Origin of the sequence: Streptomyces sp. NPDC059455 (assembly GCF_042750115.1) — a bacterium.
In the GTDB taxonomy this organism is placed as follows: domain Bacteria; phylum Actinomycetota; class Actinomycetes; order Streptomycetales; family Streptomycetaceae; genus Streptomyces; species Streptomyces endocoffeicus.
On the sequence record NZ_JBHYVB010000030.1, the window covers coordinates 1 to 54885 of the forward strand.

Here is a 54885-nt window from a genome sequence, read left to right on the forward strand (position 1 = left end):
CGGGCGTGTGGGCCCGGGCGCCTGGCGGGGGCCGCGGTTCATTATTGTGGGGGTGGTGCGGGGTGTTGGGGGGGGGGCGGCGGTCCCCCCCGCGGGGCCCCGGTTCCGTTTGTCCGCCGTACGGCCCCGCGCCGATCACGCCCTACGCCCCGTGTCGATCAGGGCGCGGGGGAGTTCCCGCCGCCCCGCAGCCACGCGTCCTCGGCCGCGTAGTCGAACAGATCGGTCATCGGGCCGTAGGCGGCGGCCATGTCGGGGAACGCGGTGCGCCAGTCCGGGTCGGCCGCCAGCCGGTCCGTCAGCCAGGCGACGGTCGCCGGGAGCGATTCCGCATAGCCGGTCACCGGGCGGTAGCCCAACTCCCGTTCGGCCGCGGACATGTCGTAGACGAGGGGGTGGGCCAGGCTCCAGGGCGTGCTGCCGACATGCGGATGCGGCGGCTCCCCGTCGACCAGTACCAGCTCGCTGCGCACCTCCAGCACCGCGTCCACGGCGGCGGCGATGTCGGCGACCGTCGGGGCCTGTGGATCGCCCGCGTTGAGCACCCGGGAACCGGGCCGGTGGGCGGCCAGCCGCACCAGCTCCGCGATGTTGTCGACATGCACCGGATGGAACCGGCTGCGGCCGCCGTGCGCCAGGATCCGCACCGGCCGCCCGTCCAGCGCCCGTTTGACGAAGTACAGCTCACGCGGGGTGCGGCAGTGCGGGCCGTGGATCGCCCCGGCGCGCAGCAGGGTCGTCGGCAGCCGGTCCCCGGCGGCCAGCAGCTCCCGCTCCAGCGCCACCTTCCGGCTGCCGTAGCCGTCGCCCGGCGGGACGGTCCGCTGGGACTCGGGGAGCGGCACCGGATACCGCGGGGCGCCGTCCGGCCGGTCCTGGGTGGCGAAGCCCCGGCCCTGGTCGTCCTCGTACACCGCTCCGGTGGAGATCACCACCGCCGATCCGATCCGGTCGGCGAGCCCCAGCAACTGCCGTGCGTGCGCCCGGCCGTAGGCGACGCAGTCCAGCACCACATCGCGGCCGTCGCCGATCAGCGCGGCCACCGCGGCGGCGTCGTCCCGGTCCACGGCCACGCTCTCCACCGACCCGGGCCAGCTCGCGTCGCGGCCCCCGCCGCGCGAGGCGGCCCGCACCCGCCATCCCTCCTCGGCGAGCGCGCGCACCGCCGCCCGGCCGATCTGCCCCGTCGCCCCGATCACACATGCGCTCCCAGTACTCATGCCGGGACGCTATGGGCCCGAGTGCCACGCTGCCCAGACTCCTTCGCCATGAGCAGATTCGCCCTCGGCCGATCATTCACGGTCAAAGGGTGAGTGCAGATGATCGCTTTTTCACGCTCTTTGAATTCACCGTGATGCATTCCGAAGAAAAAAGCATCTTCGATTCATGCGACGGTGAAACCGCTATGCTCCAGGGCCCATGACGGGCTGGTTCATCGCCCGCATTTCGCACTCATTTTCTCTTCGCTGTTTTTAAGGATGCCCATGGTTTTCGCCGGCACCTCATCCGGAGGCGGCACCTCACCCGGAGGCCGACGGCCCGCCTCCACGCTCGTATGGGTCATCCCTCCCGCCGCGATGGCGTTCTGCGCGGCGCTGGCCGTCGCCGTGGTCCCGTCCGGGGCGCGGGCCACGGTCGCCTGGTGCGGAGTGGCGGCGACGCTCGCGGTGGCCTTCGCGGCGGCCGAGGCGATGCGCCGCGGACGGCTGATCACCACGCTGCGCACCCGGCTCGCCGCCCAGGAGACCGAGTCCCGGCAGCGCCTGGCGGCCCAGGAGGCGGAGATCCGGCGGCTGACCCGGGAGGTGCTCCCCGCGACGGTGGCCCGGCTGCGGCGCGGCGCCATGGTGCACGAGGCGATGAAGGACGTCGACTACGCGCCCCGTCTCGACCCGGACTTCGACGCCGCCCACGAGCAACTGCTGCGGTGGGTGCTGGACACCGTGCGGACCGAGGAGGACCTGAGGGACGCGGCCCAGCGGGCCTTCGTCAACATCGCCCGCCGGGTGCAGGCCATCGTCCACCAACAGGCCCAGGACATGCGGGAGATGGAGGACAAGCACGGCGCCGACCCGGACGTCTTCGAGGATCTGCTGCACCTGGACCACGGCAACGCCCTCATCGGCCGGCTGGCGGACTCCATCGCCGTCCTGGGCGGCTCCCGGCCGGGCCGCCAGTGGCAGAAGGAGGTGCCGCTGTTCAACGTCTGCCGCGGCGCCATGTCCCGCATCCTCGAGTACGAGCGGGTGGATCTGCACTCGGTGGCGGACGTCGCCATCGTCGGCCCCTCGGTGGAGCCGCTGATCCACGCCCTCGCCGAACTGCTGGACAACGCCACCCGCTACTCGCCGCCCAAGACCCGGGTGCACCTGACCGCGATCGAGGTCCAGTCCGGGGTCGCGATCGAGATCGAGGACGCCGGGGTGGGCCTGTCGGAGGAGGCGCGCAGACGCACCGACGCGGTGCTGCTCCAGGCGGCCACCGGATTCGACCTCAACGACCTGGGCGAGACACCGAGGCTCGGCCTGGCCGTGGTCGGCAGGCTCGCCGTGCGGTACCGGTTCCAGATCTCGCTGCGGCCCTCGGCGTACGGCGGGGTACGCGCGGTGCTGGTCGTACCGCAGGACATCATCTGCCCCACCCCCGCGCCCGGCGGCGCGATCGCCCGCGCGGCCAAACTGCCCCCGCCCAAGCCCATCAAGCGAGCCACCCCGCTGCCGTCGCCCACCCGCACCGGCCCGGTGGCGCAGGGCCGCCCCGGCCCCGGCTTCCGGCAGAACGGCGCCGGACTCCCGCAGCGCCGCCGCCGGATGCCCATGGTCGCCCCGCCAGCCCCCCAGTCGTTCCGTGCCGACTCCGCGCCCCCGGCGGCGCCCGCCCCGCCCCGTGAACCGGCCCGGCAGCCGGTACAGCCGGGGATCTGGCTGGACGCCTTCACCAAGGGGCTCAACGGCGAGCCGATCCCGGCGGCGGACGCCGCCACGGACGCGCCGGACCCCCGGAAGTCCCCCAGCACCCCGGACAGCTCGAGCACCCCGAACACCCCGAACACGTCGGACAAGGATGAGTAGGCAAGTGACGCAACCGCGGTTCAACATGGACTGGATGCTCCGGGACCTGGCGTCCAGCGTTCCGGAGACCCGGCACGTGGTCCTGCTGTCCTCGGACGGCCTGTGCATGGCCCAGGTGGGCACGGACAAGGACACCGCCGACCGCCTGGCCGCCGCCTGCGCCGGGCTGCAGAGCCTCTCCGGTGCGATCGCCGCCGAATTCCCCGACGGGGACGGCCGGATGCGGCTGGTCGTCATCGAGGTCGACGGCGGGTTCTTCTATCTGATGGCGGCCGGTACCAGCTCCTATCTGGCGGTGCTCGCCGAGGACAGCGTGGACGCCGGGCTGATGGGCCAGTGCATGAGAGACCTCGTCGCCCGGCTCGGGGAGCACCTCAGCAGCCCGCCGCGGGTCGACGGACGCGTCACATGAGCGAGCCCGGCAAGCCGTGGGACGAGGGCGGCCCGGAGCGGCTCTACACGGTCAGCCGCGGCCGCGCCCCGCAGGAACCCCGGCACCGGCCCGTCGAGCTCGTCAGCCTCATCGTGGCGCGCGCCGAACCGGAGCCGGGGATGGCACCCGAGGCCGCGGCCGTGCTGAGGATGTGCCAGTTCCCGCTCTCGGTGGCCGAGATCTCCGCGTATCTGGTCCTGCCCGTCTCCACCGTCACCGTGCTCCTCGCGGGGCTGCTGCGGGACGACCGGGTGGAGGTCAGGGCGCCGGTCCCGGCCGCCGTGCTGCCCGACCCCGAACTGCTGCAGGCGGTGATGCATGGACTACAGAACCTCTGAGGGAATCGCCGGACCGCGCAGCGAGGACACCCTCCCGGCCTCCGCGGCCGCCGCCGTCAAGGTCGTGATCGTCGGCGGCTTCGGCGTCGGCAAGACCACCATGGTCGGCTCGGTGAGCGAGATCCGCCCGCTGACCACCGAGGAGACCATGACCCAGGCCGGGGTCGGCGTCGACGACATCGCCGGGATCGAGCGCAAGACCGAGACCACCGTCGCGATGGACTTCGGCCGGATCAGCCTCAACGAACGGCTGGTGCTCTATCTGTTCGGCACCCCCGGCCAGGAGCGGTTCTGGTTCCTGTGGAACGGCCTCTTCGAGGGCGCCCTGGGCGCCGTGGTCCTGATCGACACCCGCCGTCTGGAGGTCAGCTTCGACGCGGTCGGGCGGCTGGAGGAACGCGGGGTGCCGTTCGTGATCGCGGTCAACGCGTTCCCCGAGGCCCCCGTCCACCCCATGGCGGACCTGCGCGCGGCCATGGACCTCCCCGACTCCGTCCCGATGATCGACTGCGATGCCCGCGACCGGACCTCCAGCCGCGACACCCTCCTCGCCCTCGTACGCCATCTGCAATCCCTCCACACCGTGACCCCGGAGACACCGTGACTCCTCATCCCGACGACCCCGGCACCGGGCCCGCCGATCCGCCGCCCACCCGGTGCCCCGTCCACACCGCGCTCTCCGACCCAGACGCCGGTCTGGTGGACCTCCTCGGGCCCGAGAACGAGAAGGACCCGATGGGGCTGTACGAGCGGCTGCGCGCCGAGCACGGCCCGGTGGCCCCGATCGTGCTCGACGGTGGCATACCGGCCTGGCTGCTGCTGGGCTACCGCGAGAACCTGGAGGTCTCCCGCACCCCCTCCCGCTTCTCCCGCGACTCCCGCCACTGGCACGCCTGGAAGGACGGCGGGATCGCCGCCGACTCGCCCCTGCTGCCGGTGGTCGGCTGGCAGCCCATGTGCACCTTCGCCGACGGCGACGAGCACGAGCGGCTGCGGGCCGCGCTCACCGAGTCCATGGGGCGCTTCGACCGCCGCGGGATCCGCCGCCATGTCACCCGCTTCACCCACGAGCTGGTGAACGACTTCTGCGCCGACGGGGGCGCGGAAATGGTCACCGCCTTCGCCCAGCAGCTGCCCATGCTCGTCCTCACCCAACTGCTGGGCATGCCCGACGAGTACGGCCCACGGCTGGTCGAGGCCACCCGGGACCTGATGAAGGGCACCGAGACGGCCCTGCGCAGCGACGCGTACGTCACCGACGCCCTCAAGGGCCTGGTGGACCGCAAGCGCGCCGAACCGGGCGAGGACCTGGCGTCCTGGCTGCTGGCCCACCCCTCCGGCCTCACCGAGGAGGAGGTGGTCCAGCATCTGCGGCTGGTGCTGCTCACCGGCAACGAGACCACCACCAATCTGATGGCCAACACGCTGCGCATGGTCCTCACCGACCCGCGCTTCCGCGCCTCCCTGGCCGGCGGCCATATGACGCTGCCGGACGCCATCGAGCACGTGCTGTGGAACGAGCCCCCGCTCACGGTCGTCCCCGGCCGCTGGGCCACCGGGGACACCGAGCTGGGCGGTCAGCGGATCAAGGCCGGGGACATGCTGCTGCTGGGGCTGGCCGCCGGGAACGTCGACCCGGCCATCCGCCCCGACATCGCCGCGCCCATGTACGGCAACCGGTCCCATCTCGCCTTCAGCGGCGGCCCCCATGAATGCCCGGGGCAGGACATCGGCCGGGCCATCACGGACACCGCCATCGACACCCTGCTGCTGCGCCTGCCCGATCTGCGGCTGGCCGTGGACGAGTCCGAGCTGACCTGGCTCTCGTCCTGGATCTCCCGCCATCTCGTGGAGCTGCCGGTGGAGTTCATGCCCCGGCGCCCCGAGCCGGACATCATGGACCTCCCCGTCGAGGCCCTCCTGTCCCCTCGGCAGCGGATGCCCTCGATGCCCGAGGAGGCGTCGGCCCCGGCACCGGTCCGGTCCGGCCCCGAGGCGCCGGGCCCGGGGCGCGTCCCGTGGTGGGCGGCGTTATGGCGGCGGCTGCTGGGCAGGGACTCGGGATCCGCTCCGAAGGGGTCCTCCGCCCGGTAGAGATCAGCCCCGGGCCACCACGACCCCCACGGTCAGCAGTCCGAGCACCACCCAGCTGAACCAGAGCCAGCCGTTGCTCCCCAGAGCCACGGTGTAGGCCGTCACCAGCACCAGACCCCCCACCGTGGCCACCGTCATCGCCTTCGCGGAACCGGGCATCCCCGACCTCCTCACGGCGGTCCCGACGCCCCTTCGCCAAGACCTGGGCCCACCCAGGGCCCGGGTCCATGGTCTCGCGGTCCGGGCCCCGGCCGCTACGGGGTGTCCGGCGGGTCTTTCCCCTCCCCGCCGCAGCGGGAAGACCCGGCGGACCCCTCCGGACTCAGTGGCTCCGGTACTGGAGCCGGGTCAGTGGCTCCGGTACTCGAACGAGGTCACTGGCTCCGGGACTGGAGCGAGGCCAGATAGGCGTTGTACGCCGCGAGCTCCTGGTCGCCGTCCCGGTCCGCGGTGCGGTCGATACGCCGCGCCTGGCGCTGCTCGGACTTGTACCACTGGTAGACCAGCGCCACCAGCACGATCACCGACGGGATCTCGCTGAAGGCCCAGGCGATACCGCCCGCCCAGGTCTGGTCCGACAGCGCGTCGATGCCCAGCGAGGCGGGCGGGTGCTTGTACGTGCCGACCATGGGCTCGGACGCCATCATCAGCGCGATCCCGAAGAACGCGTGGAACGGCATGCCCGCGAACAGCTCCAGCATCCGCATCACATAGCCGGGCCGGTGCGGGCCCGGGTCCACGCCCATGATCGGCCAGAAGAAGACCAGGCCCACCGCGAGGAAGTGGACCATCATCGCGATATGCCCGGCCTTGCTGTCCATCAGGAAGTCGAAGAGCGGGGTGAAGTACAGCGCGTACAGGCTCGCGATGAACAGCGGGATGGTGAACGCCGGGTGGGTGATGATCCGCATATAGCGGCTGTGCAACAGCGCGACCAGCAGTTCCCGGGGCCCCTTGCGGCCGCGCCCGGCCGCCGGGAGGGCCCGCAGGGTCAGCGTGACCGGCGCGCCCAGCAGCAGCAGGATCGGCGAGACCATGCTGATGATCATGTGCTGCACCATATGGACGCTGAACATGACCATGCCGTAGTCATTCAGCTTGGTGCACATCGCGACCGCGATGGTCAGCACCCCGAGCACGAAGGAGACCACGCGCCCCACCGGCCAGGCGTCACCGCGCCGCCGCAGTCGCACGACGCCCCAGCCGTAAAGACCGAGCGCCAGCACACAGCCGACCAGGAAGAACGGATCGCCGCCGAACTCCAGCCCGCGCGACAGCGTGAACGGCGGCAGATCCATCATCATGCCGTGCCCGCCGTGATCCATCGGCTCTCCTCCCAGTGCGCACGAAATGTGCTCGCACCAGCCTAGAACCGCTCAGATCACAGCACGCACTCGGCCTCGGCATACCGCTCGGTGGGGACCGTCTTCAGCCGCTCCACGGCCGTCGCGAGCGGCACCAGGGTGATGTCCGTGCCGCGCAGCGCCGTGATCGTGCCGAATTCGCCGCGGTGGACGGCCTCGACCGCGTGCCAGCCGAAGCGGGTGGCCAGCACCCTGTCGTACGCCGTCGGGGTGCCACCGCGCTGCACATGGCCCAGGATGACCGCCCGAGCCTCCTTGCCGAGCCGCCGCTCGAGCTCCACGGAGAGATGGCGGGCGATGCCCGCGAAGCGCTCATGGCCGTAGACGTCCTTGCCGCCGGCCTCGTAGTCCATCGTGCCCTCGCGCGGCTTGGCGCCCTCGGCCACCACCACGATCGCGAACTTCTTGCCCGCCTCGAACCGCGCCCCGACGGTCCCGGCCAGCTCCTCGATGTCGAACGGGCGCTCCGGGACGACGATGGCGTGGGCGCCCGCGGCCATGCCCGAGTGCAGCGCGATCCAGCCGGTGTGCCGCCCCATGACCTCGACGATCAGTACCCGCTGATGGGACTCCGCGGTGGTCTTGAGCCGGTCCAGGGCCTCGGTGGCGACTCCGACCGCGGTGTCGAAGCCGAAGGTCACATCGGTCGAGGCGATGTCGTTGTCGATGGTCTTGGGCACGCCGACGATCGGCAGTCCGGCGTCCGAGAGCAGCCGGGCGGCCTTGAGCGTGCCCTCCCCGCCGATGGGGATGACCGCGTCCAGGCCGAGCTCCGCCACATGCCCCTTGGCCCGCTCCACGCCGTCCCGCAGATGCTCGGGGCGCACCCGGGTGGAGCCGAGGATGGTGCCGCCGAGGGCCAGGATGCCGCTCACGGCGTCCAGGTCCAGCTTGCGGTAGTCGCACTCCAGCAGGCCCTTCCAGCCGTCCTGGAAGCCGATCACCTCATCGCCGTGGTCGACGGTGGCGCGGTGGACGATTGACCTGATGACCGCGTTCAGGCCGGGGCAGTCGCCGCCGGACGTGAGCACACCAATGCGCATGGCACGCATACCTCTGTCTGAGATGGGGGCCGACGGCCGGACCGCGTCGTCCGGCGGGACCCCGCCACCCTACAAGCGGGCGGGCGGCGGGGGCGCGGTTGCCGGCCTGATGTCCGCCATGCGGTCACCCAGCGTTCGAACGGCGTCTGAGCTGCGCTCGAGCGAGCGGGGCGCGGCTCAGGCGGGCTGGGTCGCCGCCGCGATCCGCTCGTTGCGCAGCGCCTCGTACCACTGGTCGTTGACCGGCGGCAGCGCGTTCACATCGAGGGCCAGCTTCAGCAGGTGGTCCGCGATGTGCGGATTGCGGGCCATCACCGGGCCGTGCATGTACGTCCCGAAGACGGTGTCGCTGTACGCGCCCTCGAAGCCGTCCCCGGTGCCGTTTCCGTTGCCGAACCGGACCCGGGCGAAGGGGCGGGCGGTCGGGCCCAGGTGGGTGACGCCCTGGTGGTTCTCGAAGCCGGTCAGCGGGGGCAGCGCCAGCCGCTCGTCGATGTCGGCCAGCACGTCCCCGACGCACCGGGCGCCCTCGCCGCGGGTGCTGACCACGTCCAGCAGGCCCAGGCCCTGCTGGCGCTGGCCGAGGTCGTTGACGAACTCGTGGCCGAGGATCTGGTACCCGGCGCACACCGAGAAGACGATCGCCCCGTTGGCGACCGCGCGGTTCAGCCCGCCGTCCCGCATCAGCCGCTCGGCGGCCAGCCGCTGCGGGCGGTCCTCACCGCCGCCGATCAGGTAGATGTCCCCGGAGGTGGGGATCTGCTGGTCGGAGCGGACGTCCAGGCGGGAGACGTCCAGCCCGCGCTGCCGCGCCCGGCGCTCCACCACCAGGACGTTGCCCTGGTCCCCGTACGTGCTCAGCAGGTCGGGGTAGACCCACACCAGACGCAGGCCGTTCTGGCTCGTGCTACGCATCGTCGTGTCTCCTCGTACGGGGGTCAGTTGCCGACCCGGCGGCGCAGGTCCTGGAACGCGGTGTAGTTGGCGATCACCTCGATGCGGCCGGGCGGGGAGATCCGCACCGCCTCGTCCGCGTCGGCGCAGACCCGGAAGTCGAGCCCGGCGACCTCCAGGCGCACCGCGAGGTCCAGCTTGCGGTCGCCGATCACACAGATCGGGTGCCCGGCGAGCCGGGTGTAGTCCACGTCCCACAGCCAGGAGGTGTCGGTGCCGTCCGCGCCGCGCGCGTTCACCGAGAGGATCACCGGGGTGGGCGGGGGGTCGATCAGCGAGAACGTCTCCAGCCAGCCGGCCGGGTTCTTCGCCAGCAGCAGCCGCAGCTGGCGCTCCTGGAAGGTGACCACGTCATACCGGCCGGCCACGGCCTGGACCTGGTACATCCGCTCCAGCGCGACCTGCGGGGGCACCCCGAAGGTGGCGGCGACGGCGGCCGAGGTGGCCGCGTTGGCCTTGTTGGCGCGGCCGGGGAGCTGGAGCTGGATGGGCCAGGCGGCGCCGTGCGGGTCGAGGACGTAGTCGCCGTTCAGCGCCCAGCTGGGCACCGGGCGGCGGAAGCCGCACTCACCGCAGACCCAGTCGTCGCCCGGGCGCTGCAGCACACCGCCGCAGGACGGGCAGGACCAGGCGTCGTCCTTCCACTCCTGCCCGGCCGCGACCCACACCACATTGGGGCTGGAGGAGGCGGCCCAGACGATCAGCGGGTCGTCGGCGTTGGCGATCACGACCGCCTTGCTGCCGGTCAGGCCCTCGCGCCACTTCTCGGCGAGCATCCGGGTCTCGGCGGCGCGGTCGAGCTGGTCACGGGAGAGGTTGAGGAGCGCGATGGCCTTGGGCTCGGTGTCGCGCGCCACACCGGCGAGGTACTTCTCGTCGACCTCGATGACGCCGTAGCGGGCATCGGAGCCGCCCGCCAGGGCCGAGGTGATACCGGCCGGCATATTGGCGCCCAGCGCGTTGGAGACGACCGGGCCGGCCGCCCGCAGCGCCTCGGCGATGAGCCGGGTGGTCGTGGTCTTGCCGTTGGTCGCCGACACCAGGATGACGTCCAGGTGCTGCGCCAGCCTGCTCAGCAGATCGGGGTCGAGGCGCAGGGCCACCTTGCCGCCGATCACCGATCCGCTGCCGCGGCCCGCGGCCTTCGATACCGCCGCCGCGGCCCTGCCCGCCGTCACGGCCAGCTTGGCCCGCGGTGACAGCGGCTCCGAGTTGCCTGCCATCGTCTTCTCGATCCTCCTCGCATACCGGCGCCGCTTCTGCCCCCCGAGGCGCCGGTGGTATGCCCCCTCCGCGCCGCATCGCCAGCCGGGAGGCCACGGTCGGAGAGCAGCCTATCGAGATCCGGCGGCTGTCCCGAATTCCGTCCGCGCGCGTGGGGCACACCTCACCGGCGCCGTAGGCTTTGCTGCCATGCGACATGGCGTGATCCCGGGCAGCCGCGGAGCGGTACGGCCCCTGCGGCTCTTCGGCGATCCGGCGCTGCGCGCGCCGTGCGAGGAGGTCACCGCGTTCGACGCCGAGCTGGCCCTGCTGATCGAGGACATGTACGCGACGATGTACGCGGCCCACGGGGTGGGCCTCGCGGCCAATCAGATCGGTGTGGGGCTGCGGGTCTTCGTCTTCGACTGCCCGGACGACGAGGACCACCGCCATCTGGGGCATGTCGTCAATCCCCGGCCGGTCGCGGCCGACGGGGTGACGGTGCGCGGGCCGGAGGGCTGTCTGTCGCTGCCGGGCGTCGAGGCGGGCACCCCGCGCTACGACCATGTGGTGATCGAGGGCGCGACGATGACCGGGGAGCCGGTGCGGATCGAGGGCACGGGCTTCTTCGCGCGCTGTCTGCAGCACGAGTGCGACCATCTGGACGGCGGGCTGTTCGTCGACCGGCTGACCGGGCTGCGGCGGCGCCGGGCGCTGCGGGCGATCCGCCGCGCCCCCTGGGCGCCGTCGCCGGGCGCCGGGACTGTGAGGGCGTAGGGACCTGCGGGGTGTCCGCCGCGTGGCAGGGGCCTCACCCCTGGATCCATTCCAGCCCTCCAGGGGGCACCTCCCAGCGGTAGCTGGGGGAGATTGAGGAGCGGGGTCTGGGGCGGAGCCCCACGCCGCAGGCGTCACGATCCGTCGGCACCTCCCCGGGGCGCGGGGCCCGTTCGAGCCGGGGCACCAGCGGGCTTACGGGCGGGCCGCGAGCGATGTGCGGGGTCTCAGAACCCCGGTGCGCCGACCCGGTCGTCCGCCAGCGACAGCCGCCCCCACAGCAGATCGGTGAGATGGTGCACCAACTGGCCGCGTGCGCAGGGTCGGTCGCGCAGCCACCAGTCACCGGCCGCGTGCATCATGCCGACGATCCCATGGCCCCAGACCCGGGCCACCTCGGCACCGCCGGGGCCCAGCTCCACCCGCTCGGCGATCACCGTGGCCAGTTCCTCGCCGAGCCGCCGCAGCAGCGGGGCGGAGTGGTGGCCCACGTCGAAGGTCTGCTCCGGCTCCTGCTGGCCGTGGTCGGCCGGGTGCATCAGGAAGCGGTACACCTGGGGCCGCGCCTCGATCGCGGCCAGATAGGTGTCCAGCGTGGCCTCCACGCGCTGCCGGCGGTCGTCGGCGGGCGCGTCCAGGGCCGCGCGCAGCGAGGCGAGCAGGGCGTCGGTGTGGCGCTTGGCGAGCGCGCGGTACAGTCCGCCCTTGTCGCCGAAGTGGCGGTACAGAATGGGCTTGGTGATGCCCGCTTCGGCGGCGATGGCGTTCATCGAGGCCTCTGGCCCGTCGCGCAGTACCACCCGGTCCGCGGCCTCCAGCAGTTCCTTGCGCCTCTGCTGGGCCGTCTGTCGCTGGTCGTCCCGCTGGCTGGTCCCGGTCCGCATGCGTTGCCTCCCCGCCCCCGATGTCGTACTCGCGCCTTACGCCCCTCGCGCTTACCGGCGCGATCGCGCTCCGCGCTCTGCGCAACGTAACACCCGAGCGGGGAGCGGGGCCCGCGTGCCCGGGGGAGTTGACATTGCCTACTGGGCGGTAACAGACTGCTGTTACCGCAGGTAACAAGCACGTGGAGGGGTCATGGCGGAGTTCTCGTTCGAGCTCGACGACGATCAGAAGGCGGTGCGCGACTGGATCCACGGCTTCGCCGCGGACGTCATGCGCCCGGCCGCCGCCGAATGGGACGAGCGCGAGGAGACCCCCTGGCCGATTATCCAGGAGGCCGCCAAGATCGGCCTGTACTCCCTCGACTTCTACGCCCAGCAGTACTTCGACCCCACGGGCCTCGGCATCCCCATGACCATGGAGGAGCTGTTCTGGGGCGACGCGGGCATCGCCCTGTCCATCGTCGGCACCGGCCTCGCCGCCGTCGGCGTCCTCGCCAACGGCACCGAGGAGCAGATCGGCACCTGGATCCCGCAGATGTACGGCGACGCCGACGATGTGAAGGTCGCCGCCTTCTGCTCCTCCGAGCCCGACGCGGGCTCCGACGTCGGCTCGATGCGCACCCGCGCCGTCTACGACGAGGCCAAGGACGAATGGGTGCTGAACGGCACCAAGACCTGGGCCACCAACGGCGGTATCGCCAATGTCCATGTGGTGGTCGCGGTCGTCGACCCCGACGTCGGCTCCAAGGGCCACGCCTCGTTCATCATCCCGCCCGGCACCCCCGGGCTGTCCCAGGGCCAGAAGTTCAAGAAGCACGGCATCCGCGCCTCGCACACCGCCGAGGTGGTCCTCGACCAGGTGCGGGTGCCCGGCAGCTGCCTGCTCGGGGGCAAGGAGAAGCTGGACGAACGCCTCGCACGCGCCCGGGAGAGGGCCAAGTCGGGCGGGGAGCGGCTGAAGAACGCCGCGATGGCCACCTTCGAGGCGTCCCGCCCGGCCGTCGGCGCCATGGCGGTCGGCACCGCCCGCGCCGCGTACGAGGTCGCGCTGGACTACGCCAAGACCCGGCAGCAGTTCGGCCGCCCCATCATCGACAACCAGGGCGTCGCCTTCCAGCTCGCCGATATGCGCACCCGGATCGACGCCGCGCGGCTGATGGTGTGGCGCGCTTCGTGGATGGCCGTGAGCGGCCGGCCCTTCGAGTCTGCCGAGGGCTCCATGTCCAAGCTGTTCGCCAGTGAGACCGCCAAGCAGGTCACCGCCCAGGCGGTGCAGATCCTCGGCGGCAACGGCTTCACCCGCGAGTACCCGGTCGAGCGGATGCACCGCGACGCCGCCATTTATACGATCTTCGAGGGCACCAGCGAGATCCAGCGCCTGGTCATCGCCCGCACCCTCTCCGGCGTTCAGATCCGCTGAGCGCTCCGCGGGAAGTGTCGCGATGCGTCGTCGGCCGACTGCGGCCCGTCGTGGTAGCAGCGGCGGGCGCGTCAGACGGGGCCGACGCCCGCGCCAAAACGCCGCTTACGGGCCCCGAACGCGATCAGCAGCGCGCGGAGCTCCTCACCGGTGAAGTCGGGCCACAGGGTGTCCACGAAGAAGAGCTCCGCGTAGGCCGCCCGCCAGAGCATGAAGTTGGAGATGCGCTGCTCCCCGGAGGTGCGCACCAGCATGTCGATGTCCGGCAGATCGGCGTGCGGCAGATGGCGGGTGAACAGGGCCTCGTCGATGAGCCCGGGGTCCAGCGCGCCGTCCGCCGAGGCGCGGGCCAGCGAGGTGGCGGCGCGGGCGATCTCCTCCCGGCCGCCGTGGTTGAAGCAGAAGGCCAGCGTCATGGCGCGGTTGTCGCGGGTTTCGTCCTCCGCGCGGCGGAGCGCGGTCAGCGTGGCCCGGGGGAGCCGGGCCTCCGAACCCAGCCAGCGCAGCCGCACCCCTCGCTCTCCGTAGCCGCGGAAGACATCCGCGAGCTGGGCGGTGAGCCGCATCAGGGCGGCCACCTCGGCGCGCGGCCGGTTCCAGTTCTCGGTGGAGAATAAGAACAGCGACAGGTGTTCGATGCCCTCCTCCAGGGCCGTGTCCACCACCCGCGGCAGCGCGAGCACCCCCGCCTGATGGCCGCGGGTGCGGGAGAGGCCGCGCAGGGCGGCCCAGCGGCCGTTGCCGTCCATGATGATGGCCAGGTGCCGCGGCCGCCCCGGCGCCTCGTCCTGGGGGCCGCGGCGCTGCCGTACGACGACGGGGGCACCGGCGACCGACGCCCGCAGCAGTCGCTTGACGGAGGGCACTCTCCAGGCTCCGACCTCGAACACCCGCGCGTCCCTCCGCCTCGCTTCCCGGCGCCGTGTCTGACGACGCGACGGGGGCGGGGGTTACCTCCCCGGTGGCCGAACCATTCGTTTGGTCGTCACCACCGTCACGGCTTGCGCGCCACGCCCCCGTGGACATCGGTGGTCTCGATGTCCGTCTCGGAGGGGGCCGGGCGCCACAGCGGACACGACACGATACCGGGCTCGATCAGCTCCAGACCCTCGTAGAAGCGGCTGATCTGCTCGACGCTGCGCAGCACGTACGGCACGGCGCCGGTGTCGTCGTAGCCCTCCTGGGCCTGCTTGAGCGCCTGGTCGGTGTCGGTGCTGTCGTAGTGCACGAAGTAGCTGCCGGACGGTAAGGCGGCCTGGAGCCGCCGCACGATCGACACCGACTCGTCGTAGTTCTGGATGTGGCCGAGGATGCCCATCAGCATCAGGGCGATGGGCCGGTCGAAGTCGAGCGTCTTCGACGCGGCCTCCATGATCCGCTCGGGCTCGTGCAGATCGGCGTCGATGTAGTCGGTCACCCCCTCGCGGGTGCTGGTGAGCAGCGCCTGGGCGTGCCGGAGCACGAGGGGGTCGTTGTCCACGTAGACGATGCGGGCCTCGGGCGCCACCCGCTGGGCCACCTGGTGGGTGTTGTCGTAGGTGGGCAGCCCGGTGCCGATGTCCAGGAACTGCCGGATCCCGCACTCGCCCGCCACATGGGTGACGGTGCGGATGAGGTACGCGCGCGAGGCGCGGGCCATGGTCTCGATGTTCGGGGCGACCTCCCGGTACTCGTCACCGGCGATCCGGTCGACTTCGTAGTTGTCCTTGCCGCCCATCCAGTAGTTCCAGATCCGGGCCGAATGCGGCACCGTGGTGTCGATCTTGGTGATGGCCTGCTGGTCGGGGGGCGACGAGCCGTCTGTCATAGCGCCAGTCTCCTGCCGTGCGGATGCGATTCGCGGGGCACCAACTTAGGGCCGGTGCCGGGGAGTTCAGCTCTGCTCGGCGAACGGCACGGGGGAACGGATGCGCGGGAAGGGCCGGGCGAACGAGGCCACCGGGGGCTCCGGCGCCGCCGCGCCGTGGCCCGGATCCGGGTCCGGACCGCCGGCGGAGGCCGGCCGCTCCTCGACGGTGAGGATCGGGGCGTGCTCGGCGAGGGTGGAAAAGGCGTGGTCATAGCCGGTGACCGCGGCGTCGATCTCCGCGAGGGCCGCCGCCGAGGCGCCGCCCGCGGCCAGCCGGTCCTCCAGCACATGCACCGGGGCGGTCACATGGACGAAGGCGCCGTGGCGCTCGGCCACCGCCTCGGCGAAGTCGAACGCCTGAATCCACGTCACCCGGGAGTGGCCACGGCGCAGCGGCCCGTAGACGAGCTCGCCGACCAGCGCGGCGTCGACCGCGAGGGCGCCGTCGTGCTGGAGGAGTTCGCGGTACGGCCGGACCGGGTCGACATGGGGGAGGTCGCGGGAGGCGCGGGTGACGGTGTAGCCGTGCCGGCGGGCGAGACCGGTCAGCAGCGCGTCCCTGCCGACTCCGTCGCAGCCCTCGACGATCAGGGTGCGGTGCTGTGTCACCGCGTGGTCGAGGTTCATTTACGGCATCCTGTCGGTCCCATGGGCTCTGCACATCTACAAGGGGGGACGACACCGCCGCCCGCCACGGCGTCTTCAGTGTGCGTGGCGGGACGGCGGGGACGGGAGTGCGGTGCGGGGTTGTGCGGTTGTGCGGGCGTAGTGGTTTTCGGGGAGTTTCGGGAAACCGGCCGTGGCCGGCCCGCTCTAGGCGATGAGGAAGTCCGCTTCGCCGGCCTTCGCCGCCTCCAGGAAGGACGCCACCTCCGAGCGGGTGTAGATCAGCGCGGGCCCGGCCGGGTCGGTGGACTGGCGCAGCGCGATCCGCCCGTCCGGCAGTCGCTTGGCCTCGATGCAGGTGCCGCCGTTGGACCCGCTCCAGGGCTTCTCCCAGCCCTCCGTGCCCAGGTCCGTAGCCGGCATTCCGGTGTAGACGGGGTCGTGCATCTCAGTGCTCCTTACGCAGTTCGGCCAGGATGGTGCTGCTGTCGCCGATCGGCTCGGCCTGGACCGCCATCCGGTCCAGGACCTCGAGATAGGCGACGACTTCGGCCGGCTTGTCCACATAGACCGCCCCGGTGAGGCTCTCGGTGTAGACGACGTCCGGCAGTTCGGAGAATCCGAAGCGGAAGTAGTGGAAGGGGCCGAAGGCCCCGGGGTGCGGCCCCGCGGCGAACCGCATGATCTGCAGCCTGACCTTGGGGACGTCCAAGGTGTCGATGAGGTGGTCGATCTGGTCGCGCATCACCCGCGAGCCGCCGACCGGGCGGTGCAGCACCGTCTCGTCGAGGATGGCCCAGATGGTCGGCGCGTCCGACTTGGTGAGCAGGCTCTGGCGCTTGACCCGCAGGGCGATCCGGCGCTCCAGCTCCTCGTCGGTGTCGCGCGGGAAGCCCATGCGTAGCACCGCTCGTGCGTAGTCCTCCGTCTGGAGCAGCCCGGGGACGTAGTGGGGCTCATACGCGCGAATGACGGTGGCCTCACTTTCGAGGCTTACGTAAACACTGAACCAGTCTGGAAGCACATCGCGGAACTGATGCCACCAGCCCGGCTGGTTGGCCTCGCGTGCCAGAGCGAGGAAATCATCCATCTCCGGACCGCGGACGCCGTAGTTCCGCAGCAGCTCCTTGAGATACGGAATCTTGAGGCCGACTTCCGCCTTTTCCATCCTGCGCACGGTCAACGGGGTGACCTCGATGGCTTTCGCGGCTTCCTCGAACGACACCTTCGCCCGCTCGCGCAGATGCCGCAGACGCTTGCCCAGGACTCTTCGCAAGACGGTGGGGGCGGCGCCGGCCGGCCGTGCCTCGCTCACGTCCGCCTCCCGTAGGAATGGCTGTCATATGCCTGCACAGTGTGCCACGCGATGGATGACACAGACAGAGCGAGCGGAGCGGTTTGAAATTATCAGAACGAAGGTTGCGGGGTGACGGCTTCACCACGCATAGTGAGCACGTGACCCATCTCACCCTCTATGGCGAGGGCTCCCAACCACCTATGTCCACAACGTCGTTGAGGCCCCCGGCCGACCGGTGGGCGGCGAACGACGGGGATCCCGCAGACCGCCGTGGCTCGACACAGGGACGGTCACGGTGACGCATCACGCACAGCCGGTAAGCGGGCGCCAAGGCGCCGTGGCCAACGGCGCGTTGGCCGCCGCTCTGAAGGAATCCGGGTGCTCCTACGCCTCATTGGCCCTACGGGTCAATGAACTGGGCCGTAGGCAGGGGCGCGAGTCGAACTACGACAAGGCGTCCGTCACCCGCTGGCTGCAAGGCGGACAGCCGCGCGGCACCACGCCGGAGCTGATCGCCGCCGTGCTCTCCCACCGGCTCGGCAGGCCCGTGGGCCCCGCCGAGCTGGGGTTCATCTCCGACCGACAGCGCCCGGTCGTGGCCCGCGCGCTGGCCTACCGGGAGGACGTAGCAGAAACCTTGCACACGCTCGCCGAACTCGGCTCCACCGACATATCCCGCCGCAGCCTGCTGGGTGCGGTGCCCTTCGTCGCCGGCGCGCTGGTGACCCCACAGCGTGAATGGCTGCTGTGGCTGGTCGAGAACCAGGACACCGCCCGGCTAGCACCCGCGGCCGAAGGCGGCCGCGTCGAACAGGTCCACGCGGCGATCAACATGTTCGACGAGATGGACAATCGCTTCGGCGGCGGCCAGGTCCGCGCCAGCATCGTGCTCTATCTGTCGACCGAGGTCGTCCCCATGCTCCAGCAGCGCGGCGCGCCACCGCAGGAGCGGCGCCAGCTGTTCACCGCGGCCGCCAAGCTGGCCGCGATGGCCGGCTGGAGCAGCTATGACAACGCCGAATACGGCTTGGCCCAGCGCTATATGACCCAGGCGCTGCGGCTGTGCGCCGAGGGCGGCGACCGGGTCCTGGGCGGTCAGATCCTGGCCGGCCTGTCCCATCTGGCGACCAACCTGGGCCAGCCCGAGGCGGGGGTCGAGTTGGCCCGGGTCGGTGTCGCCACCGCCAAGCACGCCGGAAGCCCACTCGGGCTGATGCGATTGCACGCCATGGCCGCCCGTGGCTACGCGGCACTGGACCAGCCCCGCGAGGCGTCCAAGTCGCTGCGCGCGGCCGACGCCCAACTGGAGGCCAGCCAGGGCCCCGAGCAGGAGTCGCCCTGGGTGCGCTTCCTCGACCACCACTATCTGGCCGCCGAGGCGGCGCTGTGCTTCCGCGACCTGGGCAATGCCACGGACGCCGAGCACGCCGCCGCCGAATCCGTACGCGCCAACGCCGAGCGGCGCCGGCGCCAGGCCATCAGCAGATCCGTGCTGGCCACGGCCTACCTCCAGCAGAACCGGCTGGACGAGGCCGTGGGCACCGCGGGCGAGGCACTCGACACGCTCAGCGGGGTGCACAGCGAGCGCTCGATCCAGGCGCTGCGCGACTTCCGCACCCGGCTGCGGCCGCGCCGCGGGGAGCCCGTGGTCAGGGAGTTCGAGCAGCGCTCCCGGACCGTGCTCGGCGTGGCCGCCTGAGGCATCCGGCCTCGGGGCCTCGCCCCGCCGGTGCCTGGAGTGAGGTCTCCGGCCGCTCCGTGTGGGCGGCCGGTGGCGTGTCCGGAGCGCCTCCGCTCGGGGGAGCGCCGGGGGTCAATAGCCTCCCGGCGTGGGGGCGTTCTGGGCTCGGTCAACGGGCAGATGCGCACCGGAAACCCCGCTCGAGGCGTCCGAGAGCAGGAACGCCACGACCTGGGCGACCTCTCGGGGGGTGACCAGTTCACCGCGCGGCAGCTCGGCCGTGAACCGGGCGTAGGCCTCGGGCTCTTCGGTGCGCATCCGGTCCCACCGCTTCCCGGGGATCAGCATGGACCCCGGGGAGACGGCGTTCACCCGGATCCCGTCCGGGCCCAGCTCACGGGCGAGTGAGGCCGCGAGATGGATCTGGGCGGCCTTGGCCGCCCCGTACTGCGCCTGCGGTCCCGGCTTCCAGCCGGAGATGGAGGCGATCACCACCACGGAGCCGCCGCCCGCCCGGCGCAGATGCGGCACCGCGGCCTTCACCAGCCGGGCCGTATGGCCGACGTTCATCTCCCAGGTCAGCGACCAGTCCCGGGGACCGGCGTCCTCGATGCCGCGGCCGCGGGCGCCACCGGCGCAGGCCACCACGCCGTCAAGACCGCTGAAACGTATCCCCGCCGCATCCACGAACCGCTCCAGCAGCTCCGGCTCGGTGACGTCCAGGGCTCGGGTGAACGGCTCCCCGTACCCCTCGGCGCTCAGGGACGCCGCGAGGGACCGCAGGTGCTCCGGGGTCCGCGCGCACGTGGCCAACCGCGCCCCGCCGGCCGCCAGGAGCCGTACGATCTGTTCACCCAGCCCCCGGGAGCCCCCGGTCACCAGGACGCGTCTGCCGTCCACACCGGACCGTTCCCCCGGGCCGGGCCGCCCTTCGCGGCCCTCGCTCACGCTTGCCACGTCCGGACCGTACAGCCCGAACCACTACGCCCGTACAACCGGACAACCCCCACGCCCTCTCGCCCACCGGCCGGTCCAACCGTTTGTCTACATGAACGGCGACCGATGGCGCTTTGCGCTGCCTTCGAAGGAGGAACCATGCCGGTATCCGGCACTCACCGCGACCGGGCCGTCTCCGTCCGTGGCAGCTGGTCCAGGCGGGTCGGGTGGGGTGTGCGCACCACCTGTCACCAGCTCAGATGCCACGCCGTCGGTCGCCAGAATGCGCTTACCCGCTCACCGGAACATCAATCACCCCATGTGCCCGTATGCCACCAGAGTCCACAGACCGATGAGGACCGTGAGGACCGACACCGTGAGCCGATCCTGTCCAGGACTGTCGCACCGGCCGGCGTCGGCCGATGAGGAGGGCGAGACGATGGGCCCGATCCGTGGCGTCGCGGTCTCCGCGGACCGCCCGCGAACCGATCCGGTTACCGGGCGGGCCGCCGCGCCGAGAACCGCGCCGGCCGACGGCCCGGCCGCCCCGGCGATCCCCGTCCCCTGCTCCGGAGGGGAGAGGACGGTGATCCCGCTGGACACCCGCCGGCTCTTCCGGGCGGAGTTCCCCGCCCTGCCCGACCGCGCCGCCGCGGTGCGCCGGATGGTCGCCGGACATCTGCGCGACTGGCGGCTCGGCGCGATCGTGGACCATGTCGTCCTCGCCACCAACGAACTGTTCGCCAACGCCGTGGAGCACGGCAGCTCCGGCCCCGCCGACACCGTCACCATCACCGTCTCGCTGGAACGCTTCGGCCGTGAGCTGCGGGTGGAGGTGGCCGACGGCTCGCCGGTGATCCCGGTCGCCCGCAGGCCGGAGCCCACCGAGGAGTCCGGGCGGGGGCTGGCCATCGTCGAGGACCTGGCGGCCGACTGGGGCACCGAGCCGCCCGACCCCGGAGTCCGGGGGAAGAAGGTGTGGTTCACCCTGCCGCTGGTGGCCACTTCATGAGCGCGTGGGCGCGGGGGGAGCGCCGGATGCGGGTCACCGTGGAGACCGACGCGGCCGAATGGCTGCTGGCCGCGAGCGAGGACCCCGGGCGGGTGCGGCTCCAGTGGGCCAGCGGCACCGGCCTCGCCGATCTGCCGGTGGGCCCGGTCTTCGACCTGGTGCGGATGTGCGACGACATCGGCACCGCGGTGGTCCAGGCGCTGCAGCGGCGCGACGCGGCGGGACCGGTGATGCTGGCCACCGCCAGCCATGTGCTCTCCTTCCTCGTGCCGCCCGGATCCGCGGCCGAGTGGAAGGTCTGGCTGGCCGGGACGGCCCACGCCCGCCGCCGCACGGTGGCCGCGGCGGGGCCGGGCCGGGTGCTGCGCTGCCCCAGGCCCGGCTGCGTACGGCAGGGCCATGTCTGGCTGATCCGGCCCGGCGGCCCCCTCACCGACAGTCGCACCCTGCGCGCCGCCCTCCAGGAGGCCATCGACCACCCCGGCCTCCCCGGAGTGCTGTTCCGTTAGGCCCTGTCCGGCGGATCTTCGCGGATCAGCCCGCGGCCTCCGGGGCGAACGCGGCGCGGTGTGCCTCGGCGAAGGCGCGGAACGAGCGGGGAGCGCGCCCGGTGACCCGTTCGACGGTGTCCGTCGTACGGTCCTCCGCGCCGTGCCGGATGTCCTCGTCGAGCCCGGCGAGGAACACGGCGTACTCCGGCGGCAGCCCTGTCGCCTTCAGCCTCTCGACCAACTCCCCGGTCTCCACCGCGATATGGCGGACCGGCCGCCCGGAGACCTCCGCCAGGATGCGCGCCGCCTCCGGGTAACCGAGCGCTTCCGGGCCGGTGATGACGTGGTCCGTGTTGTGCGGACGGTCGTCCAGCAGGGCCCGGGTGGCGACGGCGGCGATGTCCGTCGCGTCGACGAAGGCCACCCTGCCGTCCCCGGTGGCGGTGACGATCTCGCCGTCGCCGCGGACGGCCTGGGCCGCCGGATGGTCACCGGTGAAGTTCTGCATGAACCACGAGGGCCGCAGCACCGCCCACTCGGGCACGGTCCGCCGCACCAGCGTGTGCAGCGCGCCGAGGCCGGTGTCCGCCTCGTCGACCGCGGACGAGCTCAGCAGCACCGCCCGCCGTACGCCCTGGGCGACCGCCGTCTTCAGGAACGGCTCGACCACGGACAGCGGCTCGGCCACCCCCAGGGGCGCGACGATATAGAGCCGGTCCACACCGCGCAGCGCCGCCGCGTGGCCGGCCGGGTCGTGCCAGTCGAACCGTACGGCGTCGGCCACGCCCGCGGCGGCCGCGGCCTCGGGCCGCCGGGTGGCGGCCAGCGCCCGCGTGCCCTCCGCGCGCACCATCCGCAGCACCTCGGAGCCGGTGTTCCCGGTGGCGCCGAGGACCAGAACGGTGGGTTCAGCCATGGGTCCGGCCCTCCTCGGAACCGAAGTTCATCTCGTTGAGCATCAGCGGATTCCAGTAGTCACGGTACGAGGCGATCTCGCCGTCACGGACGGTGATGACGGCGACGTAGCCGGGGCGGAGCGGGCGGCCGGTTCCGACGGCCACGGCGTCCATCGAGAACTCCACGATGAGCACGCCGGGGTCCTCGGTGAGATGGACGACCTCGTGCGCGACGGCGCGCAGATCGATGTGGTCGGTGTAGTCCCGCACGTATTCGCGCACGGCCTCACGCCCCTCCAGCAGACGCGGCCGGCCGGGCGGGGCGAAGGGGAACTCCATGGTGCCGTCCACGGCCCACAGATCGGCGAATCCCATCATGTCGTGGCCGAGCAGCAGTTCCTTCGCCCGCTCGAAGACCTTGACGCGGTCGTCCATGACGTACCTCTCCTCAATCAGCGGTAATCAACAGGACGGGACGGTACCGTCCCGTCCGCACAGCATAGAACGAGACGGTACCGTCCCGTCCATCTGTTAACCTCGGAGTCATGTCGGAGCCCGTACGGCGCCCTCCGAGCGGCGCCGCCACCCTGCGCGCGGACAAGACCGCGGCCATCTCCGAAGCCGTCCTCGACGAGCTCGCCGAGCAGGGCTACGGCCGGTTGTCGATGGAGGCCGTGGCCAAACGGGCCGGGGTGGGCAAGAGCGCCCTGTACCGGCGGTGGCCCTCGAAGCAGCGGATGGTCATCGCGGTCGTGTCCGAGCTGAGCGTCGCCCTGGTCGAGCCGCCCGACACCGGATCCCTGCGCGGCGATGTGCTGGCCGGGCTGCACGCGGTGGCCGACTGGCTGACCCATCCGCGGTTCTCCCGCATCCTGCCGGACCTGATCGCCGAGGCGCAGCGCGACGAGGAGCTGAGTCAGGCCCTGGCCCGTCGCGTCGGCGAGCCGCGACGCGCCCGGATGGCCGACGCGCTGGACCGGGCGGTCGAGCGCGGTGAGCTACCGCCGGACCTCGACCGCGAGCTGGCGCTCGATCTGCTCGGCGGGCTGGTGTATTGGCGGGTCTCGGCCCGTGGCGCGCCTCTGGAGCCCGGCTACTTCGAGCGCGCCGCCGATATGGCGCTGCGGGCTCTGGACGCCCGGCCGCGCGGGGCCTGACGGCCGCGGCGCCCACCGAGTGCGTGCGGGGGCGCCTCCTCCGGATGGGGCCGGAGAACAGGGCATGGCGGGGCGCGGCCCCGCATCATCGCTTAGTGACGAGCGATGGTGAGCCGTCGCACGTCCTCGACCCAAGGAGCTCTCATGTCCATCGGCCTCTCCGTTCACATCGGACTCAATCAGGTGGACCCCGCGGCGTACGACGGCTGGAGCGGTGAGCTGGGCGCCTGCGAGCAGGACGCCATGGACATGGCCGGGCTCGCCGACGCCGCGGGGTTCGATGTGACCGGCCCGCTGCTGAGCCCGGCCGCCACCGCGGAGACGGTCACCGCCACCCTGGAGGCCGCGGCCGGGCGGCTGGCCGAGGGGGACATCCTCTACCTCACCTACTCGGGCCACGGCGGCCAGGTGCCCGACCTCAACCACGACGAGACCGGCGACCGCCTCGACGAGACCTGGGTGCTGTACGACCGGCAGCTGGTCGACGACGAGCTCTTCGAGCTGTTCGGGAAGTTCGCCAAGGGGGTGCGGATCTGGCTGCTCTCCGACAGCTGCCACAGCGGCACCGTGGCCCGGCGGCTGCCCGAGATGCTCAGCCCCCAGGAGCTCGACCGGCGCTTCAGCACCGCCGACCCCCAGGAGGTCGGCCGCAGAATCCGGGCCATGCCCCAGTCGGTGCAGACCGCCGTCTACCAGCGCGACCGCGACGCCTACGACCGGATCCAGAACACCCGCACCGCCAAGGACCTCGCCAGGATCGACGCCAGTGTGCTGCAGATCTCCGGCTGCCAGGACAATCAGACCTCGGCCGACGGGATCGTCAACGGGCTGTTCACCGGTACCCTGCTGGAGGTCTGGCGGGGCGGTGCCTTCGCGGGCAGCTACCGTGGGCTGCACCGGGAGATCGTCAAGCGGATGCCGCCCGACCAGACGCCCAACCTCTTCCAGGCGGGTGCGCCGAACTCCGCTTTCGCCCGGCAGCGGCCCTTCACCATCTGAACCGGGATCTGAGACCGTGCCCATGTCATATCCGTGTGCGGCGGCCCGCCGGGCGAGGTATGACAGTAGGAGGGCACGGCGAGCCGGTGAGGTGCCGGTATGACGACGCATGACCGTGTGGACCAGGAGGAAGAGGCGGCTATCAGCAGCATGGCGACCGGCCCGGGAGGGGTGCTCGACCTGCTGCGGGTCGCCGCCGTGGCCCTGGACGTCGAGGGACGGATCGCCCTCTGGAGCCCCGAGGCTGAACAGCTGTTCGGTTACCGGGCGGCCGAGGCGCTGGGGCGCCGCGCGGACAAGCTGCTGGTCCACCCGAAGGACCGCCGGGCGGCCGTGGAGCTCTTCGCACGCGTGCGGGCGGGCGACACCTGGTCCGGTGTCTTCCCGGTCCGCCGCCCGGACGGCTCCACCCTCAAGGTGGAGTTCCGCACCATGGGCCTGCGCGACACCCACGGCGAGGGCTACGCGCTCGGCCTGGCCGCCGACGAGGGGACCGTACGGCTGCTGGAGACCGACCTGGCCGTCTCCGGTTTCCTGATCAAACAGTCGCCCGTGGGGCTCGCGGTGTTCGACACCGAGCTGCGCTGGCTGGTCGCCAACCCGGCCCTCCAGCAGATGAACTCGATCACCGAGTCCCAGGTGCGCGGCCACCGCCTCGGGGAGGTGCTGCCGGGGCTCGACGTCCAGGCCATAGAGGGCGCGATGCGGCAGGTGCTGGAGTCCGGTGAGCCGCTGCTGGACCAGCAGAGCGTCGGCCGGACCCCCGCCGACCCCGACCATGACCACGCCTGGTCGGAGTCGTACTACCGGCTCGAGGACCCCAGCGGCCGGATCCTGGGCATCGCCGTCTCCATCATGGACATCTCCCGACGGCACCGGGAGACCAGCGAGATCGCCGAGGCGCGGGAGCGGCTGGCCATGATCGCCGACGCGAGCGTCCGCATCGGCACCACACTGGATCTGCGCCAGACCGCCCAGGAACTCGCCGATGTGACCGTGCCCCGGCTCGCCGACCTCGCGGCCGTCGACGTCCTGGACTCCGTGGTGCACCGCGAGGCCACGCCCCGGGTGTGGACCGACGGCTCCGCCCGCTTCCGGGCGCTCGCCGTCGCCGCCGGGTACCCCACCGACGCCGTCCACGCGGCGGATCCGGTCGGGCAGATCGCCCGCTACGAACCCACCCGGCTGATCACCCAGTGCGTCCGCGAGGCCCGGCCGCTGCTGGTGCCGCACGTGACCGAGAAGGACGTACGGCGGATCGCCCGGGACGACGACGCCGCCAGGGTGCTGCTGCGCGAGGGTGTGCACTCGTACATCGCCGCCCCGCTGATCGCCCGCGGCAGTGTGCTCGGCACCCTCAGCCTGCACCGCACCATCAACCCCAGGCCGTTCGACGAGGAGGACCTCACTCTCGCCTGCGAACTGGCCATCCGCGCCGCCCTGTGCATCGACAACGCCCGGCTCTACGCCCGCGAACGCGACGCCGCGCTCACCCTCCAGCGCAGCCTGCTCTCCCAGCAGCCGCGCGACCTGGACGGCCTGGAGATCGCCTCCCGGTACCTGCCCGCGGTCAGCGCCGCCGGCGGCGACTGGTTCGATGTGCTGCCCCTCCCGGACGGCAAGGTCGGGCTGGTGGTCGGCGATGTCATGGGCAAGGGCATCCACGCCGCGGCCATCATGGGCCAGCTGCGCACCGCCACCCGGGCCTTCTCCCGGCTCGGGCTGCCCCCGGCCCAGGTGCTGTGCCATCTCGACGAGATCACGCCCAGCCTGGGGGAGTCCATCGCCACCTGCCTCTACGCGGTCTGCGATCCGCGCACCGGACGGTGCGAGATGTCCACCGCCGGCCATCTGCCGCCGGTGCTGGTGCATCCCGGCGGCGACGCCGAGCTCATCGACATCCCCACCGGCGCCCCGCTCGGCGTCGGCGGCGTCCCCTTCGCCTCGGTGGAGCGGGAACTGGCCGAGGGCGCGCTGCTGGCCCTGTTCACCGACGGCCTGGTGGAGAAGCGCCATCAGTCCCTCGATGTGGGGCTGCACACCCTGGTTCAACTGCTGCGCCGCCACCAGGGCCCGCTGGAGCGGATCTGCGACCAGGTGCTGGCCGCGCTGCACGGGGCGCCGGACGACGATGTGGCCCTGCTGCTGGCCCGGCTGCGCCGCCCTCGCCTGCCGGAGAAGTCCGTGGTTACCGTGGAGAGTGGCTGAAGAAGGGCCGACCCGTCACGCACTCCACCGATGAGATGACGTCCCCATGGCTCAGCTCGTCCGCCGCTCCGGCGTACTGATCACTCTGGTGGCCCTCGCCCTGGGGGCCACGGCCTCCCTCGCCGGTGCCGCGGAGCCGATCCCCAGACCCACCCCCAAGGTCGCCGTCATCGGCACCGGGGGCACCATCGCGGGCGTCAGCAAGACCAAGGTGTCCTTCGACGACTACCAGGCGGGGAAGCTCCCGGTGTCCCGGCTGGTGAACGACCTCAGACCCGAGGTGAACCGGATCGCCGACGTGACCACCCAGCAGTTCGGCAACAAGGACTCCAACAACTACACGATCCCCGAATACCGTCGGCTCACCGCCGCCGTCGACCACGCCCTGAAGTTCAACGACGGCGTCGTGGTCACCACCGGCACCGACACCATGGAGGAGTTCGCGTACTGGCTGGACCTGACCGTCCGCAGCGACAAGCCCGTGGTGCTCACCGGCGCCATGCGGCCCTGGACGGTGATCGGCTCCGACGCCCCGGCCAACCTCTACAACGCCATCCACCTCGCCGCCAGCGGCCGGACCACCTGCTTCGGCACCGTGGTGATGCTCAACGACCAGATCCACGCCGCCCGCGAGGTGCGCAAGTCCGACACCCTGCGGCTGAACGCCTTCCGCAGCGGCAGCAGCGGAGAGCTCGGTGTCATCGACCAGAACCACATCCGCCTCAACCGCGCGCCCGCCCGGGTCGAGCAGTGCGGCAAACCCGGCTGGAAGACCCCGTTCGACCTCGACCGGATCGCCCGGCGGCCACTGCCGAAGGTCGACATCGCCTACAGCTACCAGGGCGCCGGACCCCAGGCCATCAAGGCGTTCGCCGACGCCGGGGCGGCCGGGATCGTCACTGCGGGCGCCGGGGCGGGCGGACTCTCCCCGGCCATGACCGAGGCCCGGGACGACGCCGTCAAGAACGGGGTGGTCATGGTCTCCGCCTCCCGCACCGGCTCCGGCGCGGTCTACGACCCCGATGTGCGCGGCGTCATCGGCGCCCAGGATCTGACCCCGCAGAAGGCCCGACTGCTGCTGCTCCTCTCGCTCGCCACCACCCACAACGAACACCGGATCCAGACCTGGTTCCACACCCTGGGCACCGGCCAGTTCACGATCCGCCACCAGCTCCGGACGCCGTTGGGGAGTTGATGGCCCGCCCAGGTGCTCACGAGGAGCGGGTTTCGGCCGCATTGGTGCCCTACGGGGTGGACGGTCAGCGGGCCGCTGAGCTCGGTGCGGCGCCGGCCGTGCGCAGCGCGGACAGGAGCGCGTCGACTGGTTGCGCGCCGGAGAGGCCGTACGCGCGATTCAGGACGAAGAAGGGCACGCCTGTCGCGCCGAGCGCCTGGGCCTCGCGGGTGTCCTCCTGGACGTCGGCCGCGTAGGCGTCCCCGGCGAGTACGCGGCGCACCTCGTCGGCCGGCACGCCCGTTTCGGTCCCCAGCCGCACGAGCGTCTCCACGTCGTCGACAAGCTCGCCCTCCATCAGATACGCGCGCATCAGCCGCTCGTGCATCTCCGTGCCGAGGCCGTGGGCGCGGGCGAGCTGATTCAGGCGGTGGGCGTCGAAGGTGTTGACGGAGATGGCGCGGTCGAAGTCGAAGGCCAGCCCCTCCTCCGCCGCCAGCTCCACGACCTGCCTGGTCATCAAACGGACCTGGGCGCGCGAGACTCCCGTCTTCCTGGCCATGGCGTCGTACACCGGCTCCCGCAGGCCGCTGCGATGGGTGGGGTCGAGCTGGAAGCTGCGCCACACCACTTCGACGTCGCCGTCGTGCTCGAACCGGCCGAGTGCCTTGTCCAGCCTGCGCTTCCCGATGTAGCACCACGGGCACACGACGTCCGACCACACCTCTATGCGCAACTGCCGCTGACCGCTCACAGCTTTCATGGAACCCTCCTTGGGTTACTTGGACAGATCATGACCGGCGGGCCAGGAGCCCGTACAGCAGGGGGATCCGCGGCGCCGGCAGCCGCCACCAGCCGGACGCGGCGCGCGTCATATGGGGCCAGCGCGGCCAGGGAAGTTCGGGGCTCTCGCGCAGTCGCCGGATGTCCAGCCCCGCTTCGATCAGGGCGTTGACGACCTCGTCCAGTCCGTGCATCCACTCGTAGCTGTCGGTGGCGCCCTCGACGGCCGGGCCGTCGGTGTAGGTGTGCGTCGCGTCGCGGTGTACGGGGCCGTTGCCACCCAAGTAGTCGTGGCGGAGCAGGAGTTCGGGCCCTGCTCCGGGGGTGGGCTTCGGGCCCAGTGAGTTGAGGAGCGGGTGGAACTCCACGAGGTACAGGTGGCCGCCGGGACGCAGCAGTTCGACGACGATGCCGGCCCAGCGGTCCAGGTCGGGGAGGTAGCACAGGGCACCCTTGCCGGTGTAGACGACGTCGAACCGCCGCCCGCCGAGGGCCTGCACGGCGTCGTACACGTTGGCCCGCACATAGGTCACGTCGAGGCCCGCACGCGCCGCGATGCCGGTCGCCGCCGTCACGGACGCCGCGGAGAAGTCGAGGCCGACGGTCCGCGCCCCGCGCTGTGCGAAGGCGATCGTCTCCGTGCCGAGGTGGCACTGCAGGTGCAGTACGTCGCGGCCGGCCACCTCGCCGAGGTCGTCCCACTCCCAGGGGGCGAACCAGCGGGACGGGTCGGGCTCCTCCTCGACCCCGTAGAACCGGCTGGCGAGATGGACTGTGGTCCGGGCGTCCCAGTTCGCCTGGTTGGCCCGCATCATCCGCTCGTACGCGTCGGTCATGAGCTCACTATGGCAGGCACCCACGGAGGCGGGCGTGCCGGTGGCCGCCGCCCGTCGCGCCGCCCGAACCGCCAGCGGTCCGGGGGCGAGCCCGTCTCACGGGCGGGCGGGCGGCCGGGTCGCGCTGCCGCGGAACGTGGCGCGGTAGGCGCTCGGTGAGACCCCGAGGGCGGTGTGCAGATGCTGTCGCAGCGAGGCGGCGGTGCCGAACCCCGCGTCCGCCGCGATCCGGTCCACCGGCAGATCGCTCTCCTCCAGCAGCTGCCGGGCGCGCTCGAGGCGCCGCTGGGTCAGCCACTGCACCGGGGTCGTCCCCACCTCGTCCCGGAACCGCCGGGAGAAGGTCCGTACGCTCATCGACTCCCGCTCGGCCAGTTCCCGCAGGGTCAGCGGACGGTCGAGCCGGGTCAGCGCCCAGGCGCGGGCCGCGCCGGTGGAGCCGCCGCGCCGCTCCGGCACCGGCCGCCGGATGAACTGCGCCTGGCCGCCGTCGCGATGCGGGGCCACCACCGAGGCGCGGGCCACCTCGCCCGCCACCGCCGCGCCGTGGTCGCGCCGGATGATGTGCAGGACCAGATCGATACCGGCGGCGTCCCCGGCCGAGGTCAGCACCTCGCCCTCGTCCGCGTAGAGGACGTCCGGGTCGAGCGCGACGGCCGGGAACAGCTCCCGGAACCGGTCGGCCTCCTGCCAGTGGGTGGTCGCCCGGCGGCCGTCCAGCAGCCCCGCGGCCGCCAGGACGAACGCCCCCGTGCAGATCGAGGCGATCCGGGCGCCGGGGCGGATCCGGGCGAAGGCGCCGGTGAGCTCGGCGCCCAGCTTGCCCTCGGTCTGTGGCGCGTCCGGTTCGTTGGCGGCCGGGACGAGCACGGTGTCGGCCTCGGCCAGCGCCTCCGGGCCGTGTGCGACGTTCATCGTGACGTCGGAGTCCGTACGCACCTCACCGGGGACCAGCGCGCAGGTCACCACCTCGTACAGCGGCTCGCCCGCGGCCGATACGGCCCGGCCGAACAGCCGGTGCGCGATGCCCAGCTCGAACGGCAGCAGCCCGTGGCGGACCAGCACCGCCACCCGATGGCGGCCGGGGTGGGTGAAGACGGACATGGCGCGATTCTCGCAGCCGCCGAGGATCCGGTCATCACTTCTTGGCACGGCTCGGCCGCACCCGCTTCGGCTCGCCCTCCATCTTCGGATGCTCCGGCGGATACGGGAGGTCGCCCAGACCGTGCTCCCGCTCGTCCCGCGCGGCCAGCTCCAGCGCGGCCTCCAGACGGAAGGTGTGCTCGTCCATGTCCGCGTGCACATCGCCCAGCTCGCGGTAGCGCACCGGCATGGTGGCCAGGTCGAAGTCGCGCGGCCGGGCGTCGGGGACCTCCGCCCAGCGCAGCGGCGCGGAGACCGGGGCATGGGGGCGGGGTCGCACCGAATAGGCGCTGGCGATGGTGCGGTCGCGGGCGGTCTGGTTGTAGTCCACGAAGATCTTCTCGCCGCGCTCCTCCTTCCACCACTTGGTGGTCACCCGCTCCGGAGCCCGCCGCTCCAGCTCCCGCGCGATCGCGATCGCGGACCGCCGCACCTGGGTGAAGGTCCACTCCGGCGCGATCGGGACGAAGACGTGCAGCCCCCGGCCGCCCGAGGTCTTGGGCCACCCCCGCAGCCCCAGCTCGTCCAGCACCTCGCGCAGCTCTCCGGCCGCCCGCACCGCGTCCTCGTAGTCGGTGCCCGGCTGCGGGTCGAGGTCGATCCGCAGCTCATCGGGGTGCTCGGTGTCCCCGCGCCGCACCGGCCACGGATGGAAGGTCAGGCTGCCCAGATTCGCCGCCCACACCACGGCGGCCGTCTCGGTGGGGCAGATCTCGTCCGCGTGCCGCCCGCTGGGGAAGGAGATCCGGCCGGTCGGAATCCACTCCGGGAGGTTCTTCGGGGCCCGCTTCTGGAAGAACGACTCCCCGTCCACCCCGTCCGGATAGCGCTCCAGCGTCGTCGGCCGGTCCCGCAGCGCCCGCAGCGCGCCCTCGCCGACCGCCAGGTAGTAGCGGGCGAGGTCCAGCTTGGTGAACCCGCGCTCCGGGAAGTACACCTTGCCGGGGTTGGTCACCCGCACCGTGCGACCGCCGACCGTGAGCTCCACCGACTCTCCCATAGGGACACGCTAGGCCCGCCCGCCCGGGGCCGCCTCCCGGCGGGCGCCCGGCCCGCCACAGGAGCACAATCGGAGGTCATGGACCTTCCGGTGATGCCTCCCGTCGAGCCGATGCTGGCCAAGGCCGTGGCCACGATCCCGCCCGGGATGGTCTACGAGGGCAAATGGGACGGCTTCCGGGCCATCGTCTTCCGCGACGGGGACGAGATCGAGATCGGCAGCCGCACCACCAAGCCGCTCACCCGCTACTTCCCCGAGCTGGCCGAGGCGCTGCTCGCCAACCTCCCGCCGCGCTGCGTCCTGGACGGCGAGATCGTCATCGTGCGGGAGGGGCGGCTGGACTTCGACGCCCTGCTGGAGCGGATCCACCCCGCCGACTCCCGGGTGCGGATGCTGGCGGAGCACACCCCGGCCAGCTTCGTCGCCTTCGACCTCCTCGCCCTCGGCGACGCCTCACTGCTGGACACCCCGCAGAGCGAGCGCCGCGCGGCCCTCACCGAGGCGCTGCGCCACGCCGAGGACCCGGTGCACCTCGCCCCCTGCACCGACGATCTCGAGGTGGCCCGGCAGTGGTTCGAGACATACGAGGGGGCGGGGCTCGACGGCGTCGTGGCCAAGCGCCCCGACCTCCGCTACCGCCCGGGTGAACGCGTGATGGTCAAGGTCAAGCACGAGCGCACGGCGGACTGCGTGGTGGCCGGGTACCGCGTCCACAAGTCCGGCCAGGGCATCGGCTCCCTGCTGCTCGGCCTGTACGACGACACCGGCCGCCTCCAGCACGTGGGCGTCAGCGCCGCCTTCGCCGCGCGCCGCCGCCAGGAGCTGTTGGCCGAGCTGGAGCCGCTGCGCATGGCGACCGTCGAGGGCCACCCGTGGGCCGACTGGGCGCGCGAGGAGGCCCACGCCCAGGGGCGGATGCCGGGCGCGCCCAGCCGCTGGACCGGGGTCAAGGACCTGTCGTGGGTGCCGCTGCGCCCGGAGCGGGTGTGCGAGGTGGCCTACGACCACATGCAGAGCCGCCGCTTCCGGCACACCGCCCGCTTCCGGCGCTGGCGGCCGGACCGGGAGCCCCCGCAGTGCACCTACGACCAGCTGGAGGAGCCGGTCTCCTACGATCTGCGGCAGGTGCTGGGGTCCGCCCCGGGGCCGTAGCCGCTAAGGGCTCCGCTGGAAGTGTCGCGATGCGGGCAGCGCCCCGAAGGGGCGCGGGGCTGTGTCGATGTGCGGCTCCGCCGCGCGGGCGCGACCAGCCACGACGGCGCCGCAGTCGGCCGACGACCGTAGCGGACTACGTCTGACCCGCTTAGCCGCCATGCGTCACCGCTTGCCGCCCCGGGCCGGGCGCTTGGCCATCCGTACGAACCAGTCGCGCGCCGCCTCGGCGGCCTGCTCCAGGGTGCCGGGCTCCTCGAAGAGATGGCTCGCCCCGGGCACCACATGGATCTCCTGCGGGGCGGCGAGCATGGCGGCCGCCTGCTGGTTGAGCCGCAGCACCTCGTGGTCGTCACCGCCCACGATCAGCAGTACCGGCGCCCGCACCCGGTTCAGCGCGCCGCCCGCGAGATCGGGCCGCCCGCCGCGGGAGACCACGGCCGCCACCCGCTCCGGCCGCTCCGCGGCGGCCGTCAGCGCCGCCGCCGCGCCCGTACTGGCGCCGAACAGTCCCACCGGCAGCCCGGAGGTGGCCGGGTGTCCGTCGAGCCAGTTCACCGCGGCCCCCAGCCGGCGGCCCAGCAGCGGGATGTCGAAGCGCAGCTCGGCGGTGATCGCGTCCATCCGCTCCTCGGCCTCGGTGAGCAGATCGAACAGCAGGGTGGCCAGGTCCGCGTCCTGCAGCACCCGGGCCACCGCGCGGTTGCGCGGGCTGTGCCGGGAGCTGCCGCTGCCGTGGGCGAACGCGACGACGCCGATGGGCTGCTCGGGAAGGGCCAGATCGCCCACGAGCATGGCGTCGTCCGCGGCGATACGGGCGGTCTCGGAGCGCATCGGCCACCTCCTGCCGGGGGTTGCGCGGGCTGGTGCCGCCGCTGGGCGGACGGGCTGCCGCTGGGCGACCAGCTGTCGCTAGGCGTAGGCCATGAGCCCTTGCCGCAGCTCGCTGTAGAGCCGGGAGAGCCTGCGGGATATGTGCATTTGGGAGAAGCCCAGGATCTCACCGATCTGGCTCTGCGAAAGCCCCGCGAAGAACCTCAGATAGAGCACGTAGCGGTCCTGCTCCGACAGTTCGGCGATCAGCACCCGCAGCGCCTCGCGGTTGACGACGCGTTCGATCGCGGCGTCGTCCGCGCCCACCGTCTCGGCGAGCAGCCGCTCCTCGGCGCCCTGTACGGCGGCGTTGAGGGAGAGCGGGGTACAGGAGGCGCTGGCCTCCAGACCGGCCTTCACATCCTCCTGGGGCATACCGGTGCGCAGGCAGATCTCGTGGATGGTGGGGGTGCGCCCGCCGAGCTCCTGCTCCAGCGCGTCGCGCGCGGAGCGGGTGCGGGAGCGGACCTCCTGGATGTTGCGGGGGATGTGCAGCGTCCACAGATAGTCGCGGAAGTGGCGCTTGAGCTCACCCGTGATGACGGGGATCGCATAGGAGGGGAAGGCGTGGCCGAGGTCGGGGTTGTAGCGGTCGACGGCCTTCACCAGGGCCAGCGAGGCGACCTGGGTGAGGTCCTCCATGTTCTCGCCCTTGTTGCGGAAGCGCAGCGCCAGGCGTTTGGCGACGGGCAGCCAGGCGCAGATGATCGCCTCGCGCAGCGCGTCGCGTTCGGGCCCGGACGGGAGCCGGGACAGACGCAGGAAGGCACCGCCGGTGTCGGGAGTGTCGTCATGGCGTCGTTGGCGAGTCGCGGTTGCTGACATGGTCACTCGCCTCCGTGGTCCGATGTCACGGCGGTCGCCACCAGATTCGCATGGGCCCTAACACCTCGCAATTCGACCAAATTGGTGATGGTGTGAGCGCCTTTGGGTGGTATACGGGTTTAAGGCGCTTCGTTCCGGTTGTGGTGGGGTATCCACACGGGATGAACGCACGCCTTCGTCTCGCCCAGCAGCCCGAGGCGGACGCCCTGCTCCAGCGCGATCCCCTGGCCCTGATGATCGGGATGCTGCTCGATCAGCAGGTGCCCATGGAATGGGCGTTCTCCGGTCCGTACACCATCGCGCGGCGTCTGGGCAGGGACGACCTGGACGCCCAGGAAATCGCCGCCCACGACCCCGAGGGGTTCGCCGCGCTGCTCTCGGAGAAGCCCGCCGTGCATCGCTACCCGGGCTCGATGGCGGGGCGCGTCCAGCAGCTGTGCCGGTATCTGGCCGAGCACTACGGGGGCGATCCGACCGCCCTGTGGCGCGATGTCTCCTCCGGCCAGGAACTGCTCGGGCGGCTCAACGAGCTGCCCGGCTTCGGCAAGCAGAAGGCGCAGATCTTCCTGGCGCTGCTGGGCAAGCGGATGGGGGTGCGGCCGGAGGGCTGGCGCGAGGCGGCCGGGGCGTACGGCGAGGAGAGCGCGTATCGCTCGGTCGCCGACATCATCGGGCCCGAGTCGCTGGACAAGGTCCGCGCCCACAAGCAGGAGCTCAAGCGGCAGGCGAAGCAGGCGAAGGGCGGCGCCTGAGGCGGGGCATCCGGGGCGGTGGTTCTTCAGGCGCGGGGTTCTTCAGGCGGTGCCCAGCGAGTCCCGCAGGGTGTCCACGGCCAGGGTGAGCGCCGCCCGTGCGGCCCGGGTGTCGCGCAGCGCGTCCAGCATCAGGAAGTCATGGATGATCCCCTGCATCCGCAGGGCGGTGACCGGCACCCCGGCCTCCCGCAGCCGGGCCGCGTACGCCTCGCCCTCGTCGCGCAGCACATCCGCCTCGCCGGTGATGACCAGGGCGGGCGGCAACCCGGCGAGCTGGTCGGGGGTGGCGCGCAGCGGGGAGGCGGTGATCTCGGAGCGCTGCGCCGGGTCGGTGGTGTACTGGTCCCAGAACCACTTCATCGCCTCACGGGTGAGGAAGTAGCCCTCGGCGAACTGCTCGTAGGAGCCGGTGTCGAAGGCGGCGTCGGTCACCGGGTAGAAGAGCACCTGCCGCACCAGCGGCAGATCGCCGCGCTCCTTGGCGAGCAGGGTGAGGGCGATGGCCATGTTGCCGCCCACCGAGTCCCCGGCCACCGCGATCCGGGAGGCGTCGAGCCCCGCGCCCTCGCCGTGGGCCACGATCCACTGGCCCACCGCGTAGCTCTGCTCCAGCGCCACCGGGTAGTGGGCCTCGGGGGAGAGGTCGTACTCGGGGAAGACGACCGCGGCGCCCACCCGGACCGCCAGCTCCCGGACCAGCCGGTCATGGGTGTGGGCGTTGCCGAACACCCAGCCCGCGCCGTGGATGTAGAGAATCGCCGGAAGGGTGCCGACGGCCTTCGGAGGGCGCACGATCCGCGCCCTGACGCCACCCGCCGGGACTCCCCCGACGCTGATCCACTCCTCGTCCACCTCGGGTTTGGGCACCTCGCCCGACTGCACCTCGTCGAGCGTGCGACGGCCCTCGGCGGGCGTCACCTGGTACGGATACGGCGGTTTGGCGGTGGCCTCGGCGAACGCCGCGGCGGCGGGTTCGAGGACGGGGCGGGCCGGAGCGGTGGTGGCCATCTGCTTCTCCTTTGCCGGTCCGGTTCCGTCCGACGATCTCACCCCGGCCGCCGCGGCACCCACCGCTGTTACGCCACCCGGGCGCTCACCGACCCGGTGAGCCCACAGGGTCGACAGGCTCACCGGGTCAAGGGACTCACCGGGTCAAGGGACTCACCGGGCCAAGGACTCACCGGGTCAAGGGGCCGGGCGCCGGTGAGGGGTCCGGCACCGGGTCCGGGCCCGGCGGCCTGGGGACCGGGTCGGGGGACGGGTCCGGCGTGGGGCCGGGGGTGGGGCTCGGCGGCGGCTCGGGCGGAGGAGTGGGAATCGGATCGGGCGGCGGACCCGGGGGCGGTCCGGGCACGGGGCCCGGTGCGGGACCCGGTTCGGGTCCGCCCGGACCGGGCGACGGGGTCGGAGACGGCGGCCCGGGTTCTCGCAGCGTCGGGTGGATGGGGGTCGGGTCGGTCTGCCGTGCCACGGTGTCCTCCAAAGCTCTTGGGCTGGTGGCCACGTCACTTCCGGGGCGGGTGCCCCGGTCCCCTGGGATGTACGCATGGTCTCGGCGGTCGCTGTCGCCATGCGACGTTTTCCTGATCCGGATCCGGGAAACGGAAATGCGGACCATCCATCGCTCACCCACATCCTACGTACGACGAGTGCGCGGACCGCGCATGGTGTGCGCGGCTCACGCGCGATGGGTGTGCGGCCCCGGCAGGCGGGGCCCAAGGAGGCGGGGCCCAGGGAGGCAGGGGCCCAGGGAGGCAGGGGCTACTCGCCCTCGACGACCGTGACCTCGACCCCCTGGGCGCGCAGCGCGCGAATCTCCTCGGGGTCCGCGTCGCCGTCGGTCACCAGAGTCCAGCCGGGCGGCAGCCGTACCCAGGTGTGGAAGGGTCGGCGGCCGATCTTCGCCGAGTGGGCCAGGACGTACACCGCCTCCGCCCGGCGGGCCATCAGCTCCTTCAGACGGGTCTGGCGCAGATCCGCCTCGCAGATGCCGTGTTCGGCCGTCACCCCGTCGGCGCCCAGGAAGACCCGGTCGAAGGTCATGCGCTCCAGAGCGGCCTCGGCGAGCGGGCCGAGGAAGCTCTGGCTCAGCGGGCGGAGCGTACCGCCGAGGCATTCCACCTGCACGGTCTCCACATCGGCGAGCTCCTGCAGCGCGGTGAGCCCGGTCGTGGCGACCGTGAGCCCCTCGGCGGTGCGCAGTTCATGCGCGAGGGCGCCGACGGTCGACCCGGCGTCGAGCAGCACCGTCTCCCCGGCGCGCACCGTCGACGCCGCCCAGAGCGCGATGGCCCGCTTGGCCTCGAACGCCTCGCCCGTGCGCTGGCGCAGCGACGCCTCCGGGTGGGCCACCAGGGCCATCGCCCCGCCGTACGTCCGCGCCAGCCGACCGTCCGCGGTGAGCTGGGCGAGGTCGCGGCGGATGGTGGAGGCGGTGACCCCGAAGGTGCGGGACAGCTCCTCCACGCTGGTCAGACCCGTGGTCGTGGCCAGGTGGACGATCTGGTCGCGCCGGGCGCGCGCTCCGTTCACCGGCATGTCTTTCGCGTTCTTCACCGTGGGCTGGGCCTCGCGTTCCTTGACGTGGCTCTCCGCGCTCTCCGCGTCAGCGGGCGGGGGACGGCGACATCTCGGCGGCCTGCCGCAGCGCCTCGATCATGCTACCGGCGTCGGCCGTGCCCGTACCCGCGATGTCGAAGGCGGTGCCGTGGTCGACGGAGGTGCGGATGACCGGCAGGCCGACGGTCAGATTGACCCCGGCCTCCAGGCCCAGCACCTTGACCGGGCCGTGTCCCTGGTCGTGGTACATCGCCACGATCAGGTCGTAGTCCCCGCGCCCGGCCAGGAAGAAGGCGGTGTCGGCGGGGAGCGGACCGCGGGCGTCGATGCCGTCCGCGCGCAGCACCTCCAGCGCGGGCACGATCTTCTCCTCCTCCTCGCCGTAGCCGAACAGGCCGTTCTCACCGGCGTGCGGATTGATCCCGCACACCCCGATCACCGGTTCGGGGGTGCCGGCGCGGACCATCGCCTCATGGCCGCGGCGCACGGTGCGCTCGACCAGACCGGGCTCGATCCTCCGCACGGCGTCGATGAGCCCGATGTGGGTGGTGACGTGGATGACCTTCACCGTGGGGGTGGCCAGCATCATCGACACCTCCTCGACCCCGGTGAGATGGGCCAGCAGCTCGGTGTGGCCGGGGAAGACATGGCCGCCCGCGTGCAGCGCCTTCTTGTTGAGCGGTGCGGTGCAGATGCCTTGCACCGCACCGTTCATGGCGAGTTCGGCGGCGGTCCGTATGTACTGGTACGCCGCGTCCCCGGCGATGGGGGAGAGCTCGCCCCAGGGCAGCTCGGCGGGGAGCAGCCCGAGGTCGATGACGTTGATCCGGCCCGGGGTGAACGCCGCCTCGCCGGGCGCGGCCACGGTGACGACCTCGCACGCGATGTCGCGCAGCCGGGCGGCCTGCCGCAGCCGCTCCGCGTCCCCGACGACCACCGGACGGCAGCGCCGCAGCGTGTCCGGGTCGAGCAGCGCGGGGACGACCACCTCGGGTCCGATGCCCGCGCCGTCGCCCATGGTGACCGCGATCAGCGGAAGCGGGGCGGGACCGGTGTCCGCACCAGCGGCCCCGGCGGGGGCGAGGTGGGGGGAGGAGTTCATGAGGTGACCTTCCGTTCGGTCGGGTGGGGGCGCAGCGCCTGGACGATGTGGCGCAGGGAGTCGGGATCGCCGAAGCTGCCCGGTCGGGTCACGACGGATCGCCCGTCGGGGGTGCGGAGGTGGACGGCGCCGTGGTGCACCTGGCCGACCGGGTCGAGCTCGTTCACCACCAGCGCGTCCAGCACCCGGCGCGCCGTCTCGCCACCGGTCAGCACGAGGTCGACGGCCCCGCCGTGCGCGGCGACGGCCGCGCCGATGGCCCGGGCGAGCCCGAGCACCAGCCGCCGCCCGGACACGGGCCCCGGCCCGGCGCCCGCCGCCCTCTCCGGGCCTGTGCGGTCGGTCCCGCCGCCGGACGTTGGCGGGGTGGCGCGCCGGGGGCCGGGCGCTGGGGGCGCTGTGGTGTCGGGGCCGACGGCCTCGTGCGCGGGACGGGGGGACGGGATGGGGGCGGTGTCCGTCGTCGGCGGCGTGGGGCCGGGCGGGGCGAGCGAGACGACCGTGACCGGGTCCGTCATCGGGGGCAGCCGCACCGGGGGACCGTCCGACAGCAGCCCGGCGAGCGGTAGCCGGTGATGGATGGCCCCGTCCTCGACCAGCCGCCGGACCTGCTCAACGGCCGCGGGTTCGGCCGTGCCCACGACGACCAGCACGGGCCGCCCGGCGCCCGCCGAGGGCGTTGCCGTTCCGGCGGCCCCTGCCGCCGGTGTGGTGGCGGGGGTGGCGGCCCGGCTCGCGGTGGCGGCCGGGGCTGTGGGGGTGTCGGAGGTGGGTCCGGTGCGGGCCGAGGGCGTCGCCGCCCCGGCTGCCGGTGCGGCTGCCCCCGTTGGTGTGGTGGCGGGGGTCCCCCGGATGGCGGCGGTCGGAGCCGTAGTCGCGTCGGTGGCGGTTCCGGCGCTCGCGGATGGCGCTGCCGCCGCGGCGGCCGCAACCAGTTCGGCGTCGGGCACGGCCGGGCTCGTGGCGGCGGGAGCAGCCTTGGCGGGGGCGGGGGTGGCGACCCCGCCTCCGGCCGCGGCCGGGGCCGTGGTGGGGTCGGGGGTGGCCGGGCTCCCGGTGGCCGGGGCCGCCGTGGCATGAGGCGCCGTCGCCAGGTGGCGGCCCACTGCCAGGGCCAGGCCGCCCGAGCCGACCAGCCGCATCCCGGGGCCGTCCGCGAGCGATGCCTCGACGATCGCGTTGAGATCCGCGTCCGTTTCCGCGTCGCAGATGGCCACCCGTCCCGCCGTCGCGGCCGCGCGCAGGGCGGTGAGCAGGGTGGGGCGGGAGGACCGTACGGTCGTGAGCGGGATCAGGTCGGTCGGCAGGCCGCCGAGCGCCTGGGCCACCGAGGCGGGTGGGGGGACGGCCTCGGCGCGCCATGCGTCGCCCTCGTGGAGCGGCACTCCGCCGATGTGGACCACCCCCGAGCGCACCACGCGCCCGGCGATCGGCAGCGCGGGGGCGAGCACCACCCCCGCCCCGTCCTCCGCGAGCGCTGCGATCTCGGCGCCGACATTGCCCCGCAGCAGCGAGTCGATCTTCTTCAGGACGAAGGTGTCCAGCGCTTCCGAGGTGTCCAGGGTGTCCTGCGCGCCCAAGGCGTCCTGTCCGCCCCCGTCCGGCCAGGACATCCGCAGCGCCCCGCGGACCGCCTCCGCCGCCTCCGCCGCCGGGCGGTACCGGGAATCCAGGTCCAGGACGGTCGCCTCGCCGACATGGCGGGGGCGAAGGGCCGTTGCCATGCCGGCAGCGCCCGGCCCCCCGAAGAGCAGCACCCGACTGCGTGTTGTGCGCGAGCAAACCGCGGCCGCCACCTCCGCGGCGCCCGACAGGTCATCCGCGATGGCCAGCAGCCTCCGGCTGGGTGTCATGTCCACCGGTACCTCCTCGAATGACCATGACAGGCGGAGCGGCCCAACACCGTGGGCATCGTCTCCATGGCCCCGATGATGACATACGTTGCGCGAAGTGCGCGAGAAGTATTGCGTAAAGCGCGCAGTCATGTCACGGTGACCGCCGCGACACTTCGACCCGTACGGCCCTCATCCGGGCGCCGCACGAGTCGTGCGAGCAGGTCGCTCGCCCAGAACGTCGCTCGCCTCAGGAACGCCGAGAGGTCAACGATGACCCGTATCCCCAACGCTCCGGCCCTCAGCCGCCGGTCCGTGCTGCGCCTCGGAGCAGGCGCCTCAGCAGGTATGGCCCTCGCCCCGCTCACCGGGTGCGCGGGGCCCACCGGAGCCCCCGGGCCCGGCGCCATCAGTCTCGGGCTGAACCGCTCGCTGGTCAGCCTGGACAACAAGCTCAACCAGTTCGACGCGGCGGTCACCGTGCAGCGCGCGGTGCGCCAGGCGCTGACCCGGATCGGCAAGGGGCTCCGCCCCGAACTCGTGCTCGCCGACCGCTTCGAGATGACCGAGCCCACCGCCTGGACGGTGCGGCTGCGCGAGGGGGTCCGCTACTCCGACGGAACCCCGGTCACCGTCAAGGACGTCTCGACCGCGCTGAAGATGTACGCGGGCGTCAACGGCTCGTTCATCGTCGGCCTCTTCCCCGAGATGCCCACCGTCGAGCCGGTCGACGAGCGCACCTTCCGGCTGCACACCAAGCGCCCGGTGCCCATCCTCGACCAGCTGATGGCCAACATCCTGATCAGCCCGGCCGCCAGGAACCGGCCCGAGGAGCTGTCCGGCGGGGCGGGCTCCGGCCCGTACGTGGTCACCTCGGCCAACTCCGGCACCGGTGAGTACACCCTCGCCGCCAACCCCCGGTACTGGGGCCGCCACCCCACCGTGGACCGGGTCCGGGTGCGCTTCGTGCCCGAGGAGTCCAGCCGTGTCGTCGCCGTGCGCAGCGGTGAGCTGGACGTCATCGACACCATCACCCCCGACTCCGCCGAGCAGCTCAAGGGCCTGCCGGGGGTGCGCCTGGACCGCACCTCGGGCACCCGCGTCAACCAGCTGTTCTTCAACTTCCGCAAACCGCGCGGACATCCGCTGGCCGACGCCCGGGTGCGCGAGGCGCTCAGCTACGCCATCGACGGCGAGGCCCTGGTGCGCGATGTGCTCACCGACTCGGCCCAGCAGGCCGAGGGTGTCGTCCCGCTCGCCCTCAAGGGGGCCGTACGCACCGGGCGTTACGTCCACGACCCCGGCGAGGCCCGCAAACGCCTCGCCGCGCTGGGCGCGAGCGATCTCAAGGTGAAGATCATCTGGGAGTCGGGCGAGTTCCCCGCGGACACCTCGGTGATGGAGGCCGTGCTGGAGATGCTGCGCGGGGTCGGCGTCCGCGCCAGCCTCCAGCAGTTCGAACCGGGCGGCGACATCCAGCAGTGGCGGCAGGGCCGCCGCGGCGACTGGGACGTCCTCGGCAACGGCTTCTCGGTCCCCACCGGCCACGCCTCCACCAGCCTCCAGGGCATGTACGGCGGCACTCCGGAGAAGGAGCAGAGCCGGGACACCTACCAGGGCTATGTCTTCCCCCGGATCGCCACCCGGCTGGCCGACGCCTCCGCCGAAACGGACGAGAAGACGCGGAACGAGAGGCTCGCCGCCGTCCAGAAGCAGATCTGGGACACCCGCCCCTGCCTGTGGGCCTTCGTCCCCGATGTGGTGCTGGCCCGCCGCGCCCGGGTGCGCGACGTGGGCCTGCTCCAGCTCAACTCCTACGACCTCGCCGCCGTGCGTCTGGAGGGCTGAGCCGTGACGCGCTATCTGATACGCCGCCTGGGCCAGAGCGTTCTGACCGTCTTCCTGACCCTCTCCACCGTCTTCGTCCTGGTCCGCATGGCCCCCGGCGATCCCGCCGCCGCCCTGGCCGGGCCCAACCCCTCCAGCGCGGACCTCGCCCGGATCCGGGAGCAGTTCGGCCTCGACCGCGGACTGCTCACCCAGTACGGGCTCTTCCTGCGCGATCTGTTCACCGGCGACCTCGGCACCAGCTACTCCTTCCACGCGCCCGCCCTGGACGTGGTGCTGGACCGGGTGCCCTACACCATCACCCTCTCCCTCTCCGCGATCGCCCTCACCACCGTGGTGGCCGTGCCGCTCGGCGTGTGGATGGCCCGCCGCGCCGACACCAAGCGGGAGCTGGGCGCCAATGTGCTGACCATCGCCGGGCAGTCCATGCCGGACTTCTGGATCGGCGTGATGCTGCTGACCCTCTTCGCCGTGGCCGTCCCGGTGCTGCCCGCATCCGGCTTCACCACCTGGGGCGGGCTGATCCTGCCCACCGTCACCGTGGCGATCCTGCAGATGGCGCTGATCTCCCGGCTGGTCCGCCGGGAGATGGTGGCGGCGCTCGCCTCGCCGTACGTCACCGTCGCCCGCTCCCGCGGGGTCTCGACCCGCGTACTGACCTGGCGCTACGCCATGGGCAACTCCGCCATCCCGGTGCTCACCGCGCTCGGCACCCGGTTCGCCGCGATGCTCAACGGTGTCGTGGTGGTCGAGGTGGTCTTCGGCTGGCCCGGGGTCGGCTCGCTGGTCGTCCGCGCCCTGGAGACCCGCGACTATCCGCTGATCCAGGCGACCGTGCTGGTCACCGCCGCGCTGGCGGTCTTCGTCCAACTCCTCATCGACCTGGCGTACCCGCTGCTCGACCCGCGGGTACGCCTGGGAAAGGCGGCCTGAGATGCAAGGCGCCCTCGAACCCCCGGCCCCCGCGAAGGCCGGGCCCGGGACCCGCCCCAGCGCGGTCACCGCCAGGGATCTGGCCCGCGCCACCGCCACCCGGCGCCGCCGTAGCGCGAGCCTCAAGCTGTGGGCGGGCGCGGTGTGCACCCTGCTGGTCGTGGTGCCCGTGGCCCTGGCCCAGGTGCTGCCCCTGCCCGGCGCGGGCGACCAGGACCTCTCCCGGCGCCGGCTCGCCCCGCTGACCGACGGCCATCTCTTCGGCACCGACCAGCTCGGCCGCGATGTGCTCTCCCGGGTGCTGCACGGTGGCCAGGTGTCCCTGACGGTCGGGGTGCTCGCCGTCGTCGTCTCCGGCCTCATCGGCATCGTCGCGGGCGCCGCCGCCGGGTACTACGGCCGCTGGGTGGACGCCGTCGTGTCCCGGCTGCTGGAGGCCCAGATGTCGCTGCCGCTGCTGATGATGCTGCTGCTCGTGGTGGCCCTCTTCGGCCCCTCCGTCACCGTCATCACCTGCGTCATCGCCATCGCCCAGTGGCCCGAGGTGGCCCGGCTGACCCGGTCGCTGGTGCTGGTCGAGCGGGAGAAGCCGTATGTGGCCGCGGCCCAGGTGCTGGGGCTGCCCCGGATCGCCATCCTGGCCCGCCATGTCATCCCCAACATCGTCCGTCAGGCATCGCTCGTGGTCCTGCTGCTGCTCGCCCAGGCGGTGCTGCTGGAGAGCGCCCTCAGCTACCTCGGCGCGGGCCCCCAGCGGCCATTCGCCACCTGGGGCCGGATCATCTCCGACGGCCAGGACTACATCACCACCTCCTGGTGGCTGGTGACCCTGCCCGGCCTCGTCATCGTGCTGCTGGTGGTCGGGGTCAACCTGCTGGGCGACGGACTGCGCGACCGCACCCGACGGCGTACGACGGAGGCCTCCCGATGAGCGACACGACGAGCACCCCGCTGCTGGAGGTCGAGGACCTGCAGATCGAGCTGATCACCGACCGCGGTGTGGTGCGCGCGGTCGACGGGGTCGGCTTCACCATCGGCCCCGGCGAGACGGTCACCATCATCGGCGAGTCCGGCTCCGGCAAGTCCACCACCGCGATGGGGCTGCTGCGGCTGCTGCCCGAAGGGCTCGCCGTCCTCTCCGGAACGGCCCGGATCTTCGGCGCCGACGTCATCGCCGACGCCACCGCCGCCGGGCGGATCCGCGGCCGCGGGGTCTCCCTGATCCCCCAGGACCCGATGACCGCGCTCAGCCCGGTGCACACCATCGGCCGTCAGCTGGGCGAGGCACTCCGGCTGCGCCACCCGGGGATGTCCCGCGCCGACGCCCGTGCCAAGGGCGTCGAACTGCTCGGCCGGGTGCGGATCCCCCGCCCCGAGACCCGCTGGGGCGCCTACCCCCACCAGTTCTCCGGCGGCATGCTCCAGCGCGTCCTCATCGCCATCGCGCTGGCCGCCGAGCCCCGGCTGCTGGTGGCCGACGAGCCCACCTCGGCGCTCGACGTCACCGTCCAGGCGGGCGTCCTCGACCTGCTGATGGAGCTCCAGGAGCGCACCGGCATCGGCATCCTGATGATCACCCACGATCTGGGGGTGGCCCGGCTGGTCTCCGACCGCATCCACGTCATGCGCGACGGCCGTTTCGTGGAGTCCGGACCGGTGGAACAGATCGTGGACCAGCCCCGCGAGCGGTACACCCGAGATCTGCTCGCCGCCGTGCCCACCCTGGGCCCCTGGGACGAGACCCCCGCCGCCGCCGTCGCCGAGGAGGCGCTGTGACCCCCACACCCCTGCTGGCCGTCGAGGACCTGGTGGTCGAATACCCGGTCGCCGGCGGTGTCTTCCGCGCGGTGGACGGCGTCAGCTTCGCCGTCCCGCCCGGCGGGGCGCTCGGCGTCGTCGGCGAGTCCGGCTGCGGCAAGTCCACCATCGCCCGCTCCATCGTCCGGCTGCTGCGCCCCACCCGGGGCCGGATCCTGCTCGACGGAACCGATATCGCGGGCCTGCCCGAACGGCGGCTGCGCCCGCTGCGCAAGCGGGTGCAGATGGTCTTCCAGGACCCGTACGGCTCCCTCGACCCGCATCTGACGGCCGAGGAGATCGTGGCCGAGCCGCTGCGGCTGAACGGCATGCGCTCCGGGGCCGAACGCGCCCGCCGCGCCGCCGCCCTCATCGACCAGGTCGGGCTGCCCGCCGGTGCGCTCCAGCGCCGCCCGGCCGAGTTCTCCGGCGGCCAGCGGCAGCGGATCGGCATCGCCCGCGCCCTGGCCAGCGGCCCCGAGCTGCTGGTGTGCGACGAGGCCACCTCCGCGCTTGACGTCTCCGTACAGGCCCAGGTGCTCCAGCTGCTGCGGGAGCTCCAGACCGAACAGGGACTCGCCTACATCGTCATCTCCCACAACCTCGGCGTGGTCCGCGAGATCAGCTCCGAGGTGGTGGTGATGCGCGCCGGCAGGATCATCGAATCCGGGCCCACCGGCACGGTGCTCTCCGCGCCCGCCGACCCCTACACCCGGACGCTGCGACGGGCGGCGCTCGACCCGATGACCATGCGGGGACGCAAACCGCGCGCCCTCGTGTCCGCGATCGCGACCGACCAGGAGTCCATCGCGGCCGACCAGGAACCCGTCGCCACCGACCAGGAACCAGGAGCGACGCGGTGAACGCGCGTGCGCACACCCACACCACCAGCCAGGCGTCCCCCGGCGGGGTCGCCCTGCCGGGCATCCCGGTGCGGCTCTCGCGGCTGGTGCTGGGCACCATGACCTTCGGTGACACGGTGGACCGCGCGGGCGCCGCCGCGATGCTGGACACCGCGCTGGACGCCGGGGTGACGGGGGTGGACACCGCGAACGCCTACGCGGGCGGCACCACCGAGACGATCCTGGCCGAGCTGCTGCCCGGCCGCCGCGACCGGATCGTGCTCGCCACCAAGGCCGGTATGCCGCACCCCGACGCCGGCGGCCACTCACCGCTGTCCGCGCGCGGGATGCGCGCGGCCCTCGAGGGCAGCCTGCGCCGCCTGGGCACCGACCACGTCGACCTGTTCTATCTGCACCAGCCCGACCGGGCCACGCCGCTGGAGGAGACCCTCGGCACGGTCGCCGAGTTCGTCACCGAGGGCAAGATCCTCGCGCTCGGCGTCTCCAACTACGCCGCCTGGCAGATCGCCGAGATCACCCACACCGCCGAGCGGGTCGGCGCGCCGCGCCCGGTGGTGGCCCAGCAGCTCTACAACCTGCTGGCGCGGCGGATCGAGGAGGAGTACCGGGAGTACGCGGCCACCAGCGGACTGCGCACCATGGTCTACAACCCGCTGGGCGGCGGTCTGCTGACGGGGCGTCATGCATTTGAGCAGCGGCCGGAGTCGGGGCGCTTCGGCGACTCGCGGGTGGCGGAGATGTACCGGCGGCGCTACTGGGACGCCGGGCTCTTCGAGGCCGTACGGAGCCTGTCCGGGATCGCCGAGGAGGCGGGCATCCCGCTGGTGGACCTCTCGCTGCGCTGGCTGCTCGGGCGGGAGGGGGTGGACGCGCTGCTGCTCGGCGGCTCCCGTGTGGAGCACCTCCGCGCCAACCTGGCCGCCGCGGCGGCGGGGCTCCTTCCGGTGGAGGTGGCGGCGGCGTGCGACGAGGTGGGGGCGCGGCTGCGGGGGCCGATGCCCGCGTACAACCGGTAGAGCCGTGGATCTTTCCCCACCCCGCCCCTCCCCGCAGCATCCATATGAGGCTCCGCCGCGTGGCATGGGCTCCGCCCCTGGGCCCCGAAACGCTCGTCGGGACCTGGCTCCCGGGGCGCGAAGCGGCCGTAGACATCTCCGTATCACCACAACCATGAGGAGCCCGGCGACATGACCGCCGACGATGACACCGCGATACCCCTGATGGATGGGCGGCTTCGGGCGCGCCCGGGGGACCCGGGGCTGCGGGAGGCGTTCCTGCCCGCGCCCGCCGTGCAGAACCATGCCGCCAACCTGACCGTGCTGCCCGGAGGGGACCTCGGGTGTGTGTGGTTCGGGGGTACGCAGGAGGGCGTGCCGGACATCTCCGTGTGGTTCTCGCGGCTCGCCCCGGGGGCCGACACCTGGACCGAGCCGGTGCGGCTCTCGGACGATGACACCCGCTCGGAGCAGAACCCGCTGCTGTTCCCCACCCCCGCCGGGGAGCTGTGGCTGCTGTACACCGCCCAGCGGGCGGGCGATCAGGACACCGCCGAGGTCCGGCTGCGGGTGTCCGCCGACGCGGGTGTCACCTGGGGCGCGCCGCGTACGCTGTTCCCGGCCACCGAGGCGGGCGGGGTGTTCATCCGTCAGCCGGTGGCCGTCCTGGACTCCGGGCGGTGGCTGCTGCCGGTGTTCCACTGCGTGGCCACCCCCGGTGTCACATGGGTCGGCGACCGCGACACCAGCGCCGTGATGATCAGCGACGACCAGGGGCTTACCTGGCGCGAGCGGCCGGTGCCGGGCTCGACCGGCTGTGTGCACATGAACGTGCACCAACTGCCGGACACCACCCTGCTGGCCCTCTTCCGCAGCCGCTGGGCGGACGCGGTGTACCGCTCGCACAGCACCGACGGCGGGGAGACCTGGAGCGAGCCGGTCCGTACCGAACTGCCCAACAACAACTCCTCCGTGCAGTACGTCCCGCTCGCCGACGGACGGCTCGCGCTGCTCTACAACCACAGCAGCCGCGCGGACGCCACGGCCCGCCGGGTGTCCCTCTACGACGAGATCGACGATGAGGGCGGGACCAGTCGGACCCCGGACCCGTCGGCCGCCCCGCCGGACGACTCCGCGCCCGGCGCCTTCTGGGGCGCGCCCCGCGCCCCGATGACCCTCGCGCTCTCCTCCGACCACGGTCTGACCTGGCCCGTACGGCGCGATCTGGACACCGGTGACGGCCACTGCCTGACCAACAACTCACGCGACCGGCTCAACCGCGAGCTGTCCTACCCCACCATCCGGCAGGGCTCCGACGGCACGCTGCACATCGCGTACACCTACCACCGCCAGGCCATCAAGTACGTCCGTGTCGCACCGGATTGGGCGGCCAATGGCTGAGCCCCGCCACGCCGTGGTCACCGGTGTCAGCTCCGGTATCGGCGCCGCGATCGCCGCCCGGCTGCTGGACGAGGGGTGGCGGATCACCGGGCTCAGCCGTACGGCCCCCGCGCACACGGTTACGCGGCCGCACTGGATCCCGGCCGATCTGTCCCGGCCGGAGACCCTCCCCGAGGTGCTCGCCCCGGTGTCCGGGGTGGACGCGATCGTGCACGCGGCGGGCGTTCAGCGCTCGGCGCGGCTGGGGGAGCTCGACCCCGAGGACGGATCCCTCATGTGGCGGATCCATGTGCAGGCGGCGGGCGTCCTGGTGGACACGCTGGTGGACCGGGTCGCGGACGGTGGCCGGGTGGTGCTGGTGGGCAGCCGGACGATGACGGGCGTCCCCGGCAAGAGCCAGTACGCCGCCACCAAGGCGGCGCTGCCCGCCCTGGCCCGGTCCTGGGCGGCCGAGCTGGCGCCGAGAGCGGTCACGGTCAATGTGGTGGCGCCGGGGCCGACGGACACTCCCATGCTGCGGGACCCCGGCCGTAGCCGCACCCCGCCCGTGCTGCCACCGCTGGGGCGGCTGGTCCGTCCGGAGGAGGTGGCGGGGCTGACGTCGTTCCTGCTGGGCCCGGAGGGCGGCGCGGTCACCGGCCAGACGCTGGTGATGTGCGCGGGCGCCTCACTCTGACGGCGGCGCGGCGTCGCCGCGGGCGAGCGCCAGCAGGCCCGATGTGTCCCCGGGCCGGGCCTGGAGCGAGGGCAGCAGCAGGGTCCACAGATCGGCCAGCCGGTCCTCGACCAGCCGCCGCCCGTCGAGCGCCTCGGACACGGTGTGCAGCCCGAAGAAGGCGCATACGACGGTGCGGGCGGCGGGCAGCGGATCGACATGGGTGGCCAGATCGCCCTCGGCGCGCGCCTTCTCCATCATCTGCCCCACCGCGTCGATCCACCCCACGAAGGGCGGTGGCATGGGCGCCGCGATCAGGGTGCGCTCGGCCCACAGCCGGGCTCCGGCCCGCACCACGATGTCGTCGCGGAAGGCGCGGGCCACCGCGAAGCTGAGCCGGACGAGTTGCTCCAGGGGCGGCGCGTCGAGGGCGGCGAAGCGCTCGACCAGCGGGGGCCAGGTGGCGAAGTGCTCCTCCACCACGGCCAGGGCGAGTCTTTCCTTGCTCGTGTAATGGAAATAGATCGCGCCGCTGGTGTGGCCGGACCGGGAGGTGATGTCGCTGATGCTCGTTCCCGCGTATCCCCGTTCGTCGAAAAGGAACGCTGCGGCCTCCAGAAGGGATCGGCGTGTTTGTTCGGCCCGTTCTTGCACGTGTTCGCCGTCCTTCCCCGTCGGATGTGACGGGGAGAACTTAGCGGACTTTCGACCTGAGATGGTGATGAGGCGAGACAGGTCAAACATTATTAGTATTTTATGGTGATCGTTCGTGAGGCTCATGGCCTTTCGGAGCCGTCCGGTCCCGCCGGGCGGCCGCTCAGCTGGTCCCGCACGGTGGCGCGGGAGGCGGTGCACCGGGTCTCGGTGGCCGAGGTGCTGCTCACCGATGTGCGTACGCACGGTGACGACCGGTTCGAGGCCGCGGCCCAGTGGCCGAGGTCCCATCCCACCTTCCCGCACGGCGGAGACGGCCGCCATCATCCGCTGATGATCGCGGAAACCCTGCGCGAGCTGGGGATCTACATCCCGACGCGGTACTACGCGGTGCCCGCGGGGGCGCACTTCCTGATCCGGGACATCTCCTACCGGCTGGACCCCGAGACCGAGCCCCGGGCGCCGTACGGGGCCTCCGACATCACCTGCCGGGCCGCCGTCACCGACATCCGCACCGGCCCCTGCGGACGCTTCGTCACCGGGATGCGGCTGGATGTCGTGCTGTCGGCGGGCGGCAAGCTCTTCGCATGGGCCGGGGGCACCGCGCGCTTCCTCGACGGCACCACCTACGCGGAGACCCGGGCCGCCGCCCACGGGCACACCGCGCGCCGCAGATTGCGTGCCGCCGTACGGCCCTCACCTGCGCAACTGGCCGTTCCGGCGGCCCGGGACGTCCTGGTGGTGCGGGACGGGGGAGTGGTCTACCTCGACCCCGCCGACCCCCGTCATCCGTTCTTCTTCGACCACTGGAGCGACCATATGCCGGGCCTGGTGCTGCTGGAGGGCGCCCGCCAGGCGGCGGCGCTGGCCACCGGGGGTACGCTGACCCGGCCGGTCGCCTGCCGGATGAAGGCGATCCGCTTCACCGAGTCGTATCCGCCGGCCGTGGTCGAGTGCACCTCCCACGGCCGGACGTGTGTCTTCCGGCTGCGCCAGGCCGGCATCTGCACGGCGGTCGGCGTGCTCCAGTACCTCTGAGCGACGAACACGCCGTGCGACGAACAATATGACGACGAACAGGCTGAACGGCGAACAAAACGCCGACACTCAGTAGCCTCTTGCTTACTGCGGGTCATCAAACTAACGTAGTGATCGTTATGTTTCGGGCAGGCGAACCCCACGGCCTGTACGACAACAGCGGTCGGCGCTCAGCGCCCTCAAGAGCCGCCAGGACGATTTCCACCGCGCGGCTCCCGCAGGTACAGGCATTCCCTGCGCCGATTCCTCCACCTCCCATGGAACGGCAGACAGATGACAGCCGAAAAGTTTCTCGGATGGACCCCAGCCGCCATCGTCTTCGACTGTGACGGCACCCTGATGGATTCCGAACGACACTGGGAGGAGGCGCGCGAAGTGGTCCTCAGAAGCCATGGAACCGCCCCCGACGAGGAGTTCGCGCGGCGCACGAAGGGACTCCACTACACCGAATGCGGCCGAATGCTGGCCGAATTCGCCGGTCGCCCCGAACTCGCCGACGAGATGACCGGACAACTCCTGGACGCCTTCCGCCGACTGGTGGCCGACAACCCGGTCACCATGCCGGGGGCGCCCCAACTGGTCGCGAAGGCGGCCGCCTTCGCACCGCTGGCCGTGGCCAGCAACTGCCCGCGGGATGTCGTCGAGGACGGACTCGCCAAGGCCGGGCTGCTGCGGTACTTCGGCCATGTGCTGGTCCCCGAGGGGGACGTGCGGCCCAAACCGTATCCCGACGTCTATCTCGAGGCCGCCCGGCTGTGCGGGGCGGCGCCCGGGGACGCCCTCGCGGTGGAGGACTCCCACTGCGGGTTTCTGTCCGCCTCGCGCGCCGGGCTGAGAGTGCTCGGCGTGGGCCCGCGGAAGCCGGTGGACGAGCCCCCGCCGGTCGATGTGTGGGTCTCCACCCTCGCCGACCCGGACCTGGTCAAGTGGGCGGACTCCCGGGCGGCCTGAGGGGCGTAAGCCACGCTCACCGCCTGGTCGGCGAGTGCCGCGGGTCACTTCTTCCCGTCGTGGCCCGCATCGCCCGCCGAGCCGTCCATGCCCTCCATGCCCTCCATGCCGTCTCCCGTCTTGGCCCCGCCGTTGGACCCGCCGTGGGACATGGACATCCCCTTCTCGAGGGATCCGCCGATCTTCTCCCGCAGGGGTTCCAGCGAGCCCATGGACAGGCCGGTGACCGACCAGCGCTTGCCGACCAGGTACATGCCCCCGTAGTCCTTCGACGTGGTCAGCCAGTCGTGCTGGCCCTTGTCGGTGGCGAAGGTGACCATCGTGAACCGCTTCTGACCGGACCCGCAGGAGCCCTGACGCAGTTCCTCCGCCTCGGTGATGATCGTGGCCTTGCACCCGATGGCATCGGCGATCTTCGTCAGCTGCGCGGGCTTCCCGGGCTTGGCGAACTCCTTGGTGGCGGGGGACACCTTCTTCTGCTCGTGGCCGGCGCCATGTGTCCGATCGCCTCCACCGCAGCCGGCCAGGAACAGCAGGGCCGCGCCGACCGCGGTGGCACGGAGAGCGAGTGACACAACAACCTCCCGTAGAAAATCCGGCGGGGCGGCCCGGGCTCTGATGCCTCGGGCCACCCGCCGCGGTGGACCAAAAGTAGTGGTTGTCTCCCTTACTGGCCCGCCTTCTTGCCCTTGTCGGTGACCGCGAACCAGGTGCCCTTCACGCCCTGGCCATTGATGTCACCGGGCTTCTTGTCCCCGGTGAAGGTGTAGAGCAGCCAGCAGTCGAACGCCGCCTGCTTGGTGCCGTCGGGGCGCTTGAAGGAGGTGACCTTCGCCGCGTCGACCCCGGCGACCTTGGTGGTGTCCACGGCCTTGACGGGCTTCCAGGTGTCCAGGCAGGCACCGAGGCAGCCGGTCTTCATCGGCCAGGCGCTGTCCTTGTTGAACCGGTAGACGGTCATGCCCTTGCCGTCCACGATGATCCTGCCCAGCTCGGCGTTGTTGTTGACCATCAGCTGGAGGCTGTCGTCCGCGGCCGCGGTCTTGCCGGCCGGCTTTCCGTCGGGCGCCAGCGCGTTCCAGGTGCCGCCCACGCCCTGGCCCTTGGTGTCACCGGGCTTGTTGTCGCCCGCGAAGCGGTAGACCGGCCAGCCCGCCAGCGTCAGCTGCTTGGTGCCGTCGGTGCGGGTGACCGAGCCCAGCTTGCTTGACTCGATACCGGTGGTGGCCGCGGCGTCGTCCGCGGGCACCGCGGGCCACTTGGTGGCGCAGTCGTCGTTGCAGTTGGACTTGGCCGGCTTGGGGGTGTCCTCGTCGAACCGGTAGAGCGTCCAGCCCTTGCTGTCGGTGACGAACTTGCCCAGCTTGGCGTCCTCCTTGACCGCCAGCTGCTTCGCCGGACCGGTGCGCTCGGCAGCGCCGGCCGCGTCGGCCGCGCCGGCACCGGAGTCACCGCCCGCCTCGTACCCGCTGCCGGCACCGGCCGCGGCCCCCGCGCCCGCCGACGCGGAGGCCCCCGCACCCACGGTCTGGCTGCCACCCGCCGGCTGCACATTGGCACTGCCCGCGCTGTTGTCCTTGCTGCTGCCGCAAGCCGCCGTCAGCAGAACCATCGCTACCGACACCCCGGCGAATGCGATGTGACGCCGCTTCTCCATGACCATTCCTCTGCAATCTCGATCGGTCCGGCGGTGATTGCGCCGACGCCGGTCCATACGGAGCCCGTACGGACCGGCGTTCAGCGGCTTGCGAATTTGTCACCGGACGCAAAATTCTCCGGATCGCTGAGCGCACAGCAGTCGACGGCCGTTTCACACGGCCGTCGCGGTGTCGGTGGTGCGGCTGATCGTCCCCTCGCTACTCCTCGATGCGCAGCGCCAGGGCGGGGCAGCGGCGGACCGCGCGGACCGCCTGCGCCCGCAGCTGCCGGGGCACTTCCATGGTGGCCGAGGCCGGATAGCCGTCGATCCCGAGCGTCAGCACCTCGGGCGGCAGGATGTCCGCGCACAGCCCATGGCCCTGGCACAGCGACCAGTCCACCAGGAGCTTCTCCGTCGGCCCCCGCTGGCGGCGCTCGTCGCGCGCCGCGGGGTTCAGCGGGGCGGGCGGCAGGGCGAGCGGCAGCGCGTCCTCCGGCAGCGGCAGCACCCCCATCGTGGGCCGTCCGCAGCCGGCGCCGAGCGCGTGCGCCTCGAACTCCTCGGGGAACGCGTCCAGCGCGGTGGTCACGAAGCCGGCGGTGCCATCGGGATGGCTGCAGGCCCCGCGCTTCCTCACCGAGTTGACGTAGGCGCGCACATTGTCGATCGAGGACTGGCCACCGCCGCGTTCCACCTGGCCGATGGCGTCCGCGAGCGCGGGCAGCCCGATGAAGCAGGGCCCGCACTGACCGGCCGTCTCGGCGGCCAGCCAGCGGGCGATCCGCGCGGTCTCGCCGAGCGGGCAGGTGTTCTCGGGGAGGGGCAGCACCGCACCGGCGCCCAGCCGGGCGCCGTACTTCTTCATGGACTCCCGGGAGATCGTGGCGGCGTTGATGCTCTTGGGGTCCAGCCACTTGCCGTGGTAGCCGCCCACCAGGATCGCCTGACCGGGGGTGAGACCGCACAGCTCCAGGACGTAGGTCAGCGGCACCCCGGTGGGCGTCTCCATCACGTACTTGCCACCGACCGTCAGCAGCGTGGTGCCCGGCTCGGTGGGCAGCCCCACCGAGCGGTACGGCAGGGCGCCCATCCGGGCGGCCACCGCGAGCTGGGCGAAGGTCTCGGTGTTGGACAGCAGGGTGGGCAGTCCGCTGAGCCCGCTGTCGCTGGTCCGGATCTTCCGGCCGTTGGGGATGGCCGGGGCGCCGCTGATGCCGTTGATGACCGCGCCGCCCTCACCGGCCACGAACCGGTCCGGGGTGCGGCTCACCCCCACGGGGACGCCACTGGGGCCGCGCTCGGCGATCGCGGCGGCCACGGACTCCTCGACATCCTGGCGGTGCACCGCGATGGCCACCTCCTCG

Annotated in this window: 55 protein-coding genes (1 of these 55 only partly in view); 26 read left to right on the forward strand and 29 right to left on the reverse strand. The window is 72.3% G+C overall.

The window, feature by feature from the left end; all coding sequences use genetic code 11:
- Window positions 1-158: 158 nt before the first annotated feature.
- Window positions 159-1220 (reverse strand): NAD-dependent epimerase/dehydratase family protein, encoded by a 1062-nt coding sequence (locus tag ACFXB5_RS13380; RefSeq protein WP_385206451.1) that lies wholly within the window; start codon window positions 1218-1220, stop codon window positions 159-161.
- Window positions 1221-1484: 264 nt separating this feature from the next.
- On the opposite strand from ACFXB5_RS13380, the gene ACFXB5_RS13385 reads away from it, so the two are divergent.
- From ACFXB5_RS13385 to ACFXB5_RS13405, 5 genes are read left to right on the forward strand one after another with little or no spacing between them, the layout of a single operon-like run.
- Entirely contained in the window at window positions 1485-3071 is a 1587-nt protein-coding gene (locus tag ACFXB5_RS13385; protein ID WP_385206453.1) for a sensor histidine kinase, read from the forward strand.
- Window positions 3064-3483, forward strand: coding sequence for a roadblock/LC7 domain-containing protein (locus tag ACFXB5_RS13390; protein WP_198274062.1), 420 nt, complete (start codon window positions 3064-3066; stop codon window positions 3481-3483). The genes ACFXB5_RS13385 and ACFXB5_RS13390 overlap by 8 nt, the downstream gene beginning before the upstream one ends.
- Window positions 3480-3842, forward strand: a complete 363-nt coding sequence (locus ACFXB5_RS13395; RefSeq protein WP_256651349.1) for a DUF742 domain-containing protein — start codon at window positions 3480-3482, stop codon at window positions 3840-3842. The genes ACFXB5_RS13390 and ACFXB5_RS13395 overlap by 4 nt, the downstream gene beginning before the upstream one ends.
- Window positions 3823-4446, forward strand: coding sequence for an ATP/GTP-binding protein (locus tag ACFXB5_RS13400; RefSeq protein WP_385206456.1), 624 nt, complete (start codon window positions 3823-3825; stop codon window positions 4444-4446). The genes ACFXB5_RS13395 and ACFXB5_RS13400 overlap by 20 nt, the downstream gene beginning before the upstream one ends.
- Complete coding sequence (locus tag ACFXB5_RS13405; RefSeq protein WP_385206458.1) at window positions 4443-5936, forward strand: cytochrome P450; 1494 nt, start codon at window positions 4443-4445, stop codon at window positions 5934-5936. Before ACFXB5_RS13400 ends, ACFXB5_RS13405 begins: the two co-directional genes overlap by 4 nt.
- 3 nt (window positions 5937-5939) lie before the next feature.
- On the opposite strand, the gene ACFXB5_RS13410 is transcribed toward ACFXB5_RS13405, so the two are convergent.
- The 5 genes from ACFXB5_RS13410 to ACFXB5_RS13430 all read right to left on the reverse strand — a co-directional run bounded on the left by ACFXB5_RS13410 (window position 5940) and on the right by ACFXB5_RS13430 (window position 10520).
- Complete coding sequence (locus tag ACFXB5_RS13410) at window positions 5940-6095, reverse strand: hypothetical protein (RefSeq protein WP_020866563.1); 156 nt, start codon at window positions 6093-6095, stop codon at window positions 5940-5942.
- A 215-nt stretch (window positions 6096-6310) separates the two neighbouring features.
- Window positions 6311-7261: a cytochrome c oxidase assembly protein gene (locus ACFXB5_RS13415; RefSeq protein WP_385206461.1), complete on the reverse strand. Its 951-nt coding sequence runs from the start codon at window positions 7259-7261 to the stop codon at window positions 6311-6313.
- Window positions 7262-7317: 56 nt separating this feature from the next.
- The gene (locus ACFXB5_RS13420) at window positions 7318-8343 is read right to left on the reverse strand and encodes a 6-phosphofructokinase (RefSeq protein ID WP_385206464.1); all 1026 of its coding nucleotides are present in this window, start codon (window positions 8341-8343) and stop codon (window positions 7318-7320) included.
- Between the two features lie 177 nt (window positions 8344-8520).
- Window positions 8521-9258, reverse strand: coding sequence for a type 1 glutamine amidotransferase (locus tag ACFXB5_RS13425; protein WP_385206467.1), 738 nt, complete (start codon window positions 9256-9258; stop codon window positions 8521-8523).
- Window positions 9259-9281: 23 nt separating this feature from the next.
- On the reverse strand, window positions 9282-10520 hold the full coding sequence (locus tag ACFXB5_RS13430) for a MurT ligase domain-containing protein (RefSeq protein WP_044568115.1): 1239 nt from the start codon (window positions 10518-10520) through the stop codon (window positions 9282-9284).
- A 190-nt stretch (window positions 10521-10710) separates the two neighbouring features.
- Here ACFXB5_RS13430 and def point away from each other — a divergent pair, with 190 nt between their 5' ends.
- Window positions 10711-11277, forward strand: a complete 567-nt coding sequence (gene def / locus ACFXB5_RS13435; RefSeq protein WP_385206469.1) for a peptide deformylase — start codon at window positions 10711-10713, stop codon at window positions 11275-11277.
- Window positions 11278-11504: 227 nt separating this feature from the next.
- On the opposite strand, the gene ACFXB5_RS13440 is transcribed toward def, so the two are convergent.
- Window positions 11505-12161 carry a TetR family transcriptional regulator gene (locus ACFXB5_RS13440; RefSeq protein WP_385206472.1) on the reverse strand — a complete coding sequence of 219 codons (657 nt, stop codon included), beginning with the start codon at window positions 12159-12161 and terminating at the stop codon, window positions 11505-11507.
- Between the two features lie 193 nt (window positions 12162-12354).
- Here ACFXB5_RS13440 and ACFXB5_RS13445 point away from each other — a divergent pair, with 193 nt between their 5' ends.
- Window positions 12355-13581 carry an acyl-CoA dehydrogenase family protein gene (locus ACFXB5_RS13445; protein WP_385206475.1) on the forward strand — a complete coding sequence of 409 codons (1227 nt, stop codon included), beginning with the start codon at window positions 12355-12357 and terminating at the stop codon, window positions 13579-13581.
- Window positions 13582-13652: 71 nt separating this feature from the next.
- On the opposite strand, the gene uppS is transcribed toward ACFXB5_RS13445, so the two are convergent.
- From uppS to ACFXB5_RS13470, 5 genes are all read right to left on the reverse strand, one after another.
- Window positions 13653-14471 (reverse strand): polyprenyl diphosphate synthase, encoded by an 819-nt coding sequence (gene uppS, locus ACFXB5_RS13450; RefSeq protein ID WP_385206477.1) that lies wholly within the window; start codon window positions 14469-14471, stop codon window positions 13653-13655.
- Between the two features lie 104 nt (window positions 14472-14575).
- Window positions 14576-15388: an SAM-dependent methyltransferase gene (locus ACFXB5_RS13455; RefSeq protein ID WP_385206479.1), complete on the reverse strand. Its 813-nt coding sequence runs from the start codon at window positions 15386-15388 to the stop codon at window positions 14576-14578.
- A 66-nt stretch (window positions 15389-15454) separates the two neighbouring features.
- The gene (locus ACFXB5_RS13460) at window positions 15455-16057 is read right to left on the reverse strand and encodes a hypothetical protein (protein ID WP_385206481.1); all 603 of its coding nucleotides are present in this window, start codon (window positions 16055-16057) and stop codon (window positions 15455-15457) included.
- A gap of 186 nt (window positions 16058-16243) precedes the next feature.
- The gene (locus ACFXB5_RS13465) at window positions 16244-16483 is read right to left on the reverse strand and encodes a DUF397 domain-containing protein (RefSeq protein ID WP_210946467.1); all 240 of its coding nucleotides are present in this window, start codon (window positions 16481-16483) and stop codon (window positions 16244-16246) included.
- 1 nt (window position 16484) lies between these two features.
- Entirely contained in the window at window positions 16485-17351 is an 867-nt protein-coding gene (locus ACFXB5_RS13470) for a helix-turn-helix domain-containing protein (RefSeq protein ID WP_385206484.1), read from the reverse strand.
- Window positions 17352-17628: 277 nt separating this feature from the next.
- On the opposite strand from ACFXB5_RS13470, the gene ACFXB5_RS13475 reads away from it, so the two are divergent.
- Window positions 17629-19032, forward strand: coding sequence for a hypothetical protein (locus tag ACFXB5_RS13475; RefSeq protein ID WP_385206486.1), 1404 nt, complete (start codon window positions 17629-17631; stop codon window positions 19030-19032).
- 114 nt (window positions 19033-19146) lie between these two features.
- On the opposite strand, the gene ACFXB5_RS13480 is transcribed toward ACFXB5_RS13475, so the two are convergent.
- The gene (locus ACFXB5_RS13480) at window positions 19147-19962 is read right to left on the reverse strand and encodes an SDR family NAD(P)-dependent oxidoreductase (protein WP_385206609.1); all 816 of its coding nucleotides are present in this window, start codon (window positions 19960-19962) and stop codon (window positions 19147-19149) included.
- Between the two features lie 427 nt (window positions 19963-20389).
- Here ACFXB5_RS13480 and ACFXB5_RS13485 point away from each other — a divergent pair, with 427 nt between their 5' ends.
- Together ACFXB5_RS13485 and ACFXB5_RS13490 are read left to right on the forward strand one after the other, a co-directional pair.
- Window positions 20390-20962, forward strand: a complete 573-nt coding sequence (locus ACFXB5_RS13485; RefSeq protein ID WP_385206489.1) for an ATP-binding protein — start codon at window positions 20390-20392, stop codon at window positions 20960-20962.
- Window positions 20959-21471, forward strand: a complete 513-nt coding sequence (locus tag ACFXB5_RS13490; protein ID WP_385206492.1) for a hypothetical protein — start codon at window positions 20959-20961, stop codon at window positions 21469-21471. The genes ACFXB5_RS13485 and ACFXB5_RS13490 overlap by 4 nt, the downstream gene beginning before the upstream one ends.
- 25 nt (window positions 21472-21496) lie before the next feature.
- Here the strand turns inward: ACFXB5_RS13490 and ACFXB5_RS13495 are convergent, their stop codons facing one another.
- Window positions 21497-22369 (reverse strand): NmrA family NAD(P)-binding protein, encoded by an 873-nt coding sequence (locus ACFXB5_RS13495; protein ID WP_385206495.1) that lies wholly within the window; start codon window positions 22367-22369, stop codon window positions 21497-21499.
- A complete protein-coding gene (locus ACFXB5_RS13500) occupies window positions 22362-22784 on the reverse strand; it encodes a nuclear transport factor 2 family protein (RefSeq protein ID WP_385206497.1) in 423 nt (140 codons plus the stop codon). Before ACFXB5_RS13500 ends, ACFXB5_RS13495 begins: the two co-directional genes overlap by 8 nt.
- A 110-nt stretch (window positions 22785-22894) precedes the next feature.
- Here ACFXB5_RS13500 and ACFXB5_RS13505 point away from each other — a divergent pair, with 110 nt between their 5' ends.
- The 4 genes from ACFXB5_RS13505 to ACFXB5_RS13520 all read left to right on the forward strand — a co-directional run bounded on the left by ACFXB5_RS13505 (window position 22895) and on the right by ACFXB5_RS13520 (window position 27908).
- Complete coding sequence (locus ACFXB5_RS13505) at window positions 22895-23506, forward strand: TetR/AcrR family transcriptional regulator (protein ID WP_385206500.1); 612 nt, start codon at window positions 22895-22897, stop codon at window positions 23504-23506.
- A gap of 144 nt (window positions 23507-23650) precedes the next feature.
- The gene (locus ACFXB5_RS13510) at window positions 23651-24505 is read left to right on the forward strand and encodes a caspase family protein (RefSeq protein WP_385206503.1); all 855 of its coding nucleotides are present in this window, start codon (window positions 23651-23653) and stop codon (window positions 24503-24505) included.
- 99 nt (window positions 24506-24604) lie between these two features.
- A complete protein-coding gene (locus ACFXB5_RS13515; RefSeq protein WP_385206505.1) occupies window positions 24605-26713 on the forward strand; it encodes a SpoIIE family protein phosphatase in 2109 nt (702 codons plus the stop codon).
- Window positions 26714-26759: 46 nt separating this feature from the next.
- Complete coding sequence (locus ACFXB5_RS13520; protein WP_385206507.1) at window positions 26760-27908, forward strand: asparaginase; 1149 nt, start codon at window positions 26760-26762, stop codon at window positions 27906-27908.
- Window positions 27909-27972: 64 nt separating this feature from the next.
- Here the strand turns inward: ACFXB5_RS13520 and ACFXB5_RS13525 are convergent, their stop codons facing one another.
- The 4 genes from ACFXB5_RS13525 to ligD all read right to left on the reverse strand — a co-directional run bounded on the left by ACFXB5_RS13525 (window position 27973) and on the right by ligD (window position 31649).
- Window positions 27973-28650, reverse strand: a complete 678-nt coding sequence (locus ACFXB5_RS13525) for a DsbA family oxidoreductase (RefSeq protein WP_385206510.1) — start codon at window positions 28648-28650, stop codon at window positions 27973-27975.
- A gap of 28 nt (window positions 28651-28678) precedes the next feature.
- The gene (locus tag ACFXB5_RS13530; RefSeq protein WP_385206513.1) at window positions 28679-29506 is read right to left on the reverse strand and encodes a class I SAM-dependent methyltransferase; all 828 of its coding nucleotides are present in this window, start codon (window positions 29504-29506) and stop codon (window positions 28679-28681) included.
- Between the two features lie 96 nt (window positions 29507-29602).
- Window positions 29603-30610, reverse strand: coding sequence for a GlxA family transcriptional regulator (locus tag ACFXB5_RS13535; RefSeq protein WP_385206515.1), 1008 nt, complete (start codon window positions 30608-30610; stop codon window positions 29603-29605).
- Between the two features lie 34 nt (window positions 30611-30644).
- The gene (gene ligD / locus ACFXB5_RS13540) at window positions 30645-31649 is read right to left on the reverse strand and encodes a non-homologous end-joining DNA ligase (protein ID WP_385206518.1); all 1005 of its coding nucleotides are present in this window, start codon (window positions 31647-31649) and stop codon (window positions 30645-30647) included.
- Between the two features lie 78 nt (window positions 31650-31727).
- Here ligD and ACFXB5_RS13545 point away from each other — a divergent pair, with 78 nt between their 5' ends.
- Entirely contained in the window at window positions 31728-32801 is a 1074-nt protein-coding gene (locus ACFXB5_RS13545) for an ATP-dependent DNA ligase (protein WP_385206521.1), read from the forward strand.
- Window positions 32802-32966: 165 nt separating this feature from the next.
- On the opposite strand, the gene ACFXB5_RS13550 is transcribed toward ACFXB5_RS13545, so the two are convergent.
- Window positions 32967-33635, reverse strand: a complete 669-nt coding sequence (locus tag ACFXB5_RS13550) for a dienelactone hydrolase family protein (protein WP_385206523.1) — start codon at window positions 33633-33635, stop codon at window positions 32967-32969.
- A gap of 78 nt (window positions 33636-33713) precedes the next feature.
- A complete protein-coding gene (locus tag ACFXB5_RS13555) occupies window positions 33714-34499 on the reverse strand; it encodes a sigma-70 family RNA polymerase sigma factor (RefSeq protein WP_059146221.1) in 786 nt (261 codons plus the stop codon).
- 161 nt (window positions 34500-34660) lie between these two features.
- Here ACFXB5_RS13555 and ACFXB5_RS13560 point away from each other — a divergent pair, with 161 nt between their 5' ends.
- The gene (locus tag ACFXB5_RS13560; RefSeq protein WP_385206525.1) at window positions 34661-35251 is read left to right on the forward strand and encodes an HhH-GPD-type base excision DNA repair protein; all 591 of its coding nucleotides are present in this window, start codon (window positions 34661-34663) and stop codon (window positions 35249-35251) included.
- A 42-nt stretch (window positions 35252-35293) separates the two neighbouring features.
- Here the strand turns inward: ACFXB5_RS13560 and ACFXB5_RS13565 are convergent, their stop codons facing one another.
- The 4 genes from ACFXB5_RS13565 to ACFXB5_RS13580 form a co-directional block, all read right to left on the reverse strand.
- Window positions 35294-36262: an alpha/beta hydrolase gene (locus ACFXB5_RS13565; protein ID WP_385206529.1), complete on the reverse strand. Its 969-nt coding sequence runs from the start codon at window positions 36260-36262 to the stop codon at window positions 35294-35296.
- A gap of 753 nt (window positions 36263-37015) precedes the next feature.
- Window positions 37016-37792, reverse strand: coding sequence for a DeoR/GlpR family DNA-binding transcription regulator (locus tag ACFXB5_RS13570; protein ID WP_201848362.1), 777 nt, complete (start codon window positions 37790-37792; stop codon window positions 37016-37018).
- A 67-nt stretch (window positions 37793-37859) separates the two neighbouring features.
- Entirely contained in the window at window positions 37860-38915 is a 1056-nt protein-coding gene (gene pdxA, locus ACFXB5_RS13575) for a 4-hydroxythreonine-4-phosphate dehydrogenase PdxA (protein WP_385206532.1), read from the reverse strand.
- Window positions 38912-40768 (reverse strand): four-carbon acid sugar kinase family protein, encoded by a 1857-nt coding sequence (locus ACFXB5_RS13580; RefSeq protein WP_385206612.1) that lies wholly within the window; start codon window positions 40766-40768, stop codon window positions 38912-38914. The genes pdxA and ACFXB5_RS13580 overlap by 4 nt, the downstream gene beginning before the upstream one ends.
- A 252-nt stretch (window positions 40769-41020) precedes the next feature.
- Between ACFXB5_RS13580 and ACFXB5_RS13585 the strand changes: the two genes are divergently transcribed.
- The 8 genes from ACFXB5_RS13585 (at window position 41021) to ACFXB5_RS13620 (ending at window position 49260) form a co-directional block, all read left to right on the forward strand.
- Window positions 41021-42595: an ABC transporter substrate-binding protein gene (locus tag ACFXB5_RS13585; RefSeq protein ID WP_385206535.1), complete on the forward strand. Its 1575-nt coding sequence runs from the start codon at window positions 41021-41023 to the stop codon at window positions 42593-42595.
- Window positions 42596-42598: 3 nt separating this feature from the next.
- On the forward strand, window positions 42599-43528 hold the full coding sequence (locus tag ACFXB5_RS13590) for an ABC transporter permease (protein WP_201848357.1): 930 nt from the start codon (window positions 42599-42601) through the stop codon (window positions 43526-43528).
- Between the two features lies 1 nt (window position 43529).
- On the forward strand, window positions 43530-44459 hold the full coding sequence (locus ACFXB5_RS13595; protein ID WP_385206538.1) for an ABC transporter permease: 930 nt from the start codon (window positions 43530-43532) through the stop codon (window positions 44457-44459).
- Window positions 44456-45304 carry an ABC transporter ATP-binding protein gene (locus ACFXB5_RS13600; RefSeq protein WP_201848354.1) on the forward strand — a complete coding sequence of 283 codons (849 nt, stop codon included), beginning with the start codon at window positions 44456-44458 and terminating at the stop codon, window positions 45302-45304. Before ACFXB5_RS13595 ends, ACFXB5_RS13600 begins: the two co-directional genes overlap by 4 nt.
- Window positions 45301-46188 (forward strand): ATP-binding cassette domain-containing protein, encoded by an 888-nt coding sequence (locus tag ACFXB5_RS13605; RefSeq protein ID WP_385206541.1) that lies wholly within the window; start codon window positions 45301-45303, stop codon window positions 46186-46188. The genes ACFXB5_RS13600 and ACFXB5_RS13605 overlap by 4 nt, the downstream gene beginning before the upstream one ends.
- Window positions 46185-47204 (forward strand): aldo/keto reductase, encoded by a 1020-nt coding sequence (locus tag ACFXB5_RS13610; protein WP_385206544.1) that lies wholly within the window; start codon window positions 46185-46187, stop codon window positions 47202-47204. The genes ACFXB5_RS13605 and ACFXB5_RS13610 overlap by 4 nt, the downstream gene beginning before the upstream one ends.
- Window positions 47205-47375: 171 nt before the next feature.
- Window positions 47376-48584: an exo-alpha-sialidase gene (locus tag ACFXB5_RS13615; RefSeq protein WP_385206547.1), complete on the forward strand. Its 1209-nt coding sequence runs from the start codon at window positions 47376-47378 to the stop codon at window positions 48582-48584.
- Entirely contained in the window at window positions 48577-49260 is a 684-nt protein-coding gene (locus ACFXB5_RS13620; protein WP_385206549.1) for an SDR family NAD(P)-dependent oxidoreductase, read from the forward strand. Before ACFXB5_RS13615 ends, ACFXB5_RS13620 begins: the two co-directional genes overlap by 8 nt.
- Here ACFXB5_RS13620 and ACFXB5_RS13625 read toward each other — a convergent pair.
- Window positions 49252-49893 carry a ScbR family autoregulator-binding transcription factor gene (locus ACFXB5_RS13625; RefSeq protein WP_385206552.1) on the reverse strand — a complete coding sequence of 214 codons (642 nt, stop codon included), beginning with the start codon at window positions 49891-49893 and terminating at the stop codon, window positions 49252-49254. The genes ACFXB5_RS13620 and ACFXB5_RS13625 overlap by 9 nt on opposite strands.
- A gap of 102 nt (window positions 49894-49995) precedes the next feature.
- On the opposite strand from ACFXB5_RS13625, the gene ACFXB5_RS13630 reads away from it, so the two are divergent.
- Complete coding sequence (locus tag ACFXB5_RS13630) at window positions 49996-50931, forward strand: ScbA/BarX family gamma-butyrolactone biosynthesis protein (RefSeq protein ID WP_385206554.1); 936 nt, start codon at window positions 49996-49998, stop codon at window positions 50929-50931.
- A gap of 273 nt (window positions 50932-51204) precedes the next feature.
- On the forward strand, window positions 51205-51882 hold the full coding sequence (locus tag ACFXB5_RS13635; RefSeq protein ID WP_385206557.1) for an HAD family hydrolase: 678 nt from the start codon (window positions 51205-51207) through the stop codon (window positions 51880-51882).
- Window positions 51883-51926: 44 nt separating this feature from the next.
- On the opposite strand, the gene ACFXB5_RS13640 is transcribed toward ACFXB5_RS13635, so the two are convergent.
- The 3 genes from ACFXB5_RS13640 to ACFXB5_RS13650 all read right to left on the reverse strand — a co-directional run.
- On the reverse strand, window positions 51927-52457 hold the full coding sequence (locus tag ACFXB5_RS13640) for a hypothetical protein (RefSeq protein ID WP_385206560.1): 531 nt from the start codon (window positions 52455-52457) through the stop codon (window positions 51927-51929).
- A gap of 92 nt (window positions 52458-52549) precedes the next feature.
- Window positions 52550-53539, reverse strand: a complete 990-nt coding sequence (locus ACFXB5_RS13645; protein ID WP_385206563.1) for an SCO0930 family lipoprotein — start codon at window positions 53537-53539, stop codon at window positions 52550-52552.
- Window positions 53540-53738: 199 nt separating this feature from the next.
- Window positions 53739-54885: the 3' portion of an NADH-ubiquinone oxidoreductase-F iron-sulfur binding region domain-containing protein gene (locus ACFXB5_RS13650; protein WP_385206565.1), read on the reverse strand. The gene runs 368 nt beyond the window's last position; only the last 1147 of its 1515 coding nucleotides appear in the window; its start codon lies beyond the right edge, outside the window; it ends in the stop codon at window positions 53739-53741.

Excerpts from the sequence above, each read along its gene's own strand:
- ACFXB5_RS13380 (WP_385206451.1), bottom strand. The coding sequence starts at position 1,220 with ATGAGTACTGGGAGCGCATGTGTGATCGGGGCGACGGGGCAGATCGGC.
- ACFXB5_RS13385 (WP_385206453.1), top strand. The coding sequence starts at position 1,485 with ATGGTTTTCGCCGGCACCTCATCCGGAGGCGGCACCTCACCCGGAGGC.
- ACFXB5_RS13390 (WP_198274062.1), top strand. The coding sequence starts at position 3,064 with ATGAGTAGGCAAGTGACGCAACCGCGGTTCAACATGGACTGGATGCTC.
- ACFXB5_RS13395 (WP_256651349.1), top strand. The coding sequence starts at position 3,480 with ATGAGCGAGCCCGGCAAGCCGTGGGACGAGGGCGGCCCGGAGCGGCTC.
- ACFXB5_RS13400 (WP_385206456.1), top strand. The coding sequence starts at position 3,823 with ATGGACTACAGAACCTCTGAGGGAATCGCCGGACCGCGCAGCGAGGAC.
- ACFXB5_RS13410 (WP_020866563.1), bottom strand. The coding sequence starts at position 6,095 with ATGCCCGGTTCCGCGAAGGCGATGACGGTGGCCACGGTGGGGGGTCTG.
- ACFXB5_RS13415 (WP_385206461.1), bottom strand. The coding sequence starts at position 7,261 with ATGGATCACGGCGGGCACGGCATGATGATGGATCTGCCGCCGTTCACG.
- ACFXB5_RS13420 (WP_385206464.1), bottom strand. The coding sequence starts at position 8,343 with ATGCGCATTGGTGTGCTCACGTCCGGCGGCGACTGCCCCGGCCTGAAC.
- ACFXB5_RS13425 (WP_385206467.1), bottom strand. The coding sequence starts at position 9,258 with ATGCGTAGCACGAGCCAGAACGGCCTGCGTCTGGTGTGGGTCTACCCC.
- ACFXB5_RS13430 (WP_044568115.1), bottom strand. The coding sequence starts at position 10,520 with ATGGCAGGCAACTCGGAGCCGCTGTCACCGCGGGCCAAGCTGGCCGTG.
- def (WP_385206469.1), top strand. The coding sequence starts at position 10,711 with ATGCGACATGGCGTGATCCCGGGCAGCCGCGGAGCGGTACGGCCCCTG.
- ACFXB5_RS13440 (WP_385206472.1), bottom strand. The coding sequence starts at position 12,161 with ATGCGGACCGGGACCAGCCAGCGGGACGACCAGCGACAGACGGCCCAG.
- ACFXB5_RS13445 (WP_385206475.1), top strand. The coding sequence starts at position 12,355 with ATGGCGGAGTTCTCGTTCGAGCTCGACGACGATCAGAAGGCGGTGCGC.
- ACFXB5_RS13455 (WP_385206479.1), bottom strand. The coding sequence starts at position 15,388 with ATGACAGACGGCTCGTCGCCCCCCGACCAGCAGGCCATCACCAAGATC.
- ACFXB5_RS13460 (WP_385206481.1), bottom strand. The coding sequence starts at position 16,057 with ATGAACCTCGACCACGCGGTGACACAGCACCGCACCCTGATCGTCGAG.
- ACFXB5_RS13465 (WP_210946467.1), bottom strand. The coding sequence starts at position 16,483 with ATGCACGACCCCGTCTACACCGGAATGCCGGCTACGGACCTGGGCACG.
- ACFXB5_RS13485 (WP_385206489.1), top strand. The coding sequence starts at position 20,390 with ATGGGCCCGATCCGTGGCGTCGCGGTCTCCGCGGACCGCCCGCGAACC.
- ACFXB5_RS13490 (WP_385206492.1), top strand. The coding sequence starts at position 20,959 with ATGAGCGCGTGGGCGCGGGGGGAGCGCCGGATGCGGGTCACCGTGGAG.
- ACFXB5_RS13495 (WP_385206495.1), bottom strand. The coding sequence starts at position 22,369 with ATGGCTGAACCCACCGTTCTGGTCCTCGGCGCCACCGGGAACACCGGC.
- ACFXB5_RS13500 (WP_385206497.1), bottom strand. The coding sequence starts at position 22,784 with ATGGACGACCGCGTCAAGGTCTTCGAGCGGGCGAAGGAACTGCTGCTC.
- ACFXB5_RS13505 (WP_385206500.1), top strand. The coding sequence starts at position 22,895 with ATGTCGGAGCCCGTACGGCGCCCTCCGAGCGGCGCCGCCACCCTGCGC.
- ACFXB5_RS13510 (WP_385206503.1), top strand. The coding sequence starts at position 23,651 with ATGTCCATCGGCCTCTCCGTTCACATCGGACTCAATCAGGTGGACCCC.
- ACFXB5_RS13515 (WP_385206505.1), top strand. The coding sequence starts at position 24,605 with ATGACGACGCATGACCGTGTGGACCAGGAGGAAGAGGCGGCTATCAGC.
- ACFXB5_RS13520 (WP_385206507.1), top strand. The coding sequence starts at position 26,760 with ATGGCTCAGCTCGTCCGCCGCTCCGGCGTACTGATCACTCTGGTGGCC.
- ACFXB5_RS13525 (WP_385206510.1), bottom strand. The coding sequence starts at position 28,650 with ATGAAAGCTGTGAGCGGTCAGCGGCAGTTGCGCATAGAGGTGTGGTCG.
- ACFXB5_RS13530 (WP_385206513.1), bottom strand. The coding sequence starts at position 29,506 with ATGACCGACGCGTACGAGCGGATGATGCGGGCCAACCAGGCGAACTGG.
- ACFXB5_RS13535 (WP_385206515.1), bottom strand. The coding sequence starts at position 30,610 with ATGTCCGTCTTCACCCACCCCGGCCGCCATCGGGTGGCGGTGCTGGTC.
- ligD (WP_385206518.1), bottom strand. The coding sequence starts at position 31,649 with ATGGGAGAGTCGGTGGAGCTCACGGTCGGCGGTCGCACGGTGCGGGTG.
- ACFXB5_RS13545 (WP_385206521.1), top strand. The coding sequence starts at position 31,728 with ATGGACCTTCCGGTGATGCCTCCCGTCGAGCCGATGCTGGCCAAGGCC.
- ACFXB5_RS13550 (WP_385206523.1), bottom strand. The coding sequence starts at position 33,635 with ATGCGCTCCGAGACCGCCCGTATCGCCGCGGACGACGCCATGCTCGTG.
- ACFXB5_RS13555 (WP_059146221.1), bottom strand. The coding sequence starts at position 34,499 with ATGTCAGCAACCGCGACTCGCCAACGACGCCATGACGACACTCCCGAC.
- ACFXB5_RS13560 (WP_385206525.1), top strand. The coding sequence starts at position 34,661 with ATGAACGCACGCCTTCGTCTCGCCCAGCAGCCCGAGGCGGACGCCCTG.
- ACFXB5_RS13565 (WP_385206529.1), bottom strand. The coding sequence starts at position 36,262 with ATGGCCACCACCGCTCCGGCCCGCCCCGTCCTCGAACCCGCCGCCGCG.
- ACFXB5_RS13570 (WP_201848362.1), bottom strand. The coding sequence starts at position 37,792 with ATGCCGGTGAACGGAGCGCGCGCCCGGCGCGACCAGATCGTCCACCTG.
- pdxA (WP_385206532.1), bottom strand. The coding sequence starts at position 38,915 with ATGAACTCCTCCCCCCACCTCGCCCCCGCCGGGGCCGCTGGTGCGGAC.
- ACFXB5_RS13580 (WP_385206612.1), bottom strand. The coding sequence starts at position 40,768 with ATGACACCCAGCCGGAGGCTGCTGGCCATCGCGGATGACCTGTCGGGC.
- ACFXB5_RS13585 (WP_385206535.1), top strand. The coding sequence starts at position 41,021 with ATGACCCGTATCCCCAACGCTCCGGCCCTCAGCCGCCGGTCCGTGCTG.
- ACFXB5_RS13595 (WP_385206538.1), top strand. The coding sequence starts at position 43,530 with ATGCAAGGCGCCCTCGAACCCCCGGCCCCCGCGAAGGCCGGGCCCGGG.
- ACFXB5_RS13600 (WP_201848354.1), top strand. The coding sequence starts at position 44,456 with ATGAGCGACACGACGAGCACCCCGCTGCTGGAGGTCGAGGACCTGCAG.
- ACFXB5_RS13615 (WP_385206547.1), top strand. The coding sequence starts at position 47,376 with ATGACCGCCGACGATGACACCGCGATACCCCTGATGGATGGGCGGCTT.
- ACFXB5_RS13620 (WP_385206549.1), top strand. The coding sequence starts at position 48,577 with ATGGCTGAGCCCCGCCACGCCGTGGTCACCGGTGTCAGCTCCGGTATC.
- ACFXB5_RS13630 (WP_385206554.1), top strand. The coding sequence starts at position 49,996 with ATGGTGATCGTTCGTGAGGCTCATGGCCTTTCGGAGCCGTCCGGTCCC.
- ACFXB5_RS13635 (WP_385206557.1), top strand. The coding sequence starts at position 51,205 with ATGACAGCCGAAAAGTTTCTCGGATGGACCCCAGCCGCCATCGTCTTC.
- ACFXB5_RS13645 (WP_385206563.1), bottom strand. The coding sequence starts at position 53,539 with ATGGAGAAGCGGCGTCACATCGCATTCGCCGGGGTGTCGGTAGCGATG.